General features: G+C 67.6%; 59 protein-coding genes and 1 pseudogene. 27 read left to right on the top strand and 33 right to left on the bottom strand.

Going from position 1 to position 54,082, the window contains the following annotated elements; all coding sequences use genetic code 11:
- Positions 1 to 2: 2 nt before the first annotated feature.
- From QMO14_RS19365 to QMO14_RS19315, 11 genes and pseudogenes are all read right to left on the bottom strand, one after another.
- A complete protein-coding gene (locus QMO14_RS19365; protein WP_301509070.1) occupies positions 3 to 494 on the bottom strand; it encodes an ATP-binding protein in 492 nt (163 codons plus the stop codon).
- Positions 495 to 697: 203 nt separating this feature from the next.
- Positions 698 to 1,483: an amino acid ABC transporter ATP-binding protein gene (locus tag QMO14_RS19360; RefSeq protein ID WP_301509069.1), complete on the bottom strand. Its 786-nt coding sequence runs from the start codon at positions 1,481 to 1,483 to the stop codon at positions 698 to 700.
- Complete coding sequence (locus tag QMO14_RS19355) at positions 1,467 to 2,120, bottom strand: amino acid ABC transporter permease (RefSeq protein ID WP_301509068.1); 654 nt, start codon at positions 2,118 to 2,120, stop codon at positions 1,467 to 1,469. Before QMO14_RS19355 ends, QMO14_RS19360 begins: the two co-directional genes overlap by 17 nt.
- A 25-nt stretch (positions 2,121 to 2,145) precedes the next feature.
- Positions 2,146 to 2,808, bottom strand: a complete 663-nt coding sequence (locus QMO14_RS19350) for an amino acid ABC transporter permease (RefSeq protein ID WP_301509067.1) — start codon at positions 2,806 to 2,808, stop codon at positions 2,146 to 2,148.
- Positions 2,809 to 2,926: 118 nt separating this feature from the next.
- Complete coding sequence (locus QMO14_RS19345) at positions 2,927 to 3,727, bottom strand: transporter substrate-binding domain-containing protein (protein WP_301509066.1); 801 nt, start codon at positions 3,725 to 3,727, stop codon at positions 2,927 to 2,929.
- On the bottom strand, positions 3,724 to 4,500 hold the full coding sequence (locus tag QMO14_RS19340) for a GntR family transcriptional regulator (protein ID WP_301509064.1): 777 nt from the start codon (positions 4,498 to 4,500) through the stop codon (positions 3,724 to 3,726). Before QMO14_RS19340 ends, QMO14_RS19345 begins: the two co-directional genes overlap by 4 nt.
- Positions 4,501 to 4,581: 81 nt before the next feature.
- Positions 4,582 to 5,013, bottom strand: coding sequence for a hypothetical protein (locus QMO14_RS19335; protein WP_301509062.1), 432 nt, complete (start codon positions 5,011 to 5,013; stop codon positions 4,582 to 4,584).
- A gap of 33 nt (positions 5,014 to 5,046) precedes the next feature.
- Complete coding sequence (locus tag QMO14_RS19330) at positions 5,047 to 5,784, bottom strand: tetratricopeptide repeat protein (protein ID WP_301509061.1); 738 nt, start codon at positions 5,782 to 5,784, stop codon at positions 5,047 to 5,049.
- Positions 5,781 to 6,446: a hypothetical protein gene (locus QMO14_RS19325; protein ID WP_301509060.1), complete on the bottom strand. Its 666-nt coding sequence runs from the start codon at positions 6,444 to 6,446 to the stop codon at positions 5,781 to 5,783. The genes QMO14_RS19330 and QMO14_RS19325 overlap by 4 nt, the downstream gene beginning before the upstream one ends.
- A gap of 316 nt (positions 6,447 to 6,762) precedes the next feature.
- Positions 6,763 to 6,903 (bottom strand): annotated as a pseudogene (locus QMO14_RS19320) (tripartite tricarboxylate transporter substrate binding protein); the annotation flags it as partial.
- 78 nt (positions 6,904 to 6,981) lie between these two features.
- On the bottom strand, positions 6,982 to 7,422 hold the full coding sequence (locus QMO14_RS19315) for an OsmC family protein (RefSeq protein WP_301509059.1): 441 nt from the start codon (positions 7,420 to 7,422) through the stop codon (positions 6,982 to 6,984).
- Positions 7,423 to 7,712: 290 nt separating this feature from the next.
- Between QMO14_RS19315 and QMO14_RS19310 the strand changes: the two genes are divergently transcribed.
- The gene (locus tag QMO14_RS19310; protein WP_301509057.1) at positions 7,713 to 9,410 is read left to right on the top strand and encodes a long-chain fatty acid--CoA ligase; all 1,698 of its coding nucleotides are present in this window, start codon (positions 7,713 to 7,715) and stop codon (positions 9,408 to 9,410) included.
- 24 nt (positions 9,411 to 9,434) lie between these two features.
- Here the strand turns inward: QMO14_RS19310 and QMO14_RS19305 are convergent, their stop codons facing one another.
- Complete coding sequence (locus QMO14_RS19305) at positions 9,435 to 9,917, bottom strand: tetratricopeptide repeat protein (protein ID WP_301509056.1); 483 nt, start codon at positions 9,915 to 9,917, stop codon at positions 9,435 to 9,437.
- Positions 9,918 to 10,062: 145 nt separating this feature from the next.
- On the opposite strand from QMO14_RS19305, the gene QMO14_RS19300 reads away from it, so the two are divergent.
- Entirely contained in the window at positions 10,063 to 10,626 is a 564-nt protein-coding gene (locus QMO14_RS19300; RefSeq protein ID WP_301509055.1) for a thermonuclease family protein, read from the top strand.
- 31 nt (positions 10,627 to 10,657) lie between these two features.
- On the opposite strand, the gene QMO14_RS19295 is transcribed toward QMO14_RS19300, so the two are convergent.
- Complete coding sequence (locus QMO14_RS19295; protein WP_301509054.1) at positions 10,658 to 10,906, bottom strand: hypothetical protein; 249 nt, start codon at positions 10,904 to 10,906, stop codon at positions 10,658 to 10,660.
- Between the two features lie 13 nt (positions 10,907 to 10,919).
- Positions 10,920 to 12,266, bottom strand: coding sequence for an NAD(P)/FAD-dependent oxidoreductase (locus QMO14_RS19290; protein WP_301509052.1), 1,347 nt, complete (start codon positions 12,264 to 12,266; stop codon positions 10,920 to 10,922).
- Between the two features lie 178 nt (positions 12,267 to 12,444).
- Between QMO14_RS19290 and egtB the strand changes: the two genes are divergently transcribed.
- Both egtB and egtD read left to right on the top strand, forming a co-directional pair.
- Positions 12,445 to 13,701, top strand: coding sequence for an ergothioneine biosynthesis protein EgtB (gene egtB, locus QMO14_RS19285; RefSeq protein WP_301509051.1), 1,257 nt, complete (start codon positions 12,445 to 12,447; stop codon positions 13,699 to 13,701).
- 2 nt (positions 13,702 to 13,703) lie between these two features.
- Complete coding sequence (gene egtD / locus QMO14_RS19280) at positions 13,704 to 14,705, top strand: L-histidine N(alpha)-methyltransferase (protein WP_301509050.1); 1,002 nt, start codon at positions 13,704 to 13,706, stop codon at positions 14,703 to 14,705.
- Between the two features lie 42 nt (positions 14,706 to 14,747).
- Here the strand turns inward: egtD and QMO14_RS19275 are convergent, their stop codons facing one another.
- Positions 14,748 to 15,665 carry an AEC family transporter gene (locus QMO14_RS19275; protein ID WP_301509081.1) on the bottom strand — a complete coding sequence of 306 codons (918 nt, stop codon included), beginning with the start codon at positions 15,663 to 15,665 and terminating at the stop codon, positions 14,748 to 14,750.
- Positions 15,666 to 15,785: 120 nt separating this feature from the next.
- Here QMO14_RS19275 and QMO14_RS19270 point away from each other — a divergent pair, with 120 nt between their 5' ends.
- The 6 genes from QMO14_RS19270 to QMO14_RS19245 all read left to right on the top strand — a co-directional run bounded on the left by QMO14_RS19270 (position 15,786) and on the right by QMO14_RS19245 (position 21,123).
- Entirely contained in the window at positions 15,786 to 16,760 is a 975-nt protein-coding gene (locus QMO14_RS19270; RefSeq protein ID WP_301509049.1) for a tripartite tricarboxylate transporter substrate binding protein BugE, read from the top strand.
- A gap of 70 nt (positions 16,761 to 16,830) precedes the next feature.
- A complete protein-coding gene (xerD, locus tag QMO14_RS19265) occupies positions 16,831 to 17,745 on the top strand; it encodes a site-specific tyrosine recombinase XerD (protein ID WP_301509048.1) in 915 nt (304 codons plus the stop codon).
- 39 nt (positions 17,746 to 17,784) lie between these two features.
- Positions 17,785 to 18,777, top strand: a complete 993-nt coding sequence (locus tag QMO14_RS19260; RefSeq protein ID WP_301509047.1) for a tripartite tricarboxylate transporter substrate binding protein — start codon at positions 17,785 to 17,787, stop codon at positions 18,775 to 18,777.
- 45 nt (positions 18,778 to 18,822) lie between these two features.
- Entirely contained in the window at positions 18,823 to 19,398 is a 576-nt protein-coding gene (locus QMO14_RS19255) for a TetR/AcrR family transcriptional regulator (protein ID WP_301509046.1), read from the top strand.
- A gap of 94 nt (positions 19,399 to 19,492) precedes the next feature.
- On the top strand, positions 19,493 to 20,626 hold the full coding sequence (locus QMO14_RS19250) for a thiolase family protein (RefSeq protein WP_301509045.1): 1,134 nt from the start codon (positions 19,493 to 19,495) through the stop codon (positions 20,624 to 20,626).
- A gap of 50 nt (positions 20,627 to 20,676) precedes the next feature.
- Complete coding sequence (locus QMO14_RS19245; RefSeq protein ID WP_301509044.1) at positions 20,677 to 21,123, top strand: MaoC family dehydratase; 447 nt, start codon at positions 20,677 to 20,679, stop codon at positions 21,121 to 21,123.
- A gap of 34 nt (positions 21,124 to 21,157) precedes the next feature.
- Here QMO14_RS19245 and QMO14_RS19240 read toward each other — a convergent pair whose 3' ends face one another.
- Positions 21,158 to 21,982, bottom strand: coding sequence for a ferritin-like domain-containing protein (locus QMO14_RS19240; protein WP_301509043.1), 825 nt, complete (start codon positions 21,980 to 21,982; stop codon positions 21,158 to 21,160).
- 40 nt (positions 21,983 to 22,022) lie between these two features.
- Between QMO14_RS19240 and QMO14_RS19235 the strand changes: the two genes are divergently transcribed.
- On the top strand, positions 22,023 to 22,547 hold the full coding sequence (locus QMO14_RS19235; protein WP_301509042.1) for a gamma carbonic anhydrase family protein: 525 nt from the start codon (positions 22,023 to 22,025) through the stop codon (positions 22,545 to 22,547).
- 39 nt (positions 22,548 to 22,586) lie between these two features.
- The gene (locus QMO14_RS19230; protein WP_301509041.1) at positions 22,587 to 23,585 is read left to right on the top strand and encodes an Hsp33 family molecular chaperone HslO; all 999 of its coding nucleotides are present in this window, start codon (positions 22,587 to 22,589) and stop codon (positions 23,583 to 23,585) included.
- A 39-nt stretch (positions 23,586 to 23,624) separates the two neighbouring features.
- Here the strand turns inward: QMO14_RS19230 and QMO14_RS19225 are convergent, their stop codons facing one another.
- The 7 genes from QMO14_RS19225 to QMO14_RS19195 all read right to left on the bottom strand — a co-directional run bounded on the left by QMO14_RS19225 (position 23,625) and on the right by QMO14_RS19195 (position 29,727).
- A complete protein-coding gene (locus tag QMO14_RS19225; protein WP_301509040.1) occupies positions 23,625 to 24,593 on the bottom strand; it encodes a hypothetical protein in 969 nt (322 codons plus the stop codon).
- A 30-nt stretch (positions 24,594 to 24,623) separates the two neighbouring features.
- A complete protein-coding gene (locus QMO14_RS19220; RefSeq protein WP_301509039.1) occupies positions 24,624 to 25,295 on the bottom strand; it encodes an ATP-binding protein in 672 nt (223 codons plus the stop codon).
- On the bottom strand, positions 25,292 to 25,921 hold the full coding sequence (pnuC, locus tag QMO14_RS19215; RefSeq protein ID WP_301509080.1) for a nicotinamide riboside transporter PnuC: 630 nt from the start codon (positions 25,919 to 25,921) through the stop codon (positions 25,292 to 25,294). The genes QMO14_RS19220 and pnuC overlap by 4 nt, the downstream gene beginning before the upstream one ends.
- A 135-nt stretch (positions 25,922 to 26,056) precedes the next feature.
- On the bottom strand, positions 26,057 to 26,335 hold the full coding sequence (gene ftsB, locus QMO14_RS19210) for a cell division protein FtsB (RefSeq protein WP_301509038.1): 279 nt from the start codon (positions 26,333 to 26,335) through the stop codon (positions 26,057 to 26,059).
- Between the two features lie 19 nt (positions 26,336 to 26,354).
- Positions 26,355 to 27,638 (bottom strand): phosphopyruvate hydratase, encoded by a 1,284-nt coding sequence (gene eno / locus QMO14_RS19205; RefSeq protein ID WP_093203187.1) that lies wholly within the window; start codon positions 27,636 to 27,638, stop codon positions 26,355 to 26,357.
- A 54-nt stretch (positions 27,639 to 27,692) separates the two neighbouring features.
- The gene (locus QMO14_RS19200) at positions 27,693 to 27,983 is read right to left on the bottom strand and encodes a DUF1330 domain-containing protein (protein WP_301509037.1); all 291 of its coding nucleotides are present in this window, start codon (positions 27,981 to 27,983) and stop codon (positions 27,693 to 27,695) included.
- 61 nt (positions 27,984 to 28,044) lie between these two features.
- Positions 28,045 to 29,727 carry a CTP synthase gene (locus QMO14_RS19195; protein WP_081267220.1) on the bottom strand — a complete coding sequence of 561 codons (1,683 nt, stop codon included), beginning with the start codon at positions 29,725 to 29,727 and terminating at the stop codon, positions 28,045 to 28,047.
- Positions 29,728 to 29,903: 176 nt separating this feature from the next.
- Here QMO14_RS19195 and coaBC point away from each other — a divergent pair, with 176 nt between their 5' ends.
- The 4 genes from coaBC (at position 29,904) to QMO14_RS19175 (ending at position 32,721) form a co-directional block, all read left to right on the top strand.
- Positions 29,904 to 31,127 carry a bifunctional phosphopantothenoylcysteine decarboxylase/phosphopantothenate--cysteine ligase CoaBC gene (gene coaBC / locus QMO14_RS19190; protein WP_301509036.1) on the top strand — a complete coding sequence of 408 codons (1,224 nt, stop codon included), beginning with the start codon at positions 29,904 to 29,906 and terminating at the stop codon, positions 31,125 to 31,127.
- Positions 31,127 to 31,591, top strand: a complete 465-nt coding sequence (locus QMO14_RS19185; RefSeq protein ID WP_301509035.1) for a hypothetical protein — start codon at positions 31,127 to 31,129, stop codon at positions 31,589 to 31,591. Before coaBC ends, QMO14_RS19185 begins: the two co-directional genes overlap by 1 nt.
- Positions 31,592 to 32,038 carry a dUTP diphosphatase gene (gene dut / locus QMO14_RS19180; RefSeq protein WP_019655978.1) on the top strand — a complete coding sequence of 149 codons (447 nt, stop codon included), beginning with the start codon at positions 31,592 to 31,594 and terminating at the stop codon, positions 32,036 to 32,038.
- A 182-nt stretch (positions 32,039 to 32,220) separates the two neighbouring features.
- Positions 32,221 to 32,721, top strand: a complete 501-nt coding sequence (locus tag QMO14_RS19175; RefSeq protein ID WP_301509034.1) for a glycine zipper 2TM domain-containing protein — start codon at positions 32,221 to 32,223, stop codon at positions 32,719 to 32,721.
- Between the two features lie 78 nt (positions 32,722 to 32,799).
- On the opposite strand, the gene QMO14_RS19170 is transcribed toward QMO14_RS19175, so the two are convergent.
- A complete protein-coding gene (locus tag QMO14_RS19170) occupies positions 32,800 to 33,324 on the bottom strand; it encodes a peptidylprolyl isomerase (protein WP_301509033.1) in 525 nt (174 codons plus the stop codon).
- A gap of 14 nt (positions 33,325 to 33,338) precedes the next feature.
- Here QMO14_RS19170 and QMO14_RS19165 point away from each other — a divergent pair, with 14 nt between their 5' ends.
- From QMO14_RS19165 to QMO14_RS19155, 3 genes are all read left to right on the top strand, one after another.
- The gene (locus QMO14_RS19165) at positions 33,339 to 34,481 is read left to right on the top strand and encodes a cupin domain-containing protein (protein ID WP_301509032.1); all 1,143 of its coding nucleotides are present in this window, start codon (positions 33,339 to 33,341) and stop codon (positions 34,479 to 34,481) included.
- Positions 34,471 to 34,974, top strand: coding sequence for a hypothetical protein (locus QMO14_RS19160; protein WP_301509031.1), 504 nt, complete (start codon positions 34,471 to 34,473; stop codon positions 34,972 to 34,974). Before QMO14_RS19165 ends, QMO14_RS19160 begins: the two co-directional genes overlap by 11 nt.
- Before the next feature lie 94 nt (positions 34,975 to 35,068).
- On the top strand, positions 35,069 to 35,341 hold the full coding sequence (locus QMO14_RS19155) for a hypothetical protein (protein ID WP_301509030.1): 273 nt from the start codon (positions 35,069 to 35,071) through the stop codon (positions 35,339 to 35,341).
- A gap of 80 nt (positions 35,342 to 35,421) precedes the next feature.
- Here the strand turns inward: QMO14_RS19155 and QMO14_RS19150 are convergent, their stop codons facing one another.
- The 8 genes from QMO14_RS19150 to QMO14_RS19115 all read right to left on the bottom strand — a co-directional run bounded on the left by QMO14_RS19150 (position 35,422) and on the right by QMO14_RS19115 (position 42,901).
- The gene (locus tag QMO14_RS19150) at positions 35,422 to 36,198 is read right to left on the bottom strand and encodes an MBL fold metallo-hydrolase (RefSeq protein ID WP_301509029.1); all 777 of its coding nucleotides are present in this window, start codon (positions 36,196 to 36,198) and stop codon (positions 35,422 to 35,424) included.
- Between the two features lie 5 nt (positions 36,199 to 36,203).
- Entirely contained in the window at positions 36,204 to 37,283 is a 1,080-nt protein-coding gene (gene bamC, locus QMO14_RS19145; RefSeq protein WP_301509028.1) for an outer membrane protein assembly factor BamC, read from the bottom strand.
- A gap of 144 nt (positions 37,284 to 37,427) precedes the next feature.
- Complete coding sequence (gene dapA / locus QMO14_RS19140) at positions 37,428 to 38,318, bottom strand: 4-hydroxy-tetrahydrodipicolinate synthase (RefSeq protein WP_301509027.1); 891 nt, start codon at positions 38,316 to 38,318, stop codon at positions 37,428 to 37,430.
- A gap of 88 nt (positions 38,319 to 38,406) precedes the next feature.
- Complete coding sequence (locus tag QMO14_RS19135; protein ID WP_301509026.1) at positions 38,407 to 38,970, bottom strand: bifunctional 2-polyprenyl-6-hydroxyphenol methylase/3-demethylubiquinol 3-O-methyltransferase UbiG; 564 nt, start codon at positions 38,968 to 38,970, stop codon at positions 38,407 to 38,409.
- Positions 38,971 to 38,983: 13 nt separating this feature from the next.
- Positions 38,984 to 39,124 (bottom strand): hypothetical protein, encoded by a 141-nt coding sequence (locus QMO14_RS19130; protein WP_301509025.1) that lies wholly within the window; start codon positions 39,122 to 39,124, stop codon positions 38,984 to 38,986.
- Positions 39,125 to 39,155: 31 nt separating this feature from the next.
- Positions 39,156 to 40,382 carry an MFS transporter gene (locus tag QMO14_RS19125; protein ID WP_301509024.1) on the bottom strand — a complete coding sequence of 409 codons (1,227 nt, stop codon included), beginning with the start codon at positions 40,380 to 40,382 and terminating at the stop codon, positions 39,156 to 39,158.
- A 109-nt stretch (positions 40,383 to 40,491) separates the two neighbouring features.
- A complete protein-coding gene (locus QMO14_RS19120; protein WP_301509023.1) occupies positions 40,492 to 41,700 on the bottom strand; it encodes an MFS transporter in 1,209 nt (402 codons plus the stop codon).
- Complete coding sequence (locus QMO14_RS19115) at positions 41,693 to 42,901, bottom strand: serine hydrolase (protein ID WP_301509022.1); 1,209 nt, start codon at positions 42,899 to 42,901, stop codon at positions 41,693 to 41,695. The genes QMO14_RS19120 and QMO14_RS19115 overlap by 8 nt, the downstream gene beginning before the upstream one ends.
- A 90-nt stretch (positions 42,902 to 42,991) precedes the next feature.
- Here QMO14_RS19115 and QMO14_RS19110 point away from each other — a divergent pair, with 90 nt between their 5' ends.
- From QMO14_RS19110 to QMO14_RS19085, 6 genes are read left to right on the top strand one after another with little or no spacing between them, the layout of a single operon-like run.
- Complete coding sequence (locus QMO14_RS19110; protein WP_301509021.1) at positions 42,992 to 43,891, top strand: LysR family transcriptional regulator; 900 nt, start codon at positions 42,992 to 42,994, stop codon at positions 43,889 to 43,891.
- Between the two features lie 55 nt (positions 43,892 to 43,946).
- On the top strand, positions 43,947 to 45,944 hold the full coding sequence (locus QMO14_RS19105; RefSeq protein WP_301509020.1) for a DNA topoisomerase IV subunit B: 1,998 nt from the start codon (positions 43,947 to 43,949) through the stop codon (positions 45,942 to 45,944).
- A gap of 25 nt (positions 45,945 to 45,969) precedes the next feature.
- Positions 45,970 to 46,881, top strand: a complete 912-nt coding sequence (locus QMO14_RS19100; RefSeq protein ID WP_301509019.1) for a lytic transglycosylase domain-containing protein — start codon at positions 45,970 to 45,972, stop codon at positions 46,879 to 46,881.
- Positions 46,882 to 46,904: 23 nt separating this feature from the next.
- A complete protein-coding gene (locus tag QMO14_RS19095; protein ID WP_301509018.1) occupies positions 46,905 to 48,026 on the top strand; it encodes a kelch repeat-containing protein in 1,122 nt (373 codons plus the stop codon).
- Positions 48,027 to 48,070: 44 nt separating this feature from the next.
- Complete coding sequence (gene parC, locus QMO14_RS19090; RefSeq protein ID WP_301509017.1) at positions 48,071 to 50,467, top strand: DNA topoisomerase IV subunit A; 2,397 nt, start codon at positions 48,071 to 48,073, stop codon at positions 50,465 to 50,467.
- 2 nt (positions 50,468 to 50,469) lie between these two features.
- Positions 50,470 to 50,661, top strand: a complete 192-nt coding sequence (locus QMO14_RS19085) for a hypothetical protein (RefSeq protein WP_126021757.1) — start codon at positions 50,470 to 50,472, stop codon at positions 50,659 to 50,661.
- Positions 50,662 to 50,692: 31 nt separating this feature from the next.
- On the opposite strand, the gene QMO14_RS19080 is transcribed toward QMO14_RS19085, so the two are convergent.
- Positions 50,693 to 51,814 (bottom strand): MBL fold metallo-hydrolase, encoded by a 1,122-nt coding sequence (locus QMO14_RS19080; protein WP_301509016.1) that lies wholly within the window; start codon positions 51,812 to 51,814, stop codon positions 50,693 to 50,695.
- A 198-nt stretch (positions 51,815 to 52,012) separates the two neighbouring features.
- Between QMO14_RS19080 and QMO14_RS19075 the strand changes: the two genes are divergently transcribed.
- Positions 52,013 to 53,608, top strand: coding sequence for a triacylglycerol lipase (locus tag QMO14_RS19075; protein WP_301509015.1), 1,596 nt, complete (start codon positions 52,013 to 52,015; stop codon positions 53,606 to 53,608).
- A gap of 107 nt (positions 53,609 to 53,715) precedes the next feature.
- Positions 53,716 to 54,082: isochorismatase family protein (locus QMO14_RS19070; RefSeq protein ID WP_301509014.1), on the top strand; the 367-nt coding region annotated here is incomplete at its 3' end.

The raw sequence follows: 54,082 nt of genomic DNA, 5'->3' as shown, positions 1-54,082 counted from the left end.
GCTCAGGCGGGCCGCACCACGTCGAAGCCTTCCTCCGGCGACGGCGCGGCGAAGTGGCTGCTGATCAGGTCGAACTGCGCGTCCGTCGTCTCGAAAGGGTGGATGCCGCTCGCGTTGCGCGCGCGCAGGCGGGCCTTGCAGATCTCGTCGGGCACGTCGAGGAAGTGCAGCGCGTGCGCCGCGCCGGCTGCCTCGAAGATGCCGCGCATCCACTGGCGGTTGGCCACCGTGTTGGCGGGAAAGTCCAACACCACAGAAAMGCCTGCGCCGAGCAGCGCCGCCACATGCTCCGCCATCGCCTTCTTCAGCCGGCCCGCGCAGCGGACGTAGTCGGGCAGTTCGTGGATCTCATCGGGGTACAGCGTGGCCAGCCATGTGTCCTCGCTGATCAGCACCGTGGCGGGCGCTTCGGCGAGCTGCCGCGTGAGCGTCGACTTGCCGGCGCCGATCTTGCCGCAGACCATGTGGAGCACGGGGCGGGGGAGTGGTGTCATTTCGATCTCCTGGGTGGGTGGGTGGAAGAAAAATTCCCCAGGAAACGAAAAACCCGCCTCGTGGGGCGGGTTGCATGGCGTGTACCTGTTGCCGTTCGAAGTGCCGCGCTAACCCACCGTCTTCCGGATGGGGCGAATAATTGACGCGGTACGCGGGCTTGCCATGGGCCGAGGATAACCCGGCCTGATTGCCCGATGTCGGCTCAATCGTGCAGCGAGGACAGGAACTGCTTCAGCTCCGCCGTCTGCGGGTTGCCGAACAACTCCGCCGGCGGTCCCATTTCGTGCACGCGGCCCTGGTGCATGAAGATCACGCGGTCGCTGACCTTGCGTGCGAAGCTCATCTCGTGCGTGACCATCAGGAGCGTCATGCCCTCGTCGGCCAGCGACTCCACCACGCGCAGCACCTCGCCCACCAGCTCGGGGTCGAGCGCCGAGGTGATCTCGTCGCACAGCAGCACGGCCGGCTCCATCGCCAGCGCGCGGGCGATGGCCACGCGCTGCTGCTGGCCGCCCGAGAGCTGGTCGGGCATGGCGTCGAACTTCTCGGCCAGCCCCACGCGCTCGAGGAGCTTGCGTGCCTGCGAGGCAGCTTCGAGGCCGGTGCGCTTCTTCACCAGCGTGGGCGCGAGCATCACGTTCTTGCCGACCGTGAGATGCGGGAACAGGTTGAAGCTCTGGAAGATCATGCCCACGCGCTGTCGCAGCTCGCGCATGGCCATCGCGCTCTCGTGCAGCAACGGCTTGCCGTCGACGGTGAGCGAGCCTTCCTGGAACACCTCCAGGCCGTTGATGCAGCGAAGCAGCGTGCTCTTGCCCGAGCCGCTCTTGCCGATGATGGCGATCACCTCGCCGCGCTTCACGTCGAGGTCGATGCCCTTGAGCACCTCGTTGGTGCCGTAGGACTTGCGAAGCGCCGTGATGCGCACGATGGGTGAACCCACCGAGGTGGCGGGCTGTTGTTGCGGTTGGTCAAGCACGGCGGCCATGGGTTTTCCTCTCGAGGGTCTTGGCGTACAGGCTCACCGGGAAGCACAGCACGAAATAAAGCAGGGCGACGCAGCTGAACACCACGAAAGGCTGGAAGGTGGCGTTCGAAATCATGCTGCCGGCCTTGGTGAGTTCGACGAAACCGATCACCGACGCGAGCGCCGTGCCCTTGATGACCTGCACCAGGAAGCCCACCGTGGGAGCGATGGCGATCTTCACCGCCTGCGGCAGGATCACGTGGCGAAGCTGCTCGCCGAAGCTCAGCGCGAGGCTGCCGGAGGCTTCCCACTGGCCCTTCGGAATCGAGGCCACGCAGCCGCGCCAGATTTCGGTGAGGAAGGCGCTGGTGTAGAGCGTGAGCGCCACGCTGGCGGCGGTCCACGCCGAGACGTCGATGCCGAAGAGTGCGATGCCGAAGTAGGCCAGGAAGAGCTGCATCAGCAGCGGCGTGCCCTGGAAGAGCTGCACGTAGAGGCCCACGGCCCTGCCGATCGCCTTGCCGCCGCGCAGCCGCAGGAACAGCAGCAGTGCGCCCACGATACCACCACCGATGAAGGCGATGAGCGAGAGCGCGACCGTCCAGCGCAGCGCCAGCAGCAGGTTGCGCAGGATGTCCCAGAGAGAAAAATCAGCCATGTCGAAGGTGCCTTCCCTTGGTTGCTCAGCGGCCGAAGAAGAACTTCGGCCCCGCCCAGTCGAGCAGCCGGCGCAGCGCCACCGACAGCGCCAGGTAGATCAGCGTGGCGACGATGAAGGCCTCGAAGGCGCGGAAGTTGCGGCTCTGGATGAGGTTGGCCGCGTAGCTCAGTTCCTCGGTCGAGATCTGCCCGCACACGGCAGAGCCCAGCATCACGATGACGATCTGGCTCACCATCGCGGGCCACACCTTCTTGAGCGCGGGCGGCAGCACCACCCGCAGGAACACCTGCGACTTGCTCAGCGCCAGGCTCACCGCCGCCTCGATCTGCCCCCTGGGCGTGGCCTCGATGCCGGCGCGGATGATCTCGGTGGAGTAGGCGCCGAGGTTCAGCACCATCGCGATCACCGAGGCCACCTCCGGCGTGAGCTTGACGCCTGCCGCGGGCAGCCCGAAGAAGATGAAGAACAGCTGCACGATGAAGGGCGTGTTGCGGATCAGCTCCACATAAGTGCCCACGACGGCGCGCAGCCACTTCGGCCCGTCGGCGCGCGCCCACGCGCAGAAGGTGCCCACGATCATGCCCAGCACGGTGCCGACGGCGGTCAGGCCGACGGTCCACGCCACGCCGCGCAGAAGCAGCGGCCATTCGGAGAGCACCGCGCCGAAATCAAACTCGATGTTCATAAGTCAGTCTTCTCTTCGTGGAACGCCGCGGAACCGGCTTTGCCGGGCCGCAGGCGTTGCCCCCGTCGAGGGGGTGTGCGCAGCGACACGAAGTGCGCGAAGCATGGGGGAGAACCACTCACACGGGAAGGTCGCCGGCCGCTTTGCCGAGCCATTTCTTGGACATGGCATCCAGCGTGCCGTCCTTCTTGGCGGCGGCAATGATTTCGTTCACCTTGGTCTTCAGCGCGGTCTCGCCCTTGGCGACGCCGACGAAGCAGGGGCTGTCCTTCAAGAGCAGCTTGAACTCGGCGCTGACCTTCGGGTTCTTGGCGAGCATGTCGCCGGCAACGGCGGCGCTGGTCGCGATGGTCTGGGTCTGGCCGGCCACGAAGGCGGCGATGGTCGCGTTGTTGTCCTCGAAGCGGCGGTAGTCGACGTTCGGCGGCGCCACCTTGTTCAGCTCCTGGTCTTCCATTGCGCCGCGCGTCACGGCCACGGTCTTGCCGGCCATGTCGGCGAAGCTGGTGAGCTTCATGCTCTTGGCGGCGTACACGGCCTGGAAGAAGGGCGCGTAGGCCGACGAGAAGTCGATCACCTTCTCGCGCTCCGGGTTCTTGCCCAGCGTGGAGATCACCAGGTCGGCCTTCCTGGTCTGCAGGTACGGGATGCGGTTGGCGCTGGTCACGGGCACCAGCTCGACCTTCACGCCGAGCTTGGCGGCGATGAGTTCCGCCATGTCGATGTCCAGGCCCTGCGGCTTCATGTTCTTGTCGACCGAGCCGTAGGGCGGGTAGTCGGTGGGTACGGCGATCTTGATGGTCCTGGCCTTGAGCACGTTGTCCAGGGCGTTCTGGGCGTGCGCGGCGCCGGCCGAGGCCAGCATGGCGGCGGAAGCGAGCGCGAGGGCGATGCGGCGCTTGGAGGCAGAGAAGGTCATAGCAGGGCTCCTAGGTAGGTCGAAGAATCGGAATCGGGCGATGCGCCGGGCTTGCGGCGCCTGCCGTTGGCTGGTGTCTTGGGTGCGGCCGTGTTCTGCAGCGGCGCGAGCGCATCGCGCAGCTGGGCCAGCGGATCGGTGGGCGCCTGCACGCGCAGGGCCGACTGCACCGTGCCGATGTGCTCGGCCATCAGCACCTCGGCGGCGGCGTGGTCGCCGCGCTCCAGCGCAGCGACGATCTGTACGTGGTCTTCGCAGGACTGGACTGCGTCGTGCGTGGATTGATAAAGCATGGCGATCAGCGTGGTGCGCGCCGTGTAGTCGCGCAGCGTGTCTGCCAGCAGCGTGTTGCCCAGGCACTCGGCCAGGCAGACATGGAAATCGCCCAGCAGGAAGCTGCGGTTGCCGACGTCGCTCTCTTTCAGTGCGGCCTTTTCACGCTGCAGGTGCGCTTTCAGTTGGCGCAGGGCGGTCTTTTCGATCTTGCCGGCGCTGCCCGCGCTGCGGATGAGCCCGAGTTCGATCACGCGCCGCGCCTCGAAGGCCTCGCGCGCCTCGTCCTGCGAGGGCTCGATGACGAACCAGCCGCGCCGCGCGCTCACCGTGACGATACCGCGCGCCGCCAGCCGCGTGAGCGCCTCGCGCACGATGGTGCGGCTGCAGTCGAACAGCATCGCCAGCTGCTGCTCGCCCAGGCGCGAACCCGGCGCGAGCTTCTGCGCCATCACCGCCTCGACGATGCGTGCACTGATTTCGGATGCGGAAATGGCCATATGCCTGCATACCAGCAGCTTCTGTGCCAACTGGTATGCAAGGCGTGTGCACCAAAAGGAGGCTGTGCGGCCCTCGGACTTTCAGAACCGGGTTGGAAAGTCGCCTTTCTCGAACTCGAGGATCACAGCCTTGAGTTCCCCGACCCGCTCAGGCGTGCAGAACTTCGGATTTGCCTTGCTCTGCGCCGCGTGGAAGTCGATTCCGTTGATTTCGTGTGTCAGCGCGTCCTGCTGGTACTTCCTGATCAGTGCTGTAACGGCGTTCGCCCGGTCGTATGGAATGCCGCAGGTCTTCGCCGCGCCCAGACGCGACCAGGCGAACTGCAGATTCGGGTCCCACCCCGTCGCATCGGGCCCGGTGAAGCCCTTGTCATAGTGGTACTCGTAGACGTTCGGTTCGATCTTGTAGGCGCCCATGCCGCCTTTGCCGCGGTAGCTGCCGTAGTCCGCGGCCACGGCTGCATGCCCTGCCGTGGCGGCAAGCAGCAGGATGGCGATGCGTGCTGTGCTCATGTTCAGCTGGATTCCTTGAAAGGTTGCTGGCGGCTATCTGGCGACGAAGTTCTCGCTGTCGTACCCGTACCGGGTAAGCAGCGAATCGAAAGGCGGTTGCCGCAGCGAGGGGAGCAACCGCGCGCGATCGGCCGGCTTGACTTCGGTGCCAAGCAATTCCTTGCCGCGTTGGAGGTCCGTCCTGGCCAATTCGCGCTTGCCCTGAGCGTCGTACGCGAGGGCGCGGTACAGGTAGGCCCACGCATAGGTCGGTTGATACTTCATGCCCTCGGTGAAGGCTTCGGTTGCTTCTGGCCATTGCTTGAGCTCGCTCAAGGTTCTGCCAAGGTGGTAGTAGGGCGCCATGCCCGACAGGCCGAGCCGTGAGTCCTGCATCTTGCGCAGAAGCCCGAGTGCCCTTTCGGGTTGCCCTGTTTCCCGGTACAGCGACGCGAGATTGATGAAGTCCCAGCTCTCGCGGGGTGGCATAAGGCGCTGGGATGCTTCGAGGTCCTTGATGGCCTCGTCGTACTGTTTGAGCTGTCCTCTCACGTGGCTGCGCATTTTCAGCGCCAGGCCCTTCAGGATGGCGGTCTGCGGTCCGCTGTCCACACAGCGAGTCCAGAGTGCCAAGGCCTTGTCCGGTTGCGCATAAGCGGTCTTGTTGTCGGTCAGTGGCAGGTTGCCGGCGGCACGGCATGCACCTTGGCCGGTGAGGGGGACCGACGCGCAGCCCGCGATGGTCAGTCCCAGCGCAGCGGCCAGGACCAGCCTGATGACGGCTTTACTCATTGCTGCAGCGATGCCGGGAGGTCAGGACGCACGCGCTCCAGCAAGGGCGGCGTGACGGAACCTTGCAAAGCGCAGGAGACCTTGGTCCGGCCAGGCGCCTCGTCGGCTTCGATGAGGAGCACGCGCTCGACCGTGCCCTTCTGTGTCACGGACCCGGACTGGCCTCCCCGGCGCCATGCGTCGATGGGATCGCCGATCCGGCGGTTTTCCGCGCGAGCCCATTCGTTTCCTGTCTTCACGACACGCTGGGCGGGCTGCAGAAGACGGTTGAGGGCGTCCGCGGCCGTGTCGGGCGTACCTTCGACGTCGAAGCCCCACCAGAGGAATGCGCCCATCGTCGCGTCGTAGCTCACCTCGTTGCGCCAGGCAAGCAGGCTCAGGCCTGCCACGTCGATCGGCCGTGTGAAAGACTGCCGATGTCCTTTCTGCGATCTTGGGTCGGCTACCGTGGGGGCTGCCACCGTGCCATTGATGGCGACTTCGACGGCTGATCCGAAGAGCTGCGGCTTCTGAGCCAGCAACGTGAAAAACGATGCATCGCATTGCGCGAATGCGATGAGCGCAGTCTTCGTCGCGTCCATGTCGGGCGCTAGGTTGGCGGCCGGCGTGTCGGCGGCACCGGCCGAGAAAGACATGGCCGCGAAACAGGCCAGGGCTGCCATGCGGCGGCCGAAGGCTGTGTGGTTTTGATGTGTGCGCATTGCGCGGTTCCTCCCGTTTGATTGCGTTGCCCTTGTCATCACCGGCGATGCAGGTCGCCCTCCTCGTGACAAGGTGCGGCACTATATCCAAGAGGCCGGCAACGCATGGCCGAAGCGCCTGCGTATCGGGCAAGACAATCAAAAAAATCGGCGCCGATGCTGGCTCAGGCGCGCAGCCGGACCGGTCGGCGGCTCAGTCCATCCGCGCGCCGGATGCCTTCACCGCCTTTTCCCAGCGCGGCGTTTCCGTCGCCAGGAAGCGCGCGAAGTCGCCGCTGCCCAGCACGGCCTGCGGCTTGTCGGTGAGCAGGCGCGCATGCTGGTCGAGCGGACCGCCGGCCGGGAAGCCGATGACGATATTGATCGGCTTGTCGGGAAACGCGGCCATTGCCGCCGTGGCGCCGAGGCCGAGGAAAATGGCCGCGAGCGCGGTGCTGAAGGGCTTGTTCCTGATCCGTCTCCTGTTCTTGTGAGGAGACGATCATAGGCAGCCCGCTCAGCCGGCCAGCGTTGCCTTCAGCGTGATCTCGGGCACGCTCGCCAGCGCCTTCGACAGCGGACAGCCGGCCTTGGCGGCGGCCGCGATCTGCTGGAATTTCGCCTCGTCGAGGTTCGGCACGCTGGCGTCGAGTTCGAGTGCGATGCAGTCGATCTTGAAGCCTTCACCATCCTTGGCCAGCCGCACGGCCGCCCGGGTGTCGATCTTGGTGGCCGTCAGGCCTTCTCTTTCCAGCGCGAAGGCGAAGGCCATCGTCAGGCAGGCGGCATGGGCCGCGCCGACGATCTCCTCGGGGTTGGTGCCGCGCTTGTCGTCCTCGAAGCGGCTGGCGAAGCCGTAGGGGTAGTCCTTCAGGGCACCGGTCTCGGTGCTGATCAGGCCCTTGCCGGTCTTGCCGGCGCCTTCCCAGTGAACGCTCGCGTGCTTGTCTGCTGCCATGTCGACTCCTTCATTGCGGTGACGGGTTGGGGGTCAGCAGGTATCGCCGAAGCGGGGGCGGTTGTCTGTAGTCGCACATCGCGTCGCACATCTCGTCGCACATCTCGTCGCACATCTCGTCGCACATCTCGTCGCGCGGGGCGTAGAAAAATGGGCGTCGCCAAGGTGACGCCCCGGGGGCTTGCCCCGATGGGAGCGGCGGGCGTGGCGGCTTAGGCTGGCGGGAAGCTTTCTTTTCCCCCTCTTCCCCTCTTCCCCTTCCTTCCCTTCTTCTTCCGCCCGTTTCGACCATGGAACAACGCCCGCACCATAAGTTCTGGCCCAAGCGCCTGCCGCATTCGATCACCGTCCCCGCCACCTCGCTCTGGCACAACCTGGCCACCTCTGCCGCGCGCTACCCCGACAAGCCCGCGCTGGTGTTCTTCGGCCGCGTGATCAGCTACCGCGAGTTCGCCGCGCAGGCCGAGAAGCTGGCCGGCGCGCTGCATGCGCTGGGCGTGAAGCGCGGCGACCGTGTGATCCTGGACATGCAGAACTGCCCGCAGCTGGTGATCGCGCATTTCGCGATCCTGCGCGCCAACGCGGTGGTGGTGCCGGTCAACCCGATGAACCGGGCCGAGGAGCTCAAGCACTACATCACCGACCCGGATGCCAAGGTGGCCATCATCACCGGCGACCTGGCGCCCGAGCTGGCCAAGGCCAGCAACGCGCTGCCGTCCGGGCAGCGGCTGGCTCACATGATCGTGACCCAGTTCACCGACGCCTTCGATGCCGACGTGTCGGGCGACGACGCCCCGGCGCCGGCCTGGAAGGAGTGGCTCACCACCCGCCACCCGCTGCCTGCGCTGGAAGGCGGCAAGGTCATCGCCTGGACCGATGCGCTCGAAGCCGGCCACCCGCCGCCCGAGCACGTGGTGGGCGCCAACGACATGGCGCTGCTGCCCTACACCAGCGGCACCACCGGCCTGCCCAAGGGCTGCGTCCACCACCATTCGAGCCTGATGCACAACGCCGTCGCAGGCCAGATGTGGGGCGGCTCGACCTCCGAGACGGTGGTGCTGGCGGTGGTGCCCATGTTCCACATCACCGGCGTGGTGAGCATGATGCACACCGCCATCCTCGCGGCCGCCACGCTGATCATCATGCCGCGCTGGGACCGCGACGTGGCCGGCCGGTTCATCTCGCGCTGGAAGGTGACGGCATGGACCAACATCCCGACCATGGTCATCGACCTGATGGCCAGCCCCAATTTCAAGGACTACGACCTGTCGAGCATGACCTACATCGGCGGCGGCGGCGCCGCGATGCCGCAGGCCGTGGCGCAGCGCCTCTTCGAGCAGTACGGCCTGAAGTACCAGGAGGGCTACGGCCTTACCGAGACCGCCGCGCCCTCACACACCAACCCCCTGGACAACCCCAAGCAGCAGTGCCTGGGCATCCCGTTCATGAGCACCGACGCGCGCGTGGTCGACCCCGACACGCTGAAGGAAATGCCCATCGGCGAGTCGGGCGAGATCATCATTCACGGCCCCGAGGTGTTCCAGGGCTACTGGAAGCGCCCCGACGCCACGGCCGCCGCGTTTGTCGAATTCGAGGGCAAGCGCTTTTTCCGCTCGGGCGACATGGGCCGCATGGACGAGGACGGCTACTTCTTCATCACCGACCGCCTGAAACGCATGATCAACGCCAGCGGCTTCAAGGTGTGGCCGGCCGAGGTCGAACTGCTGATGTTCCGCCACCCGGCCATCCAGGAAGCCTGCGTGATCTCGACCAGGGACGACTACCGCGGCGAATCCGTCAAGGCCGTGGTGGTGCTGCGCCCCACCCACAAGGACACGACCGAGCAGCAGATCATCGACTGGTGCCGCGAGAACATGGCGGTCTACAAGATCCCGCGCAAGGTGCAGTTCGTGGACGCGCTGCCCAAGAGCGGTAGCGGCAAGGTGATGTGGCGGCTGCTGCAGGAGGATGAGAACGCGGCCAAGTGAGACCGGACGGGGCGCGCCACTCCGCTACGCCTTGCGCCCCATCGACTTCAGGAGCCTCCCGGCCTCCTTCTTCCCATCTGGCGTGACGGACGCCGCCATCGTCGCCTTCGTCAGGTAGTCGACGACCTTGCGGTGGTTCTGGTGCGGGCCTTCCCACAGGAAGAGCCTGCCCAGCTCCAGCGCCGCGTCGCCGTCGCCCTTGGCATAGGCTCGCTCGAACCAGAAGCGGGCCCAGCGGAAGTTGCCTTCGTCGCGGTAGCAGATGGCAAGGTTGGCGCAGCCTGCGATGTCGCCGGCCCTGGCCGCCTTGCGGTACCACTGGCGGGCTGCGGCGCTGTCCTGCTTCACGCCGATGCCGTGGTCGAGGAAGTAGCCTACGCTGTTGAGTGCGTGGGTCTCGCCGGATGCGGCGGCCTTGAGGAACAGCGACAGCGCCTTCTTGTGCGCGCCGGCATCCCATGCGTCGTTGGCGGCGGAAAACCAGTCGTCACGGGTGGGTTCCTGCATGCGGGGTCTCCTTCGAAGCGCGGTTCGGGGAAGAGCGCGAGAAAGAAAGGAAAAAAACTGTGTCCCGAATGGTTCCGGTGCGCGGATCACTTAGCCTCGACCGGACCGGCCATTCTGCCTATCTCCTGGTCTTTCCGGCTTCTTCATGCACTTTCGCGCGCTGCCTTCTCGTCTTTTCTTTCTTTTTCTTCCTCTGTTCCTGGCCTTTCCCCTTCCGTCGCAGGCCGCTTCGCGAAACTGCCTCGTCGTCGGCATCAGCGATGGCGACACGCTCACCGCCCGCTGCGGGCGCATCGGCGCCTACGAGCGTGTGAAGGTGCGCATCGCGGCCATCGACGCGCCCGAGAAGGCCCAGCCCTACGGCCAGCGCAGCAGGCAGGCGCTCAGCGGCATCTGCTTCGGCGAGCAGGCGCTCATCACCGAGATCGACACCGACCGCTACGGCCGCACCGTGGCCGACGTGAGCTGCAACGGCGAGGATGCCGGCGGCCGCATGGTGTCCGAAGGCTGGGCCTGGGTGTACGACTACAACCACCTCGCCACCCGGCGCGGCGGAGGTCTGTTCAAGCTGCAGGAACGTGCACAGGCGCGCCGCGCCGGCCTCTGGGCCGATCCGCAGCCGACGCCGCCCTGGGAATGGCGCAAGCACCAGCGCGAGGAACAGGCTCAGCCGCACTGGGGTGGCGGCCGGTGGGGCGGGCTCTTTTGAGTCCTGTGCGGCCTGGCGTGGCAGGGCGCCGCTAGCAACTGCCCCAGCAGCGCAGCCCGGGCACGAACAGGCCCGCGATGAAGCTGACGGCGCAGAACACCAGCAGGATCAGCGCCGCCATCTTCAGCCCCTCGGCGCTCCATCCCGGCGCGAAGTTGCTGAATAGGAAGCCCGAGGCGAAGGTGCCTTCGAGCCGTTCGGCGCCGCCCCGGCGCAGCACCCAGAGGCAGAACAGCGCCTCGGCGGCATGCGCCGCGATCCAGATGAAGAGCGAGAGCATCGGGGGCTCGTCTTCAGGATTCGCTCTTGCCCTGCACGTCGGCCACCACGCGCGCGTTGCGCTGGAAGCTCCAGTAGGCGCCGGCCCAATCCATCATCACGACGACGCGGTTGCGAAAACCGATCAGGAAGTACGCGTGCGCGAACAACCAGAACAGCCACGCGGGCCGGCCGCTGAAGCGCAGCGGGCCGAAGGGCGTGCCCAGGTCGACCACGGCGGAATTGCGGCCGATGGTGGCGAGGTTGCCATAGTCGGCATAGCGGAACGGCACCGTCGGCTGGCCCGCGATGCGGCGCAGGATGTTGGCCGCCGCGGCGCGCCCCGCCTGCTTGGCACCGGGCGACACGCCGGGCACGGGCTTGGGCGGCTTGCCGGGCGCGTGGCTCATGGCGGCGGCGAGGTCGCCGACCACGCTGATCTCGGGATGGCCCGCGAGGCTCAGGTCGGGCTCGACCTTGATGCGGCCCGCGCGGTCGCATTCGACACCCGTGGCCGTGCCCAGCATGCGGCCCAGCGGCGAGGCCGCCACGCCTGCCGCCCACACCACGCAGCTGCTATCGATTCGGTAGCTGTCGACCGGCGAGCCATCTGCACCACCCCCGGTCTGCACTTCGAGCCCGGTGGTGTCGATGGCGGTCACGCGCGCGTTCAGCCGAACCTCGACGCCCAGTTTCTGAAGCTGCTCCAGCGCCTTCTGGCTCAGCGACTCGGGCATGGCCTGCAGCACGCGCGGGCCGCCTTCGATCAGCAGCACCTGGGCGCTGGCCGGGTCGATGTGGCGGAACTCGCCCGACAGCGTGTGCTTGGCGATCTCGGCCAGCGTGCCGGCCATTTCGACGCCGGTGGGGCCGGCGCCGATCACCACGAAGGTGAGCAGGGCGCGGCGGCGTTCCAGGTCGGCGGTGATCTCGGCGGTCTCGAAGGACAGCAGCACGCGGCGGCGGATCTCGAAGGCATCGGCCAGCGTCTTCAGCCCGGGCGCCACGGTGGACCACTCGTCGTGCCCGAAGTAGCTGTGCGTGGCGCCGGCGGCGACGATCAGGTGGTCGTATGGCACGCGATCGCCGTTGGCCAGCTGCACCGAACGCGCCGCCGGATCGATGCCGCTCACCTCACCCAGCAGCGTCGTGATGTTCTGCTGCTTGCGGAACAGCCCGCGCACCGGCGCCGCGATGGACGGCGCGGCGAGCCCGGCGGTCGCCACCTGGTACAGCAGCGGCTGGAACAGGTGGTGGTTGGTCTTGTCGATCACCGTCACGTCCACGTCGGCTTTCTGCAGCTTGCGGGCCGCTTCGAGTCCGCCGAATCCGCAGCCGACGATGACGACTTTGGGCCTGCCCGAGGGGTTGGTCGTTTGCATTCGCCGGATGATACGCAGCCGTCCTGCACGTCCCGGCGTCTTGTGCCACAGTGGCAGCCCCCTTGCGCTCTCTGGCGCTCTTTGCCGAAGTCGCGGCGGCAGGCCTGCGGCGTTTTGTCCTACGCGCCGCCGCGACCCGGATGGGCTACAAATTGCGGCTGACCCGACTGGAGATTCCATGACGCTTTCCCGGCCGACCATTCCGGCGGCGGGCGCACTGCGCGACAGATTCCGCGAAGTGCGCGCAACCAGCCTGGCGCTTGCCGCCCCGCTGTCCGCCGAAGACCAGTGCATCCAGTCGATGCCCGATGCCAGCCCCACCAAGTGGCATCTCGCGCACACCACATGGTTCTTCGAGAGCGTGCTGCTGCAGCCGCATGCGGGCGGCTACAGGCCGCTCGATCCGCGCTTCCACTACCTCTTCAACTCCTACTACGAGGCGCTCGGTCCGCGCCATCCGCGCCCGCAGCGCGGCCTGCTCACGCGGCCTTCGCTGGACGAGGTGCACGAGTACCGGCGCCACGTCGACGACGCCGTGCTGGCGCTGCTGGAGGAGGGCGGGCTCGACTGGAGCGTGATCGAGCCCATCGTCACGCTCGGCCTGAACCACGAGCAGCAGCACCAGGAGCTGCTGCTCACCGACATCCTGCACGCGTTCTCCTGCAACCCCATGCTGCCCGCCTGCAAGCCCGCCGGCGGCCCTGCGCTGCGTCTGGCGGCGGTGCCGCCCGCCATGCGCTGGATCGAAAGGCCCGGCGGCATGGTCGAGGTGGGACACGACGGCAACGGTTTCTCCTTCGACAACGAAACGCCGCGCCACCGCGCGCTGCTGCAGCCGTACGCCATCGCCGACCGCCTCGTGAGCTGCGGCGACTACGCCCAGTTCATCGCCGACGGCGGCTACCAGCGGCCGGAGCTGTGGCTGTCCGACGGCTGGGCCGCGGTGCAGGCCAACGGCTGGCGGCATCCGGCCTACTGGCTGGCGCAGGACGATCCGCGGCTGCGCTTCGCCGGCCCCGCGGCCCAGGCGGGCGGCGGCTGGCATGTTTTCGGCCTGCACGGCGTGCGGCCGATGGAAGCCGATGCACCCGTGTCTCAGCTGAGCTTCTATGAAGCCGCGGCCTACGCCGAATGGGCCGGCGCGCGGCTGCCGACCGAGTTCGAATGGGAGGCCGCGCACGACGCGCCCGGCATCTCGCAGATGACCGGGCATGTCTGGCAATGGACGCGGTCCTCGTACGACCCGTACCCTGGCTTCAGGCCGCTGCCGGGCATCGCAGCCGAATACAACGGCAAGTTCATGGTGGGGCAACTGGTGCTGCGCGGCAGCAGCGTCGCCACGCCGGCCGGGCATGCGCGGCCCAGCTATCGCAACTTCTTCCCGCCGGCGGCGCGCTGGCAGTTCTCGGGGCTGCGGCTCGCGAAAGACCTTTGATCATGCGCAATCCAACCTCTTCCTCGTCGCTGTCCTTCGTGCCCGCAACGGACGGCCGCAAGCCGCAGGCCGCCGCTGCAGCCCCGCTGTCGGAGTTCGGCCGCGAGATGCGGGCGGGGCTCGCGCGCTCGCCGCGCAGCATCTCGCCGAAGTTCTTCTATGACGCCGCGGGCTCGCAACTCTTCGATCGCATCTGCGAACTGCCCGAGTACTACCCGACGCGCACCGAATTGCGCATCCTCGGCGAATGCGCAGGCGAGATCGCGGGGCAGATCGGGCCGAACGCGGAAATCGTCGAGTTCGGTGCCGGGTCGCTGACCAAGGTGCGGCTGCTGCTCGATGCGCTGGAGACGCCCAGGCGCTATCTGCCCATCGACATCTCCGGCGAGCACCTGGAGGCGGCGGCCGAGCGCCTGAGGGCCGATTACCCGGATCTGGTCGTGCAGCCCATCGCGGCCGACTACACCATGCCGCTGGTGCTGCCTGCGCCGATGGCAGGGGCAGGGCGCCGCGTGGGGTTCTTTCCCGGCTCGACCATCGGCAACTTCGAGCCCGACGAGGCGCTGGCGTTTTTGCAGCTGGCTGCGCGGATGCTGCGCGGGGGCGGCCTGCTGATCGGGGTCGATCTGGTGAAGGACCCGGGGCGGTTGCATGCTGCGTACAACGATGCGCAGGGAGTGACCGCGGAATTCAACCTCAACCTGCTGCGGCGGGCCAATGCGGAGCTGGATGCCGGTTTCGATCTCGACGGGTTCTCGCATGCGGCGTTCTACAACGCGCCGCGTCGGCGCATCGAGATGCATCTCGTGAGCCGGCGGGCGCAGAGTGTCCGCTTGGACGGGCAGGATTTTGCGTTCGAGGAAGGCGAGACCATTCACACGGAGTACTCGCACAAGTTCACCGTGGAGGGGCTTCGCGCACTGGCTTTGAGGGCGGGGTTTCGGCCTGGAGCTGTCTGGACTGATCCTGAGAGGCTCTTCAGCGTGCACTGGCTGGCTGCTTAGGAGGCCGAGACCCGGCGCCGGGAAGCAACCTCCCAAAGAACGTCACCGGGGCAACGCCAAGGCAAACGGCAAACTGACAACCCCCAACAAAGTGGAAAGAGTCACCAGCCCCGCCACATAAGGCCCGTTGTAGCCCATCCGGGCAGCCAGAACGTACGCACTGGAAGCCGTAGGCACGGCGGAAAACGCCATCAGCACAGCCGCCTGCGCGGCATCCAGCCGCAGCAACCGGGCCAGTCCCCAAGCCACCAGCGGCAAGCACAGGTGCCGTATGGCCAGCACGGAAACGGCCAGCACCTTCCCCGCGCCGAGGGTGGAAAACTTCATCCCTGCCCCGGCGGCCAGCAACCCGAGCGCCAGCGACGCTGCCCCGATTCGCGTCAGCGTAGGCGTGGCCCAGGCGGGCACCGTGAGCCCGAGCACGTTGGCCAGCAGCCCGGCCACGGTCGCGACGATCAGCGGATTGCGCACCAACTGCCGCACGAACCCCGTCTGCGCATGCCGCGCCATCGGCCACACGGCCGCGATATTGAAGATCGGCACGCACACGCCGATCAGCACCGCGATCAGCAGCAGCCCCTCGGAGCCTCCGAGCCGCTCCGCCAGCGCCAGGCAGATGAACGAGTTGAAGCGAAAGGCGATCTGCGCGCTGGCCGCGTGGTCGCGCCGGTCGATGTGCGTGCGCAGGCCCGGAACGAAGGGCAGGGCATAGGCCAGCGCGATGCCGCAGATGCCCACGCCGACGCCGGCGGTGAGCAGGCTCGATGTCGCACCGAAGTCGAGCGGGCTGCGCACGATCGAGTGGAACAGCAATACAGGAAATAGAAAGTAGTAGACGAGGCTCTCGACCTGATCCCACACCCGACGGTCGAGGGCGGTATAGCGGCACAGGAGCCAGCCGATGGCGATGAGGGAGAAGTCGGGGAAGAGCAGTTGGGCGTAGTTCACCGCTTCGAGAATAAACCTCCCCGACCATGGGTAATCCAGAGCACGGGGAGGGAGTCCGAGCCGCTAGCATCCGGGCTTCGTTTTTCGACATCAGTCGGTTAGTCAGTCAGACAGATCAACAAGGAGTTTTCGATGCAACGTCGTCAATGGGGCGCGATGGTGGGAGCCGCGGCACTGGTCGCAGTGGCGGGTCAGAGCTTCGCGCAGGGATATCCCAACAAGCCCGTCGAACTGAGCGTGCCGTTCGCACCGGGCGGTACGACGGACATCGTGGCGCGCGTGATTTCCGATCCGCTGGGCAAGGTGCTGGGCCAGCCGGTGGTGGTGATCAACCGCGCCGGCGGCGGCGGCATCGTGGGCGCGGCCGAAACCGCGCGTGCCGCGCCCGACGGCTACAAGCTCGGCATCGCCACGGTGTCGAGCACGGCGGCCAACCCGGCCATCAACCCGAAGACGCCGTACGACCCGATCAACGACTTCACGCCGATTATCAACATCGCGGCCACGCCGAACATCATCGCGGTCAATCCCAGCTTCCCCGCCAAGAACTACGCCGAGTTCGTGGCCGAGCTGAAGAAGAACCCCGGAAAGTACTCGTACGCCTCGTCGGGCACGGGCGGCATCGGCCACCTGCTGATGGAGCTCTACAAGAGCCTGACCAACACCTTCGTCACGCACATCCCGTACCGCGGCGCGGGTCCGGCGCTGAACGACGTGGTGGCCGGTCAGGTGCCGATCATGTTCGACAACATCCCCTCGGCCATGCCCTTCATCCAGAGCGGCCGGCTGATTCCGATCGTGGTGGCGGCGCCGCAGCGCCTGGCCGCGCTGCCCAACGTGCCGACCTTCAAGGAAGTGGGCCTGGAGCCGGTGAACCGCATGGCCTACTACGGCATCCTCGGCCCGAAGGGCCTGCCGAAGGAAGTGGTCGAGAAGATCAACGCGGGCGTGAAGAAGGCAGTCGAAGAGCCGGCGGTGCGCAAGCGCATCGAGGACACGGGCTCGCTGATCGTCGCCAACTCGCCCGAACAGTTCGCCGCGCAGATCAAGGCCGAGTACGACGTGTACAAGCAGGTCGTGAAGAAGCAGAACCTGAAGCTCGACTGAGGGTCGTTCCTCACGCCAGCGAAGCCGCCCGCATGCCGGGCGGCTTTTTCTTTTTGCTATCTTGCAAGGCATGAGCACAGAGGCAGCCACGCAGACGACACCCGGTATCGACGATTTCATCGACGCCTTGTGGCTCGAGGACGGCTTGTCGAAGAACACGCTGGCCGCCTACCGCCGCGACCTCGCGCTGTTCGCGCAATGGCTCGGCGCGCAGCGCAGCGGCACCGCGCTCGACGCCGCGAAGGAGTCGGACCTGCAGGCCTACATGGGCGCGCGCCTGTCGACCAGGGGCAAGGCCACTTCCGCCAACCGGCGCCTGACGGTGTTCAAGCGCTACTACCGATGGGCGTTGCGCGAGCGGCGCATCGCGGCCGACCCGAGCATCCGGCTCATGCCCGCGCGACAGATGCCGCGCGCCATCAAGACGCTTTCAGAGAAGCAGGTCGATGACCTGCTGGCCGCGCCCGACGTCGAGTCTCCGCTGGGCCTGCGCGACCGCGCGATGCTGGAGCTGATGTACGCGAGCGGCCTGCGCGTGAGCGAGCTGGTGGCGCTCAAGGCCATCGACATGAGCCTGAACGATGGCGTGCTGCGCGTGCTCGGCAAGGGCAACAAGGAGCGGCTGGTGCCCTTCGGCGCCGAGGCGCGGCGCTGGATCGAGCGCTACCTCGACGAATCGCGCCCGGCCATCCTCGATGGGCAGCAGACGCCCGACCTGTTCGTCACCGCGCGCGGCGCGGGCATGACGCGCGTGATGTTCTGGATCATCGTGAAGAAGCACGCCAGCGCGGCGGGCATCCACGTGCCGCTGTCGCCGCACACGCTGCGCCACGCCTTCGCCACGCACCTGCTGAACCACGGCGTCGACCTGCGCGCGGTGCAACTGCTGCTGGGGCACGCCGACATCTCGACGACGACGATCTACACGCACGTGGCGCGCGAGCGCCTCAAGCAGTTGCATGCGCAGCACCATCCGCGAGGGTGAAGCCGTGCGTCTTTTCCTTTTTTTCAATCGACCGACACCATGAATCTCCTTGCTTCCTCGAAGCCCTCGCGCCGCATGGCGACCCGTCTCCTGGCCGCTGCCGCGTTGTGCGCCGCTTCCGGCGCCTTCGCGCAGGCCGTGCCCAAGACCGTGCGCCTCATCGTCGCCTACCCGGCGGGCGGCGTCAGCGACGTGGTCGCGCGTGCGCTGGGCGACCGGCTCGCGGCGCAGATGGGCGTCACGGTGATCGTGGACAACCGTGCCGGCGCGAGCGGCGCCATCGGCATGGACGCCGTCGCCAAGGCTGCGCCCGACGGTGCGACGCTGGGCTTCTCGGCCATCAGCCCGCTGGTGCTGAGCCCGCACCTGGGCAAGCTGCCCTTCGATCCGCTGAAGGACGTGGCGCCGGTGGCCAGCGTCATGTATTCGCCGGTGCTGCTGATCGCGACGCCGGCCAGCAAGGCGAAGGACTTCCGCGCGCTGATCGACGATGCCAAGGCGCATCCGGGCGCGGTGCGCTGGGCCACATCGGGGCCGGCTTCGCTGGGGCACATCGTGCTGGAGCAGCTGCGCGCGGCTGCGGGCGTCGACATCACGCACGTGCCCTACAAGGGCGGCGGCCAGCAGCTCAACGACGCGATCGGCGGGCAGTTCGAGATTCTTTCGACCAATGCGAGCCCGACGCTTTCGTCGCACATCCAGTCGGGCAAGCTGCGCCCGCTGGCGGTGGGCGCGCCCGCGCGGCTCGAGAGCCTGCCGCAGGTGCCCACGCTGGGCGAGCTGGGCTACAAGGCGGCGAACATCAATTCGCTGTTCGGCGTGTTCGCACCCGCCGCCACGCCGCCGGCGCTGGTCGCGAAGTACAACGCCGAGATCAACAAGGCGCTGGCCACCCCCGAGCTGCGCGCCAGGCTCACGGCCACCGACAACGTGCCGACCGGCGGCACTTCGGCGGCGTTCGCGAAGGAAATCGCCAGCGAGTTCGAGAGCAACGGGCGGATCGTCAAGGCTGCGGGAATCAAGGCCGATTGACCCTGCTGCTTGCAGGATTGAATTTGCCTACCTTATAGTAGGTAGATGACCAATGCCACAGCCCTTGCCACCGGCAGCACCCGCGAGCAGATCCTCGCGGTGGCGCGCGGCTTCATCGAAACGCGCTCCTACCTGGGCTTCAGCTTCCAGGACGTGGCCGACGCGGTCGGCGTGCGCAAGGCCAGCCTGTATCACCACTTCCCGACCAAGGAGGCGCTGGGCGTCGCGGTGATCCGCGCGGCCACGCAGGGCTTCAAGGACTGGGACGCCGCCCGGGCGCGCGAGCCGAAGGACGCGCTCGAATCGTATTTCCGCATGTACCGCAACACGCTCAGGGCAGGCTCGGGCATGTGCCCCGCGGGGGCGGTGGCCCCTGGATGGGGCGTCATCAACGACGAGCTGCGCCTGGCCGTGCAGGAGCTGCGCAATACGCAGGTGACGTGGCTCACCGGCGTGCTGGGCGCGCTGATGACGCAGCGCAAGGCCGGTACCTCGGTCGCCTCGCTGGCCGCCTATGTGTTCTCGGTTTGCCAGGGCGCGCTGCTGTCGGCGCGCATGACAGGCCGCGTCGACGACTTCGACGAAGCCATCGCCCAACTCAGGAGTTCCTTGCCGGGCTGAGTCCCGGCCTCGCGCAGGCACGCTTCGGCGTGCTTATTTTTCGACCTTGAAGCCTACCGATTGGATGGTAGTCAAATCTGCTGGAGTCCATGTCATGAAAGCCGTCATTTCCGCTTACGCCCGTTCCCCGTTCCACTTCGCGAAGAAAGGCGCGCTCGCCGAGGTGCGGCCCGACACGCTCGCCGCCGGCGTGGTGCGCGGCCTGCTGCAGCGCACCGACCTCGATCCCGCATTGCTCGAAGACGTGGTTCTCGGCTGCGCCTACCCCGAGGCCTCGCAGGGCAACAACCTCGCGCGCATCGTCGGGCTGCTGGCTGGCCTTCCGCACGAAGTGGGCGGCATGACGGTGAACCGCTTCTGCGGCTCGTCGATGCAGGCCGTGCACATCGCCGCCGCGCAGATCGAGGCGGGCATGGGCGATGCCTTCCTCTGCGTGGGCGTGGAGTCGATGACGATGGTGCCGCAGGGCGGCTTCAACTTCTCGCCGAGCCCTGAGCTCAAGGAGAACACCGATGCGTACATCTCGATGGGCGAGACCGCCGAGAACGTCGCTCAGCGCTGGAACGTGAGCCGCGCCGACCAGGAGGCCTTCGCGGTGGAGTCGCACCGCAAGGCGGCCGAGGCGCGCGCGCAGGGGCGGCTCGCGGGCGAGATCGTGCCGGTGCGCCTGGCTTCGGGCGATGTGGTCGATGCCGATGGCTGCATCCGCCCGACCACTTCCGCCGAAGCGCTGGCGAACCTCAAGCCCGCGTTCCGCCCCGACGGCGTGGTGACGGCTGGCACATCCTCGCCGCTGACCGATGGCGCGGCGGCGGTGCTGGTCACCAGCGACGAGTTCGCGGCGAAGCACGGCCTGAAGGCGCTGGCGCGCATCCGCTCGTTCGCGACCGTGGGCGTCGACCCGGCGATCATGGGCATCGGCCCCATTCCCGCCACGCGCAAGGCGCTGGCCCGTGCGGGCCTGAGTGCAGCCGACCTCGACGTGATCGAGATCAACGAAGCCTTCTCCTCGCAGGCGCTGGCCTGCATCCGCGACCTCGGGCTCGACCCGGCGAAGATCAACCTCGACGGCGGCGGCCTGTCCATCGGCCATCCGCTGGGCGCGACCGGTGCGCGCATCACCGGCAAGGCGGCCTCGCTGCTGGCGCGCGAGAAGGGCCGCTACGCGCTGGCCACGCAGTGCATCGGCGGAGGGCAGGGGATCGCGACGATCCTCGAGCGCGTCTGAACGCCGGCCGTCCGAGAATGACGATCGCCACCCAAAACAAAGGAGACCCCATGGCCAAGCTGTATCTCGAAGACCTGAAGGTCGGCGACCGTTTCCGCAGCGCCGAGCACGCGCTCGACGCGGCGCAGATCAAGGCCTTCGCGCAGCAGTTCGATCCGCAGCCCTTCCACACCGACGAAGAGGCCGCCAAGAGCACCTTCTTCGGTGGCCTCGCCGCGAGCGGCTGGCACACGGCCGCGCTCACGATGAAGCTGCTGGTCGAAAGCGGCATCCCGCTGGCCGACGGCATCATCGGCTCGGGCGGCGAGCTGCAGTGGCCCAAGCCGACACGTCCCGGTGACGTGCTGCACGTGGAGAGCGAAATCATCGACATCGTGCCCTCGCGCTCCAAGCCCGGTCGCGCGATGGTGGCGATGCGCTGCCAGACGCTCAACCAGAATGGCGACGTGCTGCAGCACTTCACGCCCAAGCTGGTGGTGCAGGCCCGTCCGGCCTGAGCTGAAGAAGAGAACAAGGCCGAAGGCCGCGGCCTCAGGCCTTGTCCTGCGTCTGCGAGAGCTGGCGCAKTTCTTCCGCGCTGAAGCCCGCCCGTCCGCGCGCCTCGAGGTTGAAGGGCGGCTTGTGGCGAGGCGCGTCGTAGCGCGCCACGAGCCCGGGGTAGGCAGCTTCCGGGTCGATGCCCGCTCGCTCGCACAGCCAGCGGTACCAGTGGTTGCCGATGGCCACGTGGCCCACTTCGTCGCGCAGGATGATGTCGAGGATCTCCACCGCGCGCAGCGCATCGGGCGTGTTCACGCGCTTGAGCTTGCCCTGGATGAGCGGCGTGGCGTCGAGCCCGCGCGCCTCCAGCGTGCGCGGCACCAGCGCCATGCGGGCGAGCACGTCGTCCTTGGTCTTCTCGCACATGTTCCACAGGCCGTCGTGGCCGGGGAAGTCGCCATAGCGCCAGCCCATGTCCTGCAGGTGCGCGTGCAGCAGCGTGAAGTGCAGCGCTTCTTCGTGGGCCACGCGCAGCCAGTCGCGGTAGTAGGCCTCGGGCATGCCGTCGTAGCGCCACATGGCGTCGAGCGCGAGGTTGATCGCGTTGAACTCGATATGGCAGATCGAATGGATCAGCGCCGCGCGTCCCTCGGTGGTGAAGGGCGAGCGTTTCTGCACGGCCGTGGCGGCCACGCGCAGCGGGCGCTCGGGGCGGCCCGGCACGCCGAGATCGTCTCCCGCGGTGCGGATGGTTTCGGCTGCTATGGAATCGGTAGCGCCATCCGCAGAGGTGGCGCGGATGGCACGGGTGGCGGCCACCTTTTCGTCGGGATCTGTAAGGCGAAGCGCGGCCAGCGCGCTCAATCGGGGGTGCATCCCTACAATTCTAGGTTTTGACCTTGCAGGGACCGGAACAATGGCGCTCTACGAACTCGACGGTGTGGCACCCCAGGTGGGCGAAGGTGCATGGGTGGCCGACAGCGCGGAGGTGATGGGCAACGTCAGGCTGGCGGAGAACGCCAACGTGTGGTTCGGCGCGGTACTGCGCGGCGACACCGAGACGCTGAGCATCGGGCKCAATAGCAACATCCAGGATCTGTCGGTGCTGCACGCCGACATCGGCTGTCCCCTGACCGTCGGCGACAACGTGACGGTGGGCCACCAGGTGATGCTGCACGGCTGCACCATCGGCGACAACACGCTGATCGGCATCCAGGCGGTGGTCTTGAATAACGCGAGGATCGGCCGCAATTCGATCGTTGGCGCCGGCAGCGTGGTGACCGAGGGCAAGGAGTTTCCCGACAACTCGCTCATCATGGGCTCGCCCGCCAAGGTGGTGCGCACCCTCGACGACGAGGTGGCCGCCAAGCTGCGCCAGGGCGCGGAAAACTATGTATCGAACGCCCGCCGCTTCGCGAAGGGCCTCAAGAAGATCGCCTGACCGCATCGGTCGCAGGCACACACACAGAAAGAAGACGTTTTGAGCGAGCTGCACAAATTCCTGTTCGATGGCCTGCCGGTGCGCGGCATGATCGTGCGCCTGACGGATGCGTGGCAGGAGATCCTCGCTCGGCGCGCCTCCAACACCGCCACCGGCGCCTACCCGCCGCCCGTGGCCGAACTGCTCGGCGAGATGACGGCCGCGGCCACGCTGATGCAGGCCAACATCAAGTTCAACGGCGCACTCATCCTGCAGATCTTCGGCGATGGCCCCGTCAAGGTGGTTGTGGCCGAGGCCAAGCCCGACCTGAGCCTGCGCGCCACCGCCAAGGTGATGGGCGAGCTGCCGGCTGACGCGCACCTGCCCGACATGGTCAACGTGAACAACAAGGGCCGCTGCGCGATCACGCTCGATCCCAAGGACAAGCTGCCGGGCGCCACGCCCTACCAGGGCGTCGTGCCGCTCTTCGGCGACAACGGCGAAAAGCTCGGCAAGCTCAGCGACGTGCTGCAGCACTACATGCTGCAAAGCGAGCAGCTCGACACCACGCTGGTGCTGGCCGCCGACGACAAGGTCGCCGCCGGCCTCCTGATCCAGCGCCTGCCGGTGAAGGGCGAGGGCAATCTCGAAGGCACCTCCGACAAGGACCACGACCAGGCCAACGAAGACCAGATCGGCCGCAACGAGGACTACAACCGCATCTCGATCCTCGCGTCGAGCCTGACGCGCGACGAGCTGCTCACGCTCGACGTCGAGACCATCCTGCGCCGCCTGTTCTGGGAAGAGAAGCTGCTGCGCTTCGAGCCGCAAGCCGGCCTGCTCGGCCCGCACTTCGCATGCACCTGCGGCCGCGAGCGCGTGGCGCAGATGATCCGCGGCCTCGGCGTGGAAGAGGCCGAGAGCATCCTCGCCGAGCGCGGCGACATCGAGGTGGGCTGCGACTTCTGCGGCAAGCAGTACCGCTTCGATGCGGTCGATGCGGCGCAGCTGTTCACGCCGGTGGGCGACCGCGTTCCGGGCAGCCCGGTCGTGCAGTAAAGGCCTGAAGGCTGCAGGCGGCCGCCGGGCCGCCAGATGTCATCGGGGGGCGTCGTCGAAGCCGCCGAACGAGATATCCGGCGCGCTCGTGTTGTGCTTCGACGGCAGGCTGCGCCCGAAGCGCACCTGCGTGGCCTGCAGGCTCTTCACCTCCGGCAGCGGCAGCACCTGCTGCGCGGCGCCGGGCGATGGCTGCCAGCGCACCTCGCTCACGTCGGCGTTGTCGGGCGTGACGTACATCGAGCGCAGCACCGCGAAGGGCTGGGCGCTCGCGGTGGGCTTGGACAGCGTCACGTCGAGCGCGGTGCGCGCGCGGCTGATTTCGTCCACCCGCACGGCGGCGCTGCCGCCGTTGGTGAAGCGCACGTTGATCGCCAGCGGCCGGGGCACGATGCGGATCGACGCGATGTTCACCACCGGCCGCGCGGCTGCCTCGACCGGACCGAGCAGGAACGAGGAGCCGTACACGCCGTCGCCGAAGCGCGGCTCGGGCAGCGGCTTGAGGCGCCAGTAGCCGTCCGACGGATAGAGCACGATGGCTTCGAGCGCCTTGCCGTTTTCTTTCCTGAACACCTGCAAGAGGTGGAAGCCGCTGTCCTTGCGCTTGCCCACCTGCACGGGTACTCGCTGCGGGCGCCAGAAGCTCGGCAGGGTCATGCCGACGATGCGCCACTGGGCGTTGTCCATCAGCACCACGGTGCGCTTGCGGAAGCGGTAGGCCGGGTCGGTGGGGTGCTCGCCGCCGTCGAAGTTGCAGCCCGAGAAGTCGGGCGCGGTGACGTCGTTGCCGATCTTGTCGAGGTAGTCGGGCTGCAGCGCCTCGATGCGCATGCGGCGGATGCCTTCGCCGCGCAGGGTCAGCGAGACGTTGTCTTCCTCGGCGCAGGCGGTGGTGGTGGTTCCGTTCTCGACGGTGGCCGCGATGGGCGCTGCGTGGGCCGGGCCAATGGCGGACAGCAGCAGGGCGGCAGGAAGAAGCGCGATGCGCGCGAAGGTCGAAAAGGGCATCGGGTCTCCGGTAGGAAAGTGGGCTGCGCGCTACTCGCGGCGCGCGATGAGATCGCTGAAGAGCCTATGTTCGCATTCCGGGTCGGAGCATTTCTCGCAAGGCCACGACCAGGAGGCGGGTTTCGCGTCGGACCTGGCGCGTGTGCGCGGCCGGCCTTCGTTGCCCGCGATGGAGACGATGGCGTTCCATGCGTTGGCCAGCCGCTCGCCGCCGCTGCCGTGCACCACGGCATACGAGAGCTTCGCGCCCGCGAGCGCGGCGCGCACCAGCGTGTCGGTCGGCTGCTGCGCATGCGGGCCGTCGCGCATGTCGTCGGCCACCCAGGGCAGGTCGAGCGCGGTCAGCAGCGTGATGGCGTAGCGCCGCTGGGCCGCCAGCGCGCTGTCGTAGATCGAGGTGTCGGCGAAGAGCTGCTCGCTGTAGACGGCGGTCATGAGCGCGGTGGTGTCGGCCACCACCACGCCGGTGGCGGCCGCGAGCGCGATGCGGCGGGTCTGCTCGTCGGCGATGGCCTGCTGCTCGTCGGGGCGCGGCGTGCGGCCCTCGCGCTCGCACCATTCGCGCAGGTATTCGCTCACCAAGGTCGTCGGAACGTCGCGGTCCTGCAGGCGCTGCGCGATGGCGCGGGCCAGTTCGGTCTTGCCGGTGCTCTCGGCGCCCACGAGGGCGATGACGCAGCCGGCCGGCAGCACGGGCGTCATGCGTGCGCTGCCCTGGCGGCCGCGGGCATGCGCTGGCGCCAGGCGAGGTAGCCGGCCACGCTGAGCACGGCGAACACCGTGTACAGGCCCACGGTGAGCCACAGGCCCTTGTGGATGAAGAGGCCCACGCTCACGACGTTAACCGCCAGCCAGATCAGCCAGTTCTCGATGAACTTGCGCCCGAGCAGGAACTGCCCGACAAGGCTCAGCCCGGTGGCGAAGCCATCCCACCAAGGCACGTCGGTGTCGGTGAAGCGGCGCAGGAAGAGGGCGACGGCCGGCCATGCCAGAGCGCAGGCGAGCAGCGTAAGCGCGATGCCGTGCGACGAAAGGCGGCTGACATGCAGCGCACTGCCGTCGGCGCGGTGGCCGCGCAGCCACTGCGTCCAGCCCCAGAGGGCGACCAGCGCGAAGAAGACCTGGAGCGAGGCGTCGCCGTAGATGCGAGCCTTGGCGAACACCGCCACGTAGAGCAGCGAGCTGACGATGGCCAGCGGCCATCCCCAGTGGATCTCGCGCATGTTGCAGCCGACCATGGCGAGCGCGAGGAGCGCGGCGACAAGCTCGAGCCAGCTGACGGGAGAGCCCCAGAGCAGGAATGCAGGGGCCGAGAGAAGCTCAAGAATCAGATTCGCCCCCAGAGGGCACCGTCGTGGTCTGTTCGTGGGACACCGCGGAACCGGCTTTGCCGGGCCGCCGGTGTCGCCCCCTGGAAGGGGGTTGGCGAAGCGACACGAAGTGCGCGAAGACTGGGGGTCATCCTAGTGCGCGATCTGCACGAACACTTCGTTGGGCTTGACCATGCCGAGTTCCGCCCGCGCACGTTCCTCGACCATCTCGAGGCCGTCCTTGAGGTCGTTGACCTCCGAGGCCAGGCGCTCGTTGGTCAGCGTGGCCTTGGCGTTGGCTTCCTTCTGGTCGGCCAGCTTGGTCCGCAACTGGGCCACGTCGCGCACGCTGCCGCGCCCGTTCCACAGCTGCCACTGCAGGATGGCCAGCAGGAGCAGCAGGATGATCGGAGGAACGAAGCGGGCGCGCATGCCGCGTGGCGTCCGGGCGTTACTTCAGGTTGTAGAACGCGCCGCGGCCCGGATAGACGGCGATGTCGCCGAGGTCTTCTTCGATGCGCAGCAGCTGGTTGTACTTGGCGATGCGGTCCGAGCGCGACAGCGAGCCGGTCTTGATCTGGCCGGCGTTGGTGCCCACCGCGATGTCGGCGATGGTGCTGTCTTCGGTTTCGCCCGAGCGGTGCGAGATCACGGCGGTGTAGCCCGCGCGCTTGGCCATTTCGATGGCGGCAAAGGTCTCGGTCAGCGTGCCGATCTGGTTGATCTTGATCAGGATCGAGTTGGCGATGCCCTTCTCGATGCCTTCCTGCAGGATCTTGGTATTGGTGACGAACAGGTCGTCGCCCACCAGCTGCACGCGCTTGCCCAGGCGTTCGGTCAGGTGCTTCCAGCCGTCCCAGTCGCCTTCGTGCATGCCGTCTTCGATGCTGATGATCGGGTACTTGTCGACCCAGGTCGCGAGCATGTCGGTCCAGCTTTCCGACGTGAGCGAGAGGTTCTCGCCCGACAGCACGTACTTGCCGTCCTTGTAGAACTCGCTGGCCGCGCAATCGAGGCCCAGGGCGATCTGCTCGCCGGCGGTGTAGCCGGCCTTGTCGATGGCTTCCAGGATCAGCTGGATGGCCGCTTCATGGCTTTCGACGCTGGGAGCGAAGCCGCCTTCGTCGCCCACCGCCGTGCTGATGCCGCGGTCGCCCAGGATCTTCTTGAGTGCATGGAACACTTCGGCGCCGTAGCGCACGGCCTCGCGGAAGCTCTTGGCGCCCACGGGAATGATCATGAATTCCTGCAGGTCGAGGCTGTTGTTGGCGTGCGCGCCGCCGTTGATGACGTTCATCATCGGCACCGGCAGCTGCATGCCGCCCATGCCGCCAAAGTAGCGGTACAGCGGCAGGCCCGACTCTTCCGCAGCGGCGCGGGCCACGGCCATCGACACGGCGAGGGTGGCGTTGGCGCCCAGGCGGCCCTTGTTGTCGGTGCCGTCGAGGTCGATCATCGTGCGGTCCAGGAAGGCCTGTTCGCTGGCGTCGAGGCCGAGCACGGCTTCCGAGATCTCGGTGTTGATGTTCTCGACGGCCTTCAGTACGCCCTTGCCGAGATAGCGGCTCTTGTCGCCGTCGCGCAGCTCGATGGCTTCGCGCGAACCGGTCGACGCGCCCGAGGGCACGGCCGCACGGCCCATGGTGCCCGACTCCAGCAGCACGTCGCATTCGACGGTGGGGTTGCCTCGGCTGTCGAGAATTTCGCGGCCGACGATGTCAACGATTGCACTCATCTTTTGTCTTTCTCTTTCGGTTCTCTTTGGCGGATGAATAAATGGGGCAGGGGCTCAGAGGCCCTCGACGGCGATCATGTTCATGATCGCGGCGCCGGCGCGCGCTTCGCGGGCCTTGAGGTATTCGGGCGTGTCGTAGAAGGCCTTGGCCTTCTCGAAGCTGGGGAACTTGAGGATCACGACGCGCGTTGGCTTCCAGTCGCCCTCCAGCGGCTGCACCTGGCCGCCGCGCACGCACACCTCGGCGCCGTGCGCCTGCATGGCGGCGCTCGACCACTTCTTGTATTCCTCGTACTGCGTCGGGTTGGTCACCTCGACGTGGGCGATGACGTATCCACTGCTCATTCGAATACCTCCGTGCTCCGCACTGCGGCGCGAGCTTGCTTGGGGCGGCCCGGCGCGGCGCTCATGCGACCGCCTTCAGTGCCTTGTTGGTGCTGCCCGCGCCCTTTTCCTTGTGTTCGAGCGCCGCCTTGATGAAGGCGTTGAACAGCGGATGGCCGCCCCACGGGGTGGACTTGAACTCGGGGTGGAACTGCACGCCCATGAACCACGGGTGCACATCCTGCGGCAGCTCGACGATCTCGGTCAGGTGCTCGCGCTGCGTGAGCGCCGAGATCACGAGGCCGGCCTTGCGCAGCTCGTCGAGGTAGTTGACGTTGGCTTCGTAGCGGTGGCGGTGGCGCTCGGTGACCACGTCGCCGTAGATGCTGTGGGCCAGCGTGCCGGGAGACACGTCGGAGCTCTGCGCGCCCAGGCGCATGGTGCCGCCGAGGTCGGACTTCTCGTCGCGCGTCTTCACGGTGCCGTCGGCGTCCTTCCATTCGGTGATCAGAGCGATCACGGGGGTGGGCGTCTCGGGGTCGAACTCGGTGCTGTTGGCGTTCTTCAGGCCGGCCACGTGGCGGGCGTATTCGATGGTGGCGACCTGCATGCCCAGGCAGATGCCCAGGTAGGGCACCTTGCCTTCGCGGGCGAAGCGGGCCGCCGAGATCTTGCCTTCCACGCCGCGCTGGCCGAAGCCGCCGGGCACCAGGATGGCGTCGTACTTGGCCAGCCGGGACACGTCCTGCGCGTTGATGGTCTCGGAGTCGATGTAGTCGATCTTCACGCGGGCATGGTTCTTCATGCCGGCGTGGCGCAGGGCTTCGTTCAGCGACTTGTAGCTGTCCGACAGGTCGACGTACTTGCCGACCATGGCAATCGACACTTCCTTTTGCGGGTGCTCGACCTCGTAGACCAGGTCGTCCCAGCGCTGCAGCTTGGCGGGCGGGGTGTTGATGCGCAGCTTGTCGCAGATCAGGCCGTCCAGGCCCTGCTCGTGCAGCATGCGGGGCACCTTGTAGATGGTGTCCACGTCCCACATGGAGATCACGCCCCATTCGGGCACGTTCGAGAACAGCGAGATCTTGGCGCGCTCGTCGTCGGGGATCGGGCGATCGGCGCGGCACAGCAGGGCGTCGGCCTGGATGCCGATTTCGCGCAGCTTCTGCGCGGTGTGCTGCGTGGGCTTGGTCTTGAGCTCGCCGGCGGCGGCGATCCAGGGCACGTAGCTCAGGTGCACGAAGGCCGAGTTGTTCGGGCCCATGCGCAGGCTCATCTGGCGAACGGCTTCCAGGAAGGGCAGCGACTCGATGTCGCCCACGGTGCCGCCGATCTCGACGATGGCCACGTCCACCTCGTGCGCCGTGCCGATGCCGGCGCCGCGCTTGATGTATTCCTGGATCTCGTTGGTGATGTGCGGGATCACCTGCACCGTCTTGCCGAGGTAGTCGCCGCGGCGTTCCTTCTCGAGCACGGTCTTGTAGATCTGGCCGGTCGTGAAGTTGTTGGCCTTGCGCATCCGCGTGTTGATGAAGCGCTCGTAGTGGCCGAGGTCGAGGTCGGTCTCTGCGCCGTCGTCGGTGACGAACACTTCACCATGCTGGAAGGGCGACATCGTGCCGGGGTCGACATTGATGTACGGATCGAGCTTGATGAGGGTGACTTGGAGGCCGCGCGATTCGAGGATCGCGGCGAGCGAGGCGGAGGCGATTCCCTTGCCAAGGGAAGAAACGACACCACCGGTGACGAAGACAAATTTGGTCATGCCAGTTCCGGACCATAGATCCGGGCAGTGGGAAATTGCGATTGTATATGGCTCCCCCCCAGGCTCCGCGCGCTGCGCGCGCTTCTCCTTCCCCCTACCGGGGGCGGGCCGGCCGCTTCGGGCGGCCGTGCGCGGCGGCCCCGTGTGCGAGCTGAGGGTCATTACACTCCGGCGATATGCAAGATCTCGCCGGCAAACACATCGTTCTCGGTCTCACGGGCGGCATCGCCTGCTACAAGTCGGCCGAGTTGTGCCGGCTGTTCGTCAAGGCGGGCGCGACCGTCCAGGTCGTGATGACCGAGGCGGCGGAGCAGTTCATCACACCCGTGACCATGCAGGCGCTCTCGGGGCGCACCGTCTACACCTCGCAGTGGGACACCCGCGAGCCCAACAACATGCCGCACATCAACCTGAGCCGCGAGGCCGACGCGATCGTGCTGGCGCCTTGCAGCGCCGACTTCATCGCCCGGCTGGTGCAGGGCCGCTCCGACGACCTGCTGAGCCTGATGTGCCTGGCCCGCCCGATGGACCGCATTCCGCTGCTGATCGCGCCGGCCATGAACCGCGAGATGTGGGGGCACCCGGCCACCCAGCGCAACCTGATGCAGGTGGCGGCCGACGGCGCGACCGTGCTGGGCGTGGGCAACGGCTGGCAGGCCTGCGGCGAGACCGGCGACGGCCGCATGCTGGAGCCGGCGCAACTGCTGGAGGACATCACCGCCTTCTTCAGCCCCAAGCTCCTCGCGGGGCAGAAGGTGCTGGTCACGGCCGGGCCGACCTTCGAGGCGCTGGACCCGATCCGCGGCATCACCAACCATTCGTCCGGCAAGATGGGCTTTGCCATTGCCCGCGCGGCCCGCGAGGCGGGCGCAGAGGTCACGCTGGTGGCAGGTCCGGTGCACCTGCCCACCCCGCGCGGCGTGACGCGCGTCGACGTGCTCTCGGCGCAGGACATGCTCGAAGCGACCACCCGCGCAGCCCAGAGTGCTAGCATTTTCGTAGCTACGGCTGCCGTCGCCGACTGGCGCCCGGCTACCCAGAGCGACCAGAAGATCAAGAAGGACGGCAGCGGCAGGACGCCGGTGCTGAACTTCACCGAGAACCCGGACATCCTCCTCACCGTCGCGAAGAGCGAGCGGGCCCAGTCGAAGAAGCTCTACTGCGTGGGCTTCGCCGCCGAGAGCGAGAACCTCGCCGAGCACGCCAAGGCCAAGCGCGAGCGCAAGGGCATCCCTCTGCTGGTGGGCAACATCGGCCCGCTGACCTTCGGCCAGGACGACAACGCGCTGCTGCTGGTGGACGCCAATGGCGTGCGGGAGCTCCCGCGCGCACCCAAGCTCACGCTGGCGCGCGAGCTCATGACCGAGATCGCGGCGCGTCTTGCCGACTGGAGGGTCTGATGAATCCCCAATGGAACACACCGCCGAACGGCGACTTCGCCCGCTATGTCGAGAGGCTGTCCGCGCAGGCGGCGCTGCCCAAGCGAACGGCGGCGCTCGGTGAGCATGGGCTCGATGTCGGCATGACGCCGACCCCCAGCCCGCAAGGGCAGGGGCAGGGCCCCGTCACCGCCGCGATGCAGCGCCCCGAGCTTCCCAGCGGCGAAGTGCCCAGGAAGCAGCCGGGCTCCTTCGACCCGGCGCTGCTCAAGGTACTGAGCGTTGGCGGCGCGCTGGTGTTCCTCGTGCTGTGGGCAGCGGGCGTGCCGTTCGGCGTGCTGCTCGTGCTCGCGGCGCTGGCGGCCTGGTTCGGCAAGAAATTGAAGGGCGTGAAGCTCACTCCCGGCGTCGCCAAGTGGCAGCAGGTGCTGGAAGACGCGGCCCGCAAGCAAAGAGAACAGCAACAGAAGCAAGGCAAAAACTAAGTGAAAGTCGACGTCCGCATCCTCGATCCGCGCATGGTGGATCAACTGCCCGCATACGCCACTCCCGGAAGCGCCGGCCTCGACCTGCGAGCCTGCCTCGATGCCCCCATCACGCTGGAGCCCAACGGCTGGCAGCTGGTGGGCACCGGCATCGCCATCCATCTGGCCGACCCGGCCTATGCGGCGCTGATCCTTCCGCGCTCGGGGCTGGGCCACAAGCATGGCATCGTGCTGGGCAACCTCGTCGGCCTGATCGACAGCGACTACCAGGGTGAACTGAAGATCAGCGCCTGGAACCGCAGCGACACGCCCTTCGTGCTGAACCCGATGGAGCGGCTGGCCCAGCTGGTGATCGTGCCGGTGGTGCAGGCGCAGTTTCGGGTGGTCACAGAATTTGCACCTACGCAACGCGGCGAAGGCGGCTACGGCTCCACCGGCAAACATTGAGCAGATCCTGAAGGCAGGCTGAGTTTCCACGCGGTAAAGAGCGGAACCGGCCCGGGCCCGGGGCCTCGAAGGTTTCAGTGTGTGAATTGCGTCATCGCGGCGGATGCTGCGGCGTTAGTCAGGCACACGCAGGGTGCATGCATTCATGATGCATGTGCCGTTTATTCGAGGAGCCTCCCAACATGAAGATCTCAATGCGCTTTGTTTCCGTCACCGCTTCCGTGCTGGCCCTGGCCACGCTCACGGCGTGCGTGGCACCGGCGCCGGTCTATACGACCTCGCGCTATCCGTACCAGGCCCCCCCGCAGGCCATTCCCTACCAGGAAGCTTCCTACGTCGAGTACGGCCACGTGGCCAACATCGAGGTGCTGCGCAGCGAAACCGCCGGCACCGGCACCACGGGCGGCGGTGCCGTCGCCGGTGGCGTGATCGGCGGCGTGGTCGGCAACCAGTTCGGTCGCGCCAATGGCCGTGCGGCGGCGACCGCTCTGGGCATCGTGGGCGGGGCCCTGCTGGGCAACACCATCGAGGCGCAGCAGAACGGCCCGCGCGTCTACGAGATGTACCGGGTGTCGGTGCAGACCGACCGGGGCGGCTACCGTGCCTTCGACGTGCAAAGCCCTGGCGACCTGCGCATCGGCGACCGCGTGCGCATCGACAACGGCCAGATCTCTCGCATGTAAGGGGGCGTTCTTCCAGACGTGAAAGAGCCGGGCATCGCCCGGCTTTTTCATGTGCGCCTGCAGGCCGGGTTCAGCGCATCAGTGCAGCGTCTGGTTGCCCGGCGCCATCGGCGCGACCTTGAAGAAGCCCGTGCCGGCCGTGCCGCGGCCCACTTCTTCCTCGGTGGCTTCGCGCACCGATCGCACCGTGATGTCGAGCCGTATCGCGATGCCCGCCAGCGGATGGTTGCCGTCGAGCACCAGGTGGTCGGGATAGATTTCCGCCACGGTATAGATCGCATCTTTCGGAATTTCGCTGTTCACTCCCTTGGGCAGGGCGGAGCCGTCGAAGGTCATGCCCTCCTCGGTGCCTTCGGGAAAGAGCGAGCGCGGCTCCAGGAAGAGCAGCTGGTCGTTGAAGTCGCCGAAGCCCTGTTCGGGTTCGATCTGCAATTGCACCCGGGCGCCGGGCTCGTGGCCCTGCAGGGCCGCTTCGATCACGTCGAAGAGATCGTCGCCGCCGACCAGGAATTCCACCGGCTCGTCGAGCACGTCCAGCACGTCGCCGAGCGTGTCTTTCATCGTCCAGGTCAGGCCGACCACGCATTGTTCAGAGATTTCCATTGCAGAATTCTCCCATGGAGATTAACCAACCGCTGCCCTTGCTTGGCGGCCTGAGTGCCGCGCAGTTCATGCGGCGGCATTGGCAGAAAAAGCCCTTGCTCGTTCGCCAGGCGATACCCGCGATGGTGCCACCAATAGCGCGTGCCGAGTTGTTCGCCCTGGCCGAGCGCGAGGATGTCGAATCGCGCCTGATCCGCCACGGCAAGGCCGGCTGGTCGCTCAAGCACGGCCCCCTGGCCCGGCGCGCCTTGCCGTCTCTGAAGCAGCCGGCCTGGACGCTGCTGGTGCAGGGCGTCGACCTGCACCATGAGGGCGTGCACGAGCTGATGCGGCAGTTCCGCTTCCTGCCCGATGCGCGCCTCGACGACCTGATGATCAGCTACGCAAGCGACACCGGCGGCGTCGGCGCGCATTTCGACAGCTACGACGTGTTCCTGCTGCAGGCGCAGGGGCGCCGGCGCTGGTCCATCGGCAAGCAGAGCGACCTGCGGCTGCAGCAGGGCCTGCCGCTCAAGATTCTGGAGAACTTCGAGCCCGMGCAGACCTTCGTGCTCGAGCCCGGCGACATGCTCTACCTGCCGCCGCGCTACGCCCACGACGGCGTCGCCGTGGGCGACGACTGCATGACGTACTCCATCGGCCTGCGCTCGCCGGCCCTTGGCGAGCTGGGCGCTGACCTGCTCGCGCGCATGGCGCAGGCCTATGCGGAAGACCTGGAAGGCGCGGGCCCCACCGAGCTCGCGCGCTACCGCGATCCGACGCAGCCCGCCGTCGATGCGCCCGCCGCGATGCCTGCGGCCCTGCAGGGCTTCGCGCGCAAGGCCATCGAGGCCGCGCTGCGCGATGCCGATGCCGTCGACCGCGCGCTGGGCGAGTCGCTCACCGAGCCCAAGGCCAACGTCTGGTTCGGTGAAGGCGGCGAGGCGCCCGATGCCATGCAGCATGTGAAGCTCGACCGCCGCACGCGCATGCTCTACGACGCGCGGCACATCTACATCAACGGCGAGAGCTTCAGAGCAGGCGGCGCCGATGCGACGCTGATGCGCAAGCTGGCCGACCGGCGCGAACTCGGTCCGCGCGAACTCGCGCGCGCCAGCGAAGGTGCTCTTGCATTGCTCGGCGAGTGGTGTGAGGCAGGGTGGCTTCATGCAGGGTGAGGCGCAAGGTCCATCGCTGCCCGAAGGGCGCTTCGACGGCCGCGAAGCCTTCGATGCGGCGCTGCGCAACGCGCTCTCGGCCGCGGCGCGCGAAGGCTGGAAGGAGATCGTCTTCAGCGACCCCGACTTCGTCGACTGGCCCCTGGGCGAGCGCGCGACCATCGAGGCGCTGCAGGCCTGGGCCGCGAGCGGCCGCCGCCTGATGCTGCTCGCGCAACGCTTCGACGTTCTCGAACGTGGCCATGCGCGCTTCGTGCCGTGGCGGCGACTGTGGGACCACATCATCGAATGCCGCGCCACCGGCAAGGCCGCGGGCTCCGAAGTGCCCAGCGCCATCTGGACTCCTACATGGTTCGTGCACCGCATCGACCCCGAGCGCAGCAGGGGCGTGAGCGGCACCGATTCACGCGCGCGCCGCGAATTGCGCGAGGCCATCGACGAGTGCTGGCGCATGGGCCGGCCCGCGTTTGCGGCATCGACACTCGGCTTGTAAGCCAATGCCGCGAATGCGGCCGCGAGACATATTCAGGCGGATATGCAGGTCTAGAATTTTTTCGTTCCAGACCTTCATTGCCAAAGGAGATTCCATGAAGAAGTCATCGTCCGTCCTGATCGCCTCGCTGATTGCCGCTGCCGCGCTCGTCGCCTGCGGGAAGAAGGAGGATGCAGCGCCGGCTGTCGTGACGCCGCCTCCTGCGCCTGTGACTGAACCCGCACCTGCTCCGGCCCCCGCGCCGGCCGCCGATCCGGCCGCATCGTCTTCGTCGTCTGCAACGCCGGCTCCGAATGCGCAGTCCGCGCTCGATGCGGCGAACGCGGCCACCGAGGCAGCGAAGAAGAACGAAGCGCCGAAACAGTAGACAAGCACTGCACCAGCCATGCAAAAGCCGCCGTGAGGCGGCTTTTTCTTAGGCGAGCGTGATGTTGGCGGAAATGGCTCTCAGACGTCGAGCCATGGCGAGCCCTCAGTAGCCGTTGCGGTCAGCATCTCGGCCTCGTTGCCGCCCAATGCTTCAGCCATGAGGCGGCGCACGATCTCGGGCCGGTTGTTCTGCTCGCTCAGGTGCGCCGCGACCACGTGCCGCAGGCCGTCGTGCAGCAGCGCGCGTGCGATGTCTGCCGCGGCGGTGTTCGACAGGTGCCCGTAGTTGCCGCCGACGCGGTGCTTGAGGAAGGGCGGGTAGCTCGAGTTGGCCAGCAGTTCGCTGTCGTGGTTGAACTCCAGCAGCAACGAATGCACGCCGCCGAGCCGGGCCAGCACGTGGGCCGTGGCGTGGCCCAGGTCGGTCAGCACGCCCAGCGTGCGATTGCCGTCGGTACAGCGCAGCTGCAGCGGTTCGCGCGCGTCGTGCGGAACGGTGAAGGGCTGCACGCAGATGTCGCCGACGGTGAATTCGGCGTCGTCGCGTGCGATGTTCAAAAGGCCCTCGAAGTCGCGCCCGCCGGTGGCGAGCCAAGTGCCTTCGCTCATCCAGACGGGAATGCGGTTGCGCCGCGACAGCGTGTGGGCGCAGCCGATGTGGTCGCCGTGCTCGTGGGTCACGAAGACCGCGTCGATGTCGCTGGCTGCAAGGCCTGCCTGGGCCAGGCGCAGGTCGAGCTGCTTGAGGCCGAAGCCACAGTCGACGAGAAGGCGGGAGGTGCGGCCGGCGCTGGTCGTCTCGACCAGCGCGGCGTTGCCCGTGCTGCCGCTGCCGAGGCTTCGGAAGCGGAGCATGCGGGTTATCTCAGGTCGTCTGCGATGACCTTGACGATGCGCTCGGCGTTGACCGAGGTTTCGGGCGCGCCGGCTTCGTTGAGCACCGACACCGTGGTCGATTCGCCCTGGCTCTTGACCGAGATGCGGAACTTCGCAGGCGCTTCTGCCTTGCTCGAGCCACCGAACAGCTTGCCGAAGAAGCCGGGCTCCTTCTTGTCGGGGTTCGGCGGCACGTAGCGCACGAAGTACACGCCGGCGCTGCGGTCGCGGTCTTCCACGGTGAAGCCGGTGCGGTCGAGCGCCAGGCCGACGCGGCGCCATGCGCGGTCGAAGCCTTCGCTGATCTGCACGACCGGCTGGTTGCCGACCTTCGCGATGGTGGCGGTCTTGGGCGTGGAGTTGGTCGCGGCCAGGATCTTCGACTGCTCCTGCGAAACGCCGAGCTTGACCATCAGGCGGCGCAGGAATTCGGTCTCGAGCTCAGGATCGCTGGGGCGGGGCTGCCACACGGTCTGGTCCTGGCGGGAGTTGTTGTAGACCTCCTGCATGCCGCGATGGCTGATGAAGATCTCGGTGCCGGTAGGCGTGCGCTCCAGGCGGGTGCGGAAGCGGTCGAGTTCGCCGGTGGAGTAGACCGAGTCGACCAGCTTGCCCAGCGTGCCGCGGATGATGTCCTGAGGCAGCTTGGCGCGGTTCTCGGCCCAGTCGGTTTCCATGATGCCCAGGTTGCGCTGTTCGGTGGTCAGCAGGAAGCCGTTTTCCTGCCAGAAGTCCTTCACCGGGTCCCAGAGCTGGTCGGGCGTGCGGTTGACGACGATCCAGCGCTGCGTGCCCGAGCGCTCCATGCGCACGTCGCCGATGTTGGTCACCGCGGTCGGGATGCCCGGGGCGTTGGCGATGCCTGCCTGGTAGGAGTTGGCGGACACCGCGCCGCCGGGGATGGCGTAGCGGTTGTCGCGCGAAAGCTGGGAAAGATCGGGTGGGACTTCGAGCGTCGGGGCCTTGCCTGCGCTCTTGTAGTCGATCTTGTCGCTCTCGAGGACGGAGCAGGCGGCGAGGCTGGCAACGAGGGCCAGCAGTGCAAGTCGCGAAAGGTTCTTCAACGTCGTCTTCCTTGTTGGAATGGTTCGGTCAATCTAGGGGCCGCAGTGCCCGCCGCCATCTCTGAGCGCGGTTCGGGCAAAAGGTTGCTTAACCTTGCTGCGCCCAGGGGAAAGGCAGGTCCGGGACGTGCGGGAAAGAGGCGTTCAACCCTTCAGCAGGCCGGTGGCGCGCAAGGCGCCTTCGACCGCGGGACGGCTCGCTTCGCCGAGTTCGGTGAGCGGCAGGCGCAGCGCGCCGCCACACAGGCCGAGCCGGGCCATGGCCCACTTCAGCGGAATCGGATTGGGCTCGACGAACAGGTTGCGATGCAGCGGCATGAGCTCGAACTGGATCTGCATGGCGCGCTTCACGTCGCCAGCCAGCGCGGCGACGCACAGCTCGTGCATCTTGCGCGGCGCGACGTTGGCCGTGACGCTGATGTTGCCCTGGCCGCCGCACAGCATGAGCGCGACCGCGGTCGGGTCGTCGCCGGAGTAGACGGCGAAGTTCTTCGGCACTTCGCGGATGAGCCACTGGGCCCGCTCGATGTTGCCGGTGGCTTCCTTGATGCCGATGATGCCGGGCACCTGGGCCAGGCGCAGCACGGTGTCGTGCGCCATATCGGCGACGGTGCGCCCGGGTACGTTGTACAGCACGATGGGCAGGTCGCCCACGGCCTCGGCGATGGCCTTGAAGTGCTGGTACTGGCCCTCTTGCGTGGGCTTGTTGTAGTAGGGCACGACCTGGAGCTGCGAGTCGGCGCCCACGCCCTTGGCAAACTTGGCCAGCTCGATGGCTTCCTTGGTGGAATTGGCGCCGCAACCGGCCATCACGGGGACGCGGCCCTTGGCCTGTTCGACCGAGACGCGGATGATTTCGCAGTGCTCCTCGACATCGACCGTCGGCGATTCGCCGGTGGTGCCGACCACGCCGAGGCAGTCGGTGCCTTCTTCGATGTGCCAGTCGATGAGCCGCCGCAGGGCGGGGTAGTCGACACTGCCGTCGTCGTGCATCGGCGTGACGAGCGCGACGATGCTGCCTGTCAGTTGCTCCAAGGGGAATCTCTTTGTCGGTGGACGAAAGCGCCGATTCTACTTACTCCGGCGTCCCGCCAGACAGCCGCTCCGGGCCCCTTGGTTTCCCTTAATTAAGGAAGTGGCGCGCCGGCTGGGCGGAATCGGCCATCGCCGGTCGGACGGCGGCGATGCGCTGCACGAAGCGCTCCGGCTGCGCGATGAAGCCGTCCTCGTAGGCCACCACGCGCAATCCGGCGCAGGCGGCCAGCAGTTCGCCCGGTTGCAGCAGGAAGTCGGGCCGCGAAGGCTTGCCGACGGTTTCGTTGCCCGCGGCGAAGGTCTCGTAGAGCAGCACGCCGCCCGGTGCCACGGCGCCCACGATGTCGGCCATGCGCGGACGCCAGAGGTAGTTGGTGACGATCACGGCACCGAAGGCCTGGCCGGAGAAGGGCCAGGGGCCGGATTCGATGTCTGCCTCGATGACCTGGCCGAAGGCGCCGGCTGTCGCCACGGCTTCGGGCGAACGGTCGACGCCCGTGACGGCATGCCCGCGCCCGGCGAACCACCGCATGTGCCGCCCGCCACCGCAGGCCACGTCGAGAACGCAAGCGCCGGGCGCCAGCAGGTGCGACCAGCGGACGATCCATTCGGAAGGGGCACCCAGGCCGTGCACTGGTGCTATTTCTTTCATAGCAAGCCGCAACTCAGAAGCAGGACCAGATCTGGTCGACCAGCGTCACGAGGAAGTCCGGGTGCACGTACATCGCGAACACGCCGCCCAGCACCGCCAGTGCGGCGGCCAGCCAGCCTGCGTGGACGATGTGATGGCGCATCCGGGGAGTCATGGCCCTGTTTTACACGCAACCCGGCTGGGTATCAGCCGGCGGCACCCACCGGCTGGGCGCCGCGCGGAATGGCGCTTTCCTTCACCGGCAAGTTGACCACCGCCGCGAACACGCCCAGCGCGATCGCGATGTACCAGACGATGTCGTAGCTGCCCGTGGTGTCGTAGAGGTAGCCGCCGAGCCACACGCCCAGGAAGGAGCCGACCTGGTGGCTCAGGAACACGAAGCCGCTGAGCATGGAGAGATGCGCCACGCCGAAGATGCCCGCCACGATGGCATTGGTGGCCGGCACTGTGGAAAGCCACAGGAAGCCCATCGCCGCCGAGAAGACATACACGCTCATCGGCGAGATCGGCGCCATCAGGAAAAGCGCGATCGACACCGCCCGCGCGAAGTAGATGGCGGCCAGGATCTTCCGCTTGGCCAGCTTCTGCCCCAGCAGCCCCACCGTGTAGGTGCCGAACACGTTGAACAGCCCGATCAGCGCCAGCGCATAACCCGCCACTTCGGCCGGCAGGCTGCGATCGCGCAGGTAGGTCGGCATGTGGATGCCGATGAAGGCCAGTTGGAAGCCGCAGACGAAATAGCCCGCCATCAGCAGCCCGAAGCTCGGATAACGGAAAGCCTCGCCCACTGCCTGCATCACCGACTGCTCGCGGTGCCCGGCCAGCGCCGCCGTCTTCGGCTCGCGCAGCCCGAAGGCCAGCGGAACGATCACCAGCGCCAGTACTGCCACCACGGCCAGCGCCGTCTGCCATCCAAACTGGCCGATCAACCGGCCCTCGATCGGCGCCATCAGGAACTGGCCGAATGAGCCGGCCGCCGCCGCCACGCCCATGGCCCAGGAGCGCCGCTCGGCCGGGATCTGCCGTCCGATCACGCCGTAGATCACCGCGTAGGTGGAGCCCGCCTGCGCCGCGCCGATCAGGATGCCCGCGCTCAGCGTGAAGAGCAGCGGCGTCGGCGAATGCGCCATGCCGAAGAGCCCCAGCGCATAGAGAAGCGAGCCGCCGATCAGTACCCTGAACGCGCCGAACCTGTCGGCCAGCATGCCCGCGAACACGCCGAAGATGCCCCACGAGAGATTCTGGATGGCCAGCGCGAACGAGAAGGTCTGCCGGCTCCAGTCCTGCGCCTGCGTGATCGGCTGCAGCCAGAGGCCGAAGCCGTGGCGTATGCCCATCGACAGCGTGACGATCATCGCCCCGCAGATGAGGACTTGCTTGACCGATAGGGCGGGGGCGGCTGGAGATTGCATGACTTCGAATGTAACGATTCGCCTGCTGCAGCAGGCGAGGCGGTGGCTCCAGCCATTGATGATTTCTCGGCGGCGTTTCAATGCGCGTCGCGCATCAAAGCCGCCGCAATCAATGGGCTGTCGCGCCCGCGACAGTCCGGGTGCGCGGAAAGCCGTGCGCGCAGGCCCGCCAGGCCAGCCACAGCGCAGGCACCAGCAGCACGATCAGCGACCACGGCAGCGCGCCCGCGCCCCGGCCCTGCAGCAGCACGCCGCCGATCAGGCCGCCGCCCGCGATGGCGATGTTCCACGCCGTGACCACCATCGACTGCGCCACGTCCGCCGCATCGCCGGCCGCCTGCGCCGACGCGGTCTGGAACAGCGTGGCCGCCCCGCCGAACGCCACGCCCCAGACCCCCACGGCGAGAAAGACGGCCGCATGCGAACCCGTGACGCTGCCCAGCAGCAGCGCCGCCAGCCCGAAGCCTGCCGTGCCGGCCAGCACCAGTTCGCGCAGCCAGCGGTCGATCAGCAGGCCCGTGATCCAGATGCCCGCGAGCGAGGCCCCGCCGAACACCAGCAGCACCAGGTCGACCCGCTCGCCGAGGCCGGCGTGCGCGAGAAAAGGCGCGATGTAGGTGTAGAGGATGTTGTGCGCGAGCACGAAGGCCAGCATCACCGCCAGCACCGGCCGCACCCCCGGCAGCAGGAACACGCGCCGCACGCTCTGCTGGCGGCTGGCCTCCTGGCCGGGAAAGTCGGGCACCTGCCAGCGCACCCAGTCGAGCAGGAGCACGGAGAGCGTCGACATGATCAGGAACGCCGGGCGCCAGCCCACGCCGTTGCCCAGCAGCGTGCCCGCCGGAATGCCCAGCGACAGCGCGAGCGGCGCCCCCAGCATGGCGACCGCGATCGCGCGGCCCTGCATCGACGGCGGCACCATGCGGGCCGCCTGCCCGGCCAGCAGCGCCCAGAGCAGGCCGGCGAACACGCCCGCGAAGAACCGCGCGGCCAGCGTCAGCACATAGCTGTGCGACAGCGCGGTCACCGTGTTGACGATCGCGAACCCGCCGATGGCCAGCAGCAGCAGCGGCCGGCGGCGCCAGCTTCGCGTGAGGGCCACCAGCGGAATGGCCGCCACCAGCGAGCCGATGGCGTAGACCGTCACCAGTTGGCCGACCAGCGCGGGCGTGACCTCCAGGCTCGCGCCGATCTGCGGCAGCAGGCCGGCCGGCATCGCCTCGGTCAGCACCGTGATGAAGCCGGCCGCCGCCAGTGCGAGCAGGCCCGCCAGGGGCAGCCTGGCTTCCGAGCGAAAGGGGGTGCGCGCCTCACGCATGGACGGCATCCCGCAGGTCGGCCACGAAGCGGCCCGACATGCCTTCGTAGAGCGTGTTGGTGAAGGCCACCACGCTCAGTTCACGGGCACGGTCGACGAACCACGAGTGTCCGTAGGCGCCGCCCCAGCGCCAGGTGCCCACCGACTCGGGCGATGCGGCTGCCTCCTTGTCGTGCAGCACCGAGAAGCCCAGCCCGAAGCCGTAGCCCGGTGCATCCGCCGGACCCTGGCCGCCCGTTTGGTTGCGGCCCATCTCGTTCACCAGCTCTCGCGCAAGCAGCGGCGAACCACCGCTGCGCAAGGTCTCGAGCAGGCGCATGAAATCGCCGGCGCTGCCGACCATGCCTGCGCCGCCCGAGGGGAATGCCGATGCATCGAAGGCGCGCGAGGGGTCGAAGCGGATGCCGACGGCGCCTTCGAAGGGCGTGGCGACGGTCGCACCGGCCATGCGCCGCGGTGCCGAGGCGGTGCTGTTCACGTAGGGCACGGCCAGCCGAGCGTCATGCCTCGCGGCGAAGAAGCCGGTGTCGTGCATCTCCAGGGGACCGGTGACGAGCTTGCGCACCGCATCGCCCAACGGCGCATCGCTTGCCGCCTCGACGACCCCGCCAAGCACGTCGATGGCCAGCGAATAGAGCCACGCCGTGCCCGGCGCATAGAGCAGCGGCACTTGCGCGATGCGCCGCAGGTTCTCGGCCAGCGTGAGTCCGCTGCAGTCCATGCCGTCTGAAACGCCGGCGCGCGCATACGGGCCGTCGTCCGTGGCCTCCAGGAAGCGATAGCCCAGGCCGGCGGTGTGCGTCAGCAGTTGACGCAGGGTGATGACGGGCTCGCTTCCTTCCGGCAGACGGGGGCGGAAGTCCGGCAGCCAGCGAGTGACCGCGTCGTCCAGCTTCAGGCGCCCCTGGCTGGCCAGCACCATCGCGGCGGTCGACACGATCGGCTTGGACACCGAAGCCAGCCGGAACAGCGCATCCAGCTGCATCGGCCGGGCCGCCTCGCGGTCCGCGAGGCCGGCTGCCCGGCGATGGACAAGGCGCCCGCCGTGGGCGACCAGCACCACCGCGCCGACGAGCCGCTGGTCGGCCAGCGCACGGTCGATGACCGCGTCGATGCGTGACGGATCGGGGCCATGCCAGCCGGAGCCCGTCGCAGAAGTTCTTGAAGAAAAGGAGGGGGAGATTTCGTTGGCGAATGACATGCGCTTGACGATAGGAAGAAGCCGACTCCGGAAAAAGGGGGCTACAGTTCCGCTCAATACGGACATCGAAGTCCGTAATGGAGTAATCGCATGGACAGCCTCAGCGGCTTCACCGTCTTCATCCAGGTGGCCGAAACCCGCAGCTTCGTCACCGCCGGCCGCGTGCTCGGCGTGTCCGCATCGGCCGTGGGCAAGCGCGTGGCCCGGCTCGAGGAGCGGCTGGGCGTGCGCCTGTTCCACCGCAGCACCCGCAGCATCACGCTCACCGCGGAAGGCGCGCTGTTCCTCGCGCGCAGCCGCCGCGTGCTGGCGGAGATCGAGGCGGCCGAGCAGGAGCTTTCGCAGTCGGCCGGTGCGCCGCGCGGCAAGCTGCGCGTGAGCCTGCCGCTGATCAGTTCGCTGGTGCTGCCGGTGCTGGCGGACTTCATGCGCGACCACCCGGCCATCGAGCTCGACCTCGACTTCAGCGACCGGCTCGTTGACGTGATCGAGGAGGGTTTCGACGCCGTGGTGCGCACCGGCGAGCTGGCCGATTCACGGCTTTCCAGCAGGCGGCTCGGCGCGTTCTCGCAAGTGCTCGTGGCCTCTCCCGAGTACCTGGAGCAGCATGGCATGCCCACTTCGCTCGCCGACCTGGCCACGCACCTCTGCCTGCACTACCGTTTCCCCACCACGGGCAAGGTGGAGGTCTGGCCGCTCCTGCCCTTGCCCGACGGCAGCGAGTGCAGGCCGCCCGTCTCCATGGTCTGCAACAACATCGAGACCCGCCTGTGCTTCACCGAGCGCGGACGCGGCATCGCCTGCCTGCCGGACTTCAGCGTGCGCGACGCGCTGGCCGCCGGCAGGCTGCGCGTCGTGCTGGCCGAGCACGTGCGGCCCCACACCATCGGGCTGGGCGTGCTGTGGCCGTCGGGGCGCCATCCGTCGCCCAAGCTGCGGGCCTTCATCGACTTCCTCGGTGCCCGTCTGCCCATGCCGCAGGCCGCCTGAGCGCCCCTGTATGGGTATCCAGTTATTTGACAGCTACTGACTACAATCCGCCCCCATGGCGACTTCTCCCAAGACATCCCCCAGCTCATCGTCCGCATCCTCCGGCTACTCGGAAGGCTCCATCCGCGTGCTCAAGGGCCTCGAGCCCGTCAAGCAGCGCCCGGGCATGTACACCCGCACCGACAACCCGCTGCACATCATCCAGGAAGTGCTCGACAACGCCGCCGACGAGGCGCTGGCGGGCCACGGCAAGAAGATCAAGGTCACGCTGCACACCGACGGCTCGGTCAGCATCGAGGATGACGGCCGGGGCATTCCCTTCGGCCTGCACCCGGAAGAGAAGGCGCCCGTGGTCGAGCTGGTCTATACCCGGCTGCACGCCGGCGGCAAGTTCGACAAGGGCTCGGGCGGCGCCTACAGCTTCTCGGGCGGCCTGCACGGCGTGGGCGTGTCGGTGACCAACGCGCTGTCGAAGCGGCTCGAGGTGGCCACGCACCGCGAGGGCTCGGTGGCAAAGCTGGCCTTCAGCGGCGGCGACGTGATCGAGGCGCTGGAGGTCCGCAAACTCGAGGCCGGCGAACGCAAGCAGGGCACCACGGTGCGCGCCTGGCCCGACGCCAAGTACTTCGAGACTGCCGCGCTGCCCATGGGCGAGCTCACCCACCTGCTGCGCAGCAAGGCCGTGCTGATGCCCGGCGTGAGCGTCACGCTCACGAACGAGAAGACCAAGGAAAGCCAGCAGTGGCTCTACAAGGGCGGCCTGAGCGACTACCTGATGCAGACGCTCAACGGCGACCCGGTCATTCCGCTCTTCGAAGGCGCCGGCCATGCCGACAAGAACGCCGACAACTTCGCCGAAGGCGAGGGCGCCGACTGGTGCGTGGCCTTCACCGAAGAAGGCCAGCCGGTGCGCGAGAGCTACGTCAACCTGATTCCCACCAGCGCCGGCGGCACGCACGAAAGCGGCCTGCGCGACGGCCTGTTCACCGCAGTGAAGGGCTTCATCGAACTGCACTCGCTGCTGCCCAAGGGCGTGAAGCTGCTGCCCGAGGACGTGTTCGCGCGCGCCTCCTACGTGCTGAGCGCCAAGGTGCTCGACCCGCAGTTCCAGGGCCAGATCAAGGAGCGCCTGAACTCGCGCGACGCGGTGCGTCTCGTGTCCAGCTTCGTGCGCCCCGCGCTGGAGCTGTGGCTCAACCAGCACGTCGACTACGGCCGCAAGCTCGCCGAGCTGGCCATCAAGGCCGCGCAGACCCGCCAGCGCGCCGGCCAGAAGGTCGAGAAGCGCAAGGGCTCCGGTGTGGCCGTGCTGCCCGGCAAGCTGACCGACTGCGAGAGCAAGGACATCAGCCACAACGAAGTCTTCCTGGTCGAGGGCGACTCCGCCGGCGGCAGCGCCAAGATGGGCCGCGACAAGGAAAGCCAGGCCATCCTGCCGCTGCGCGGCAAGGTGCTCAACACCTGGGAAGTGGAGCGCGACCGGCTCTTCGCCAACACCGAAATCCACGACATCTCGGTGGCCGTGGGCGTCGACCCGCACGGCCCCGGCGACACGCCCGACATGAGCGGCCTGCGCTACGGCAAGATCTGCATCCTCAGCGATGCCGACGTGGACGGCTCGCACATCCAGGTGCTGCTGCTCACGCTGTTCTTCCGGCATTTTCCGAAACTCATCGAAGCCGGCCACGTGTATGTCGCGAAGCCGCCATTGTTCCGGGTCGATGCCCCCGCGCGCGGCAAGAAACCGGCCTCCAAGGTCTATGCTCTGGACGAAGGCGAACTGACCGCCACGCTCGACAAGCTTCGTAAAGACGGCGTGCGCGAAGGCGCCTGGAGCATCAGCCGCTTCAAGGGCCTGGGCGAAATGAGCGCGGAACAATTGTGGGAAACCACGCTCAATCCTGACACCCGGCGCCTGATGCAGGTCCAATTGGGCCGCTTCGATTTCACGTCCACCCAGGGCGAAATCACCAAGCTGATGGGCAAGGGCGAAGCGGCGGCGCGGCGCGAGCTCATGGAGTTGCGCGCCGATGACGTCGATATCGACGTCTGATTTCCCCTCTCCACCACTACAACGCATGTCGGTTTTCAAGCGCTTGTTGCGATTGGTCGTCCTGCTGCTTTGCATGCAGCAGGCGCCGGCGCACGCCACCGACATCTACGGCTACATCGACAGCAAGGGCAACGCGCACTTCGCCTCCGAGAAGCTCGACGAGCGCTACCAGATCTTCTTCCGCGGCGGCCAGAGCTTCGACACCGCCAACGGCATCGCCCCGCTGGGCCGCGGCGTGGGCAAGCTCGACGGCAAGGTGCCGCCGGCCTCGCAGAGCCTGCTGGCCATGTTCGAGGCCTCGCCCAGCTACAAGATCGCGAAGTCGGCGCTGCGCGATGCGGCAAGCAAGCACGCCATCGATTACGAGCTGCTGCAGGCGCTGGTCGCCACCGAGTCGGGCTTCGACGCGCAGGCGGTTTCGCCCAAGGGCGCGATGGGCCTGATGCAGCTCATGCCCGCCACCGCGCAGCGCTATGGCGTGTCGGCAGACAAGCGAGCGACCATCGAGAAGAAGCTGTTCGACCCGCGCATCAACATCGCCGCCGGCTCGCGCTACCTGCGGGACCTGATCGCGATGTTCCCGGGGCAGATCGAGCTCGCGCTGGCTGCCTACAACGCGGGCGAGGGCGCGGTGCAGCGGGCGGGCAACAAGATCCCGAACTACAAGGAAACGCAGAACTACGTGCAGACGGTGCTGCAGCTGTATGCGTACCTGAAGCCTTCTGTGGCCGCGGGCGGTGGCAGCGGCGCTGCCCGTGGCGGCAAGACACCGGGGCGCATCCGCATGGAGCTGACCGTGCCGCAGGGCGGCGCGCTCGGCCGCGGCAACATGCCGTCGGATTCGCCGCGCAGCATGCCGGCCATGCCCGATATCCCCGAGCCGTCGGCGGTGCCCACGGGCTCGGCCGATGCGCCACCGGGCACGCCGATGTCCTGATCGACCGGAGGAGGGAGGAGGCCATGGATCGTCGAAGCTTCGTTCTCGCGACCGCTGCGGGCATGGTGGCGGGCAGCGCACGCGCGCAGCATTCAGCCACACATGATGTGCTGCCGGCCGTGCCTTCCTCGGCCGAGCCCTATGCGCGGCTGCAGGGCGGTGTGCCGCACCACGTGACGCCGGAGCAGGAAGCCCAGCGCTTCATCGAGAGCTCCGCGCCGCCCGGCCCGCAGGGCCGTTGGGAGCCGCGTGCCGCGTTGCCGATCCCGCGCAGCGAGATGGCCTGGGCCACTGCGGCGATGGGGCGGATGCACGTGGTCGGCGGCTATGGCGAAGGCAAGGTCAACCGCGACTACCACCACATCTACGACCCGAAGGCCGACCGCTGGCTCGACGGGGCGCCGCTGCCGCGCGGTGCCAATCACGTCGCGGTGACGGCCGAAGGCGGCCGCGTCTATGCGCTCGGTGGCTTCGTCGAGCAGAACCGGCGCTCGGACACCAACGCCTACTTCTACGACATCGCCGCCAATCGCTGGAGCGCGATCGCGCCGCTGCCGCGTCCGCGCGGCGCTGCCGCCGCCGTGATGCTCGACGGCGCGCTGCACCTGATCGGCGGTGCGTCCGAGCCCGCCGCGGAGCGCGCGAGCGTGGGCTGGCACGAGGTCTACGACCCGAAGGCCGACCGCTGGTCCGCCCGCAAGCCGCTGCCGGGCGCGCGTGACCATGTCGGCTGCGTGGCACACGGCGGCCGCATCCACGTGGTCGGCGGTCGCTTCAACACCTTCGAATACAACACCGACCTGCACCACGTCTACCTGCCCGCGCGCGACACCTGGGAGCTGCGCTCGCCGCTGCCCACAGCGCGATCGGGCCACGGGCTCGTGGTGTATCGCGGCCGCTTCTTCGCCATGGGCGGGGAGGGCGGCATCCTCGTCGACGGCGTGCCGCGCCAGGCGAAGGTGTTCGGCCAGATGGAAAGCTACAACCCCGTCGACGACACCTGGCAGCGGCACGCCCCGATGACCACGCCGCGCCACGCCGTGGGCGCGGCCGTCATCGGCGACTGGATCTACGTGGCAGGCGGCGGCGCGGTGCTCGGCGGCGCCGTACAGTCCGCGGTCCACGAGGCCTTCACTCTGGGCTGAACGCGCAGCCAGCAACAACACAAGTTTTTCTCACCAGCTCTTTCATGGATTCCCAACCTCCGCTCGATCTCCAGGGTCCCACCGATGGCGACACGACCCTGACCCTCGCCGACTACGCCCAGACCGCCTACCTCGAATACGCGCTCAGCGTGGTCAAGGGCCGCGCGCTGCCCGATGTGTCCGACGGCCAGAAGCCGGTGCAGCGCCGCATCCTGTATTCGATGTCGCGCATGGGCCTGGGCTTCGGCGGCACCAACGGCACCGTGGGCGCCAAGCCCGTGAAGAGCGCGCGCGTGGTCGGCGACGTGCTCGGCCGCTTCCACCCGCACAGCGACCAGGCCGCGTACGACGCGCTGGTGCGCATGGCACAAGACTTCTCGCAGCGCTATCCGCTGGTCGACGGCCAGGGCAACTTCGGCAGCCGAGACGGCGACGGCGCAGCCGCCATGCGCTACACCGAAGCGCGGCTGGCGCGCATCACCAGCCTGCTGCTCGACGAGATCGACGAAGGCACGGTCGACTTCATTCCCAACTACGACGGCAGCACCGAGGAGCCGCGCCTGCTGCCCGCGCGGCTGCCGTTCACGCTGCTCAATGGCGCCAGCGGCATCGCCGTGGGCCTGGCCACCGAAATCCCGAGCCACAACCTGCGCGAGATCGCCGATGCCTGCGTGGCGCTGATCAAGTCGAACGGCAAGCTCAGCGAGGAAGAACTCTTCGCCATCGTGCCCGGCCCCGACTACCCGGGCGGCGCGCAGATCATCAGCAGCGCCGCCGACATCGCCGATGCCTACCGCACTGGCCGCGGCTCGCTCAAGGTGCGCGCGCGCTGGAAGATCGAAGAGCTGGCGCGCGGCCAGTGGCAGCTGGTGGTCAACGAGCTGCCGCCGGGCGTGAGCTCGCAGAAGGTGCTCGAGGAAATCGAGGAAATCACCAACCCCAAGGTCAAGGCCGGCAAGAAGGCGCTGAGCGCCGACCAGACCCAGCTCAAGGCCGCGATGCTGTCGGTGCTCGACGTGGTGCGCGACGAATCGAGCAAGGACGCCGCCGTGCGCCTGGTGTTCGAGCCCAAGACCTCGCGCATCAGCCAGGAAGAGTTCATCACCACGCTGCTCGCGCAGACTTCGCTCGAAACCTCGTCGCCGGTCAACCTCACGATGGTCGGCATCGACGGCAAGCCCACGCAGAAGTCGCTGCGCCAGATGCTCAACGAGTGGATCGCGTTCCGCGAGATCACCGTCGAGAAGCGCTCGCGCTTCCGCCTGGGCAAGGTGCAGGACCGCATCCACATCCTCGAAGGCCGGCAGCTGGTGCTGCTGAATATCGACGAGGTGATCGCGATCATCCGTACGGCCGAAGACCCGAAGGCCGCGCTCATCGCGCGCTTCAACCTCAGCGAGGTGCAGGCCGAGGACATCCTTGAAATCCGGCTGCGCCAGCTTGCGCGGCTCGAGGCCATCAAGATCGAGCAGCAGCTGAAGGAGCTGCGCGAAGATCAGAAGAAGCTCGAAGACATCCTCGCCAGCCCCGCGGCGCTGCGCCGCCTGCTGGTCAAGGAGATCGAAGCCGACGCCAAGACCTTCGAAGACCCGCGCCGCACGCTGATCCAGGCCGAGAAGCGCGCCGTGGCCGAAGTGAAGGTGGTCGACGAACCCGTCACCGTCATCGTGTCGCAGAAGGGCTGGGTCCGCGCGCAGAAGGGCTGGGCCAGCGAGAAGGCGGCCGGCAACGGAAACGGCGCGGCGCCCGAATACAGCTTCAAGTCGGGCGACGCGCTCTACGGCGCCTTCGAATGCCGCAGCGTCGACACGCTGCTGGTCTTCGGCAGCGCGAAGGACAAGAGCGTGCGCGTCTACACCGTGCCCGTGGCTTCGCTGCCCGGCGGCCGTGGCGATGGCCAACCCGTCACCACGCTCATCGAACTGGACGCCGGCACGCACGTCACGCATTTCTTCGCGGGCCCGGTGGGTGCGAGCCTGCTGCTGGCCAACACCGGCGGCTACGGCTTCATCGCCACGGTCGAGAACATGATGTCGCGCCAGCGCGGCGGCAAGGCCTTCATCGACGTGGGCGAGGGCGAGCAGCTGTGCCGGCCGTCGCTGGTGGGCGGCGCAAGCGGCGCCGAGCCGATGCCGGCCGCCACGCACGTGGCCTGCGCCTCGACGGGCGGGCGCATCCTGACCTTCGACATCACCGAACTCAAGAGCCTGCCCAAGGGCGGGCGCGGCCTCACGCTGATCGACCTGGAAGCCAAGGACACCCTGGCCGGCGCCGCCGCCTACACGCGCAGCGTGAAGATCGAAGGCATCGGCCGAGGCGGCAAGGAGCGCGAGGAAACGCTGGAGATCCGCACGCTCAACAACGCACGCGGCAGCCGCGCGCGCAAGGGCAAGGCTGCCGACCTGGGCTTCAAGCCGGCAAGCATCGTGCGGGTGCAGTAGCCATGGGCGGCATCGACATCAGCGTCATCGGCATCTTCATTGCCGTGGTCACCGGCATCGGCAGCTACGTGCTGGGCCGGCGCATGCGCGAGAAGCGCATGCTGAAGAAGCGCGAGAAGGATCGCGTCGCCGCGCAGGCCAACGAGACGCGCCAGGTGCGGCGCGCGCGCGAACGCAAGGAACGCGGCGACTGAGCTGATCGGGGTATCGGAATGGCGGGGCCGGTCAGCGCAGACCGACCCACCACCGCGTGTTGGTCCGCGCGGCGCCCACCGTCACCACCTCGCCGATCACCGGCGTCGCCAGCTCGATCTGCCTGGCCTCCGTGAGGGCCGCGATGCGGTCCAGCGGGTCGTGCCAGTTATGGAAGGCGAGGTCGAAGGTGCTGTTGTGCACCGAGAAGAACACCTTGCCGCGCAGGTCTTCGAAGGCCTGAACGCTCTGTTCGGGCGTCATGTGCACGGCGGGCCACATGCTGTCGTAGGCGCCGTTTTCCATCAGCGCGATGTCGAAGCCGCCGAAGCGCTCGCCGATCTGCTTGAAGCCCGGAAAGTAGCCCGAGTCGCCGCTGTAGAAGATGCGCTGCTCGCCGCTTTGCACCACCCATGAGGCCCACAGCGTGCGGTCGCGGTCGCCCAGCGTGCGGCCCGAGAAGTGCTGCGCGGGCGTGGCGCTGAGTTTCACGCCGTCGTGCTCGGCGGACTGCCACCAGTCGAGCTCGGTCACGCGCTCGGCCGGCACGCCCATCGCCACCAGCCGTGAGCGCACGCCCAGCGGCACGAAGTAGCGCTTCACGTCTTTCGAGAGGTACTCGATGGTCGCCACGTCGAGGTGGTCGTAGTGGTCGTGCGAGAGGATCACGCCCTCGATGGGCGGCAGCTCCTCCAGCGCGATCGGCGTCTTGTGGAAACGCTTCGGCCCGGCCCACTGCACGGGCGAGGCGCGGTCGCTGAACACCGGGTCGATCAGCCAGTACTTGTCGCGCAGCTTCAGCAGGTGCGACGAATGGCCAAGGCGCACCACGTGGTTGGTCTTCGTGTCGAGCGCGTCGAGGGCGGGCTTGTCCAGCGGCTTCACGGGGATGGGATCGACCGGCACCGTGTCGACCTTGCTGCCCACGATGAAGCGCGACCAGATGCGCCATGCGCTGGCCTGCGCGGGCAGGTCGGGGTTGGCCATGTTGTGGAAGCCGCCGTCCCTGAACTGGGGCGAATTCTCGTAGCGCGTCTCGCTGCCGCCGGCGGCGCTGCAGCCAGCGACGAAGGCGCAGCCAGCCGTGGCGAGCGCGGTGCCGCGGCGCAGGAGCTGGGGCAGGTAGGAGCCTTGCGAGCCGGAGTCTTCAGCCATGGGTGAGCCTTCTGGATTGTGTTTGTCGGATGGCCGGAGACTATCGAAGGCGCTTGTTTCAATGGTTTCAACGATAGAAACATTCGGGCAGGAGGGGCATTCCGGAGCTATGCCATGCGCCGTATGGCGGGCGCGGCGCGGTCCCGGCAAACTGCCGGACTTCATCGGTTTCACCGGACCTGAGGAGGCTGAATCGCCATGAGCACCAACCGCTACCCCATCATCTACGTGCGCGGCTACGCCATGACAGAGTCGGAGCGCGACGAGACCGCGGCCGATCCGTTCTGCGGCTTCAACATCGGCTCTACCGTGTATCGCGCCACCGTGAAGAAGGAAGCGCCGGCGCAGAAGTTCGTCTTCGAGTCGCCGATGGTGCGGCTGCTGGCCGACTTCCAGTACCAGAGCGTCTACCAGAACGGCCTGGACATCCTCGACCCCGACTGGAAGCCTTCGCCCGACGCCAACGGCAACGACGTGGACGGCATTCCCTCGGCCTCGGTCATCATCTACCGCTACTACGACTCGGGCTCCGAGCTGCTGGGCGACGGCAAGGCGAAAGACGTCAAGGTGTACGCGCAGGGCCTGAGCCAGCTGATCCTTCGTGTGCGCGACCTCGTGGTGCAGCGCGAAGGCCCCTCGGGTTTCACGCCCGACGACTTCCGCTGCTACCTCGTCGCGCATTCCATGGGCGGGCTGGTGGTGCGCGCCTTCCTGCAGAACCCCGCGCTCGGCGACGCGGCCGCGCGCGCCTGCGTCGACAAGGTGTTCACCTACGCCACGCCGCACAACGGCATCGACATGGGCGGCATCAACGTGCCGTCCTGGCTCACGCTGAATGAGATGAACACGTTCAACCGCGACAAGATGTCGGAGTTCCTGGCCACGCCCGCCGTCAACGGCCGCATGGACTACCTGCCACCAGCGGCCTTCCCGCCCGAGCGCTTTTTCTGCATGGTCGGCACCAACCGCGGCGACTACGAAACCGCCAAGGGCCTCTCGCGCATGTTCGCGGGCCACGGCAGCGACGGCCTCGTGCGCATCGAGAACGCGTCGCTCTGGGCCGTCGACGCGGCCGGCAAGTCGCAGCCGGTGGCCACCGCGTATACCTACCGCTCGCACTCGGGCTACTTCGGCATCGTCAATTCCGAAGAGGCCTACCAGAACCTCACGCGCTTCCTGTTCGGCGACGTGCGCGTGGACCTGTGGTTCGACGTCGACGGCGTCACGCTGCCACCCGACCTGCCCAAGGACGCCGACGTCGACGCGCTCTACCAGGTCGAACTGCTGGCCGCGCCGCGTGGCAAGCGCTGGTACCTGAGCCGCCGCATCGCCGAGGAAGACTCGCCCGCCTGCCGCACGCACAAGGAACTGACCGATCCGGCCAAGGCCGACCGCCGCTCCATCTACCTATCGACCGTGTTCCTCGCCAACCGCGCGCGCGTGAAGCAGGACCGCCCGACACTGGCCTACGCCATGACGCTGGGCGTGCGCGTGCCTGACTACCAGGTCAACAACAAGTTCTGGCTCGACGGCCACTACGAGGGCAGCTCGCTCTTCCGCGACACGCTGGTCATCGAGATCGCACCGCCGCAGCCCGACGACCCGGCGCAGAACTGGAACGTCAAATACGGCTGGCAGACCGACACCGCCGGCCGCGCCTCGCTGCCCATGAGCCCGAAGCAACTGACCAGCGGCAAGCTGCAGTTCGTGGTGCCGCTGTCGAGCCTTGGCGCCGCGCCTGCCGCGCCCGGCATCAGCGGCAAGGTGCGGCTGGAGGTGAGCGCCTGGCAATAGGGAGCCTGGCAATAGGGCGCCTGGCGATAGGGCGCCTGGCAGCAGGGCGCGGGTCAGGCAGCGTGGGGCACAATCGCGCCGGTCAAGAACCCGCCGATTCCGGACCTATGAAAACTGCCGTTCTCGTCATCGACGTCCAGCGTGGCCTTTGCGACGATCCGCCGCGCCCTCATGAAGCCAACGAGGTGATGCAGCGCATCAACGCACTCACCGAACGCGCCCGCGCGGCCGGCGTGCCGGTGGCCTTCATCCAGCACGAGAACGCGGTCGACCTCGAATTCGACTCCGAGCGCTGGCAGCTCGCCAGCGCGCTGAACACCGACTCGCGCGACGCGCGCATCCGCAAGACCACGCCCGATTCCTTCCTGCGCACACCGCTGGAAGCCTGGCTCTCCGAGCACGGCGTGAAGCGCGTGGTGGTCTGCGGCTATTCCTCGGAGTTCTGCGTGGACACGACAGTGCGCCGCGCCGCCG

The organism is Variovorax sp. CAN15 (assembly GCF_030462475.1).
GTDB lineage: Bacteria > Pseudomonadota > Gammaproteobacteria > Burkholderiales > Burkholderiaceae_C > Variovorax.
The sequence above is the reverse complement of the archived record's forward strand: the minus strand, read 5'-3'. Positions and strand labels throughout refer to the sequence as shown.

Bases quoted from the DNA above. Each gene is read 5' to 3' on its own strand.
- QMO14_RS19360 (WP_301509069.1), bottom strand. From the start codon at position 1,483: ATGGCCGCCGTGCTTGACCAACCGCAACAACAGCCCGCCACCTCGGTG.
- QMO14_RS19355 (WP_301509068.1), bottom strand. From the start codon at position 2,120: ATGGCTGATTTTTCTCTCTGGGACATCCTGCGCAACCTGCTGCTGGCG.
- QMO14_RS19350 (WP_301509067.1), bottom strand. From the start codon at position 2,808: ATGAACATCGAGTTTGATTTCGGCGCGGTGCTCTCCGAATGGCCGCTG.
- QMO14_RS19345 (WP_301509066.1), bottom strand. From the start codon at position 3,727: ATGACCTTCTCTGCCTCCAAGCGCCGCATCGCCCTCGCGCTCGCTTCC.
- QMO14_RS19340 (WP_301509064.1), bottom strand. From the start codon at position 4,500: ATGGCCATTTCCGCATCCGAAATCAGTGCACGCATCGTCGAGGCGGTG.
- QMO14_RS19335 (WP_301509062.1), bottom strand. From the start codon at position 5,013: ATGAGCACAGCACGCATCGCCATCCTGCTGCTTGCCGCCACGGCAGGG.
- QMO14_RS19330 (WP_301509061.1), bottom strand. From the start codon at position 5,784: ATGAGTAAAGCCGTCATCAGGCTGGTCCTGGCCGCTGCGCTGGGACTG.
- QMO14_RS19325 (WP_301509060.1), bottom strand. From the start codon at position 6,446: ATGGCAGCCCTGGCCTGTTTCGCGGCCATGTCTTTCTCGGCCGGTGCC.
- QMO14_RS19315 (WP_301509059.1), bottom strand. From the start codon at position 7,422: ATGGCAGCAGACAAGCACGCGAGCGTTCACTGGGAAGGCGCCGGCAAG.
- QMO14_RS19310 (WP_301509057.1), top strand. From the start codon at position 7,713: ATGGAACAACGCCCGCACCATAAGTTCTGGCCCAAGCGCCTGCCGCAT.
- QMO14_RS19305 (WP_301509056.1), bottom strand. From the start codon at position 9,917: ATGCAGGAACCCACCCGTGACGACTGGTTTTCCGCCGCCAACGACGCA.
- QMO14_RS19300 (WP_301509055.1), top strand. From the start codon at position 10,063: ATGCACTTTCGCGCGCTGCCTTCTCGTCTTTTCTTTCTTTTTCTTCCT.
- QMO14_RS19295 (WP_301509054.1), bottom strand. From the start codon at position 10,906: ATGCTCTCGCTCTTCATCTGGATCGCGGCGCATGCCGCCGAGGCGCTG.
- QMO14_RS19290 (WP_301509052.1), bottom strand. From the start codon at position 12,266: ATGCAAACGACCAACCCCTCGGGCAGGCCCAAAGTCGTCATCGTCGGC.
- egtB (WP_301509051.1), top strand. From the start codon at position 12,445: ATGACGCTTTCCCGGCCGACCATTCCGGCGGCGGGCGCACTGCGCGAC.
- egtD (WP_301509050.1), top strand. From the start codon at position 13,704: ATGCGCAATCCAACCTCTTCCTCGTCGCTGTCCTTCGTGCCCGCAACG.
- QMO14_RS19270 (WP_301509049.1), top strand. From the start codon at position 15,786: ATGCAACGTCGTCAATGGGGCGCGATGGTGGGAGCCGCGGCACTGGTC.
- xerD (WP_301509048.1), top strand. From the start codon at position 16,831: ATGAGCACAGAGGCAGCCACGCAGACGACACCCGGTATCGACGATTTC.
- QMO14_RS19260 (WP_301509047.1), top strand. From the start codon at position 17,785: ATGAATCTCCTTGCTTCCTCGAAGCCCTCGCGCCGCATGGCGACCCGT.
- QMO14_RS19255 (WP_301509046.1), top strand. From the start codon at position 18,823: ATGACCAATGCCACAGCCCTTGCCACCGGCAGCACCCGCGAGCAGATC.
- QMO14_RS19250 (WP_301509045.1), top strand. From the start codon at position 19,493: ATGAAAGCCGTCATTTCCGCTTACGCCCGTTCCCCGTTCCACTTCGCG.
- QMO14_RS19245 (WP_301509044.1), top strand. From the start codon at position 20,677: ATGGCCAAGCTGTATCTCGAAGACCTGAAGGTCGGCGACCGTTTCCGC.
- QMO14_RS19225 (WP_301509040.1), bottom strand. From the start codon at position 24,593: ATGCCCTTTTCGACCTTCGCGCGCATCGCGCTTCTTCCTGCCGCCCTG.
- QMO14_RS19220 (WP_301509039.1), bottom strand. From the start codon at position 25,295: ATGACGCCCGTGCTGCCGGCCGGCTGCGTCATCGCCCTCGTGGGCGCC.
- ftsB (WP_301509038.1), bottom strand. From the start codon at position 26,335: ATGCGCGCCCGCTTCGTTCCTCCGATCATCCTGCTGCTCCTGCTGGCC.
- eno (WP_093203187.1), bottom strand. From the start codon at position 27,638: ATGAGTGCAATCGTTGACATCGTCGGCCGCGAAATTCTCGACAGCCGA.
- QMO14_RS19200 (WP_301509037.1), bottom strand. From the start codon at position 27,983: ATGAGCAGTGGATACGTCATCGCCCACGTCGAGGTGACCAACCCGACG.
- QMO14_RS19195 (WP_081267220.1), bottom strand. From the start codon at position 29,727: ATGACCAAATTTGTCTTCGTCACCGGTGGTGTCGTTTCTTCCCTTGGC.
- coaBC (WP_301509036.1), top strand. From the start codon at position 29,904: ATGCAAGATCTCGCCGGCAAACACATCGTTCTCGGTCTCACGGGCGGC.
- QMO14_RS19185 (WP_301509035.1), top strand. From the start codon at position 31,127: ATGAATCCCCAATGGAACACACCGCCGAACGGCGACTTCGCCCGCTAT.
- QMO14_RS19175 (WP_301509034.1), top strand. From the start codon at position 32,221: ATGAAGATCTCAATGCGCTTTGTTTCCGTCACCGCTTCCGTGCTGGCC.
- QMO14_RS19170 (WP_301509033.1), bottom strand. From the start codon at position 33,324: ATGGAAATCTCTGAACAATGCGTGGTCGGCCTGACCTGGACGATGAAA.
- QMO14_RS19160 (WP_301509031.1), top strand. From the start codon at position 34,471: ATGCAGGGTGAGGCGCAAGGTCCATCGCTGCCCGAAGGGCGCTTCGAC.
- QMO14_RS19155 (WP_301509030.1), top strand. From the start codon at position 35,069: ATGAAGAAGTCATCGTCCGTCCTGATCGCCTCGCTGATTGCCGCTGCC.
- QMO14_RS19150 (WP_301509029.1), bottom strand. From the start codon at position 36,198: ATGCTCCGCTTCCGAAGCCTCGGCAGCGGCAGCACGGGCAACGCCGCG.
- QMO14_RS19135 (WP_301509026.1), bottom strand. From the start codon at position 38,970: ATGAAAGAAATAGCACCAGTGCACGGCCTGGGTGCCCCTTCCGAATGG.
- QMO14_RS19130 (WP_301509025.1), bottom strand. From the start codon at position 39,124: ATGACTCCCCGGATGCGCCATCACATCGTCCACGCAGGCTGGCTGGCC.
- QMO14_RS19125 (WP_301509024.1), bottom strand. From the start codon at position 40,382: ATGCAATCTCCAGCCGCCCCCGCCCTATCGGTCAAGCAAGTCCTCATC.
- QMO14_RS19120 (WP_301509023.1), bottom strand. From the start codon at position 41,700: ATGCGTGAGGCGCGCACCCCCTTTCGCTCGGAAGCCAGGCTGCCCCTG.
- QMO14_RS19115 (WP_301509022.1), bottom strand. From the start codon at position 42,901: ATGTCATTCGCCAACGAAATCTCCCCCTCCTTTTCTTCAAGAACTTCT.
- QMO14_RS19110 (WP_301509021.1), top strand. From the start codon at position 42,992: ATGGACAGCCTCAGCGGCTTCACCGTCTTCATCCAGGTGGCCGAAACC.
- QMO14_RS19105 (WP_301509020.1), top strand. From the start codon at position 43,947: ATGGCGACTTCTCCCAAGACATCCCCCAGCTCATCGTCCGCATCCTCC.
- QMO14_RS19100 (WP_301509019.1), top strand. From the start codon at position 45,970: ATGTCGGTTTTCAAGCGCTTGTTGCGATTGGTCGTCCTGCTGCTTTGC.
- QMO14_RS19095 (WP_301509018.1), top strand. From the start codon at position 46,905: ATGGATCGTCGAAGCTTCGTTCTCGCGACCGCTGCGGGCATGGTGGCG.
- parC (WP_301509017.1), top strand. From the start codon at position 48,071: ATGGATTCCCAACCTCCGCTCGATCTCCAGGGTCCCACCGATGGCGAC.
- QMO14_RS19085 (WP_126021757.1), top strand. From the start codon at position 50,470: ATGGGCGGCATCGACATCAGCGTCATCGGCATCTTCATTGCCGTGGTC.
- QMO14_RS19080 (WP_301509016.1), bottom strand. From the start codon at position 51,814: ATGGCTGAAGACTCCGGCTCGCAAGGCTCCTACCTGCCCCAGCTCCTG.
- QMO14_RS19075 (WP_301509015.1), top strand. From the start codon at position 52,013: ATGAGCACCAACCGCTACCCCATCATCTACGTGCGCGGCTACGCCATG.